We start from the raw sequence: 57,671 nt of genomic DNA on the forward strand, positions 1-57,671 counted from the left end.
TCTTACCCTTTTTGCTATCCTTAGTTTCCTTTTCCGGACGCATTGTTGGGAAGAGGATGACATCCCGAATTGACTTAGCATCGGTCAGCAGCATTACCAGCCGGTCAATCCCGATACCTAAACCACCCGTTGGCGGCATCCCGTATTCAAGGGCCTGAACATAGTCTAAGTCCACTGGTTCCGCTTCATCGTTACCATTGGCCTTTTCCTCTGCTTGCATCTCAAAACGGTGCTTCTGGTCAATTGGGTCGTTCAATTCACTGAAGGCGTTGGCCAACTCACTACCATCGACATACAGTTCAAAACGATCAGTCATGTCCGGGTTATCCGCGTTCCGCTTAGCCAGTGGTGACACTTCGACTGGGAACTCATAAACAAAGGTTGGTTGGATCAGTGTCTTTTCTACGTACTCATCGAAGAAGGCACTCAAAATGTGGCCCTTCTTCCAGAATGGCTTGTATTCAATATGGTGTTCATCAGCCAACTTCTTTGCATCATCATCGGTCATTGACTCATCACTAAAGTCGATCCCCGTCTTTTCCTTAACGGCGTCTACCATTGTGATCCGCTTAAAGTCACTAGCCAGGTCAATATCGTGACCCTGGTAAGTAACGTGACCATCATCGGAAACCACCTTAGCCGCAGCCTTAACAATTCCTTCGGTTTCATCCATCACATCATGGAAGTCAAAGTAAGCTGCGTAGGTTTCCATCGTCGTAAATTCAGGGTTGTGGTGCGGGTCCATCCCCTCATTCCGGAAAATCCGGCCCAGTTCGTAGACCCGTTCAAAACCACCGACAATTAACCGCTTCAGGTATAATTCAGTCGCAATCCGGAGGTACATGTCAATATCCAAGGCGTTGTGGTGGGTAACAAATGGCCGTGCATTGGCACCACCGGCCTGGGTGTTTAAAATTGGGGTTTCTACTTCCGTAAAGCCATGGTCATCCATGTACTTCCGGACCGCCTTAATAATCGCCGTCCGTTGGTGGAACCGCTTGAAGCTCTCGGGGTTAGAAATTAAGTCCAGGTAACGCTGCCGGTAGATCGTCTCCGGGTCCGTAACCCCTTCCCACTTATTAGGAAGTGGCCGCAATGCCTTAGACAGGAAGGTAATCTTGTGGGCCCGAACGGTTAATTCACCGGTATTAGTCTTGATAACATCCCCTTCGATTCCGAGAAAGTCACCAATGTCGGCCCGCTTGAAGATGTGGTATGGTTCGTCCCCGACCATATCCTTACGAGCGTAAACTTGAATCTTACCAGTCCGGTCAACAAAGTCCGCAAAGCCAGCCTTACCACTGCTCCGCTTCCGGGTCATCCGGCCGGCGATAATTACCATTTCACCCTTCTCGTTTAGTTCTTCCTTGTCATACTTATCGTATTCGTCGTGAATTTGTTGTGCCAGGTGGTCACGTTTGAAGCGCCGGCCAAATGGTTCAATGCCAGCTTTCTTCAATTCTTCCATCTTTTCGCGACGAACGCGCATTTGATCTAGTTCTTGTGACACAGATTTCTCCTCCTCTTATTGAGCTGCTTTCCTGCTAGCCTTCCGGGCTTCCCATTCTGCGGTCTGTTCCGCAAAGTTATCAAAGAGGTCATTCATCTCTTGGCGGGTTTCTGCCTCTACCAGCTTAGCCTTAGTCCGGGCGGCCCGCGGAATTCCTTTCAGATAATAGGTTGATAAGCCCCGAAATTCACGGACACCAATGTACTCACCCTTCAGGTCAATCAACCGGTTAAGGTGCTCCTTGGCCATTTGGATCTTCTTTGCTGGCGTTGCTTCCGGTAACAATTCCCCTGTTTCCAGGTAGTGTTCAGTCCGGGTTAGCATCCACGGATTCCCCATGGCGGCCCGCCCGATCATTGCCGCGGTCGCCCCAGTTAAATCGAGGACCTTCTTAGCGTCTTCCGGAGTCCGGATATCACCATTGGCCATGAACGGGATCGTGAGTTGACTAGCAACCTCTTTTAGTATATTCCAATCCGCGTGTCCCGTATACATCTGTTTTCGGGTCCGCCCATGCATGGCAATTGCCGCGGCCCCAGCCCGTTCAGCAGCCAGCGCATTTTCAACTGCATAGATGTGCTTATCATCCCAGCCGGTCCGCATTTTAACCGTTACTGGTTTTTTGACCGCATCGGTAACGTAGGAGACCATCTCATAGACCTTATTAGGGTCAAGAAGCCACCGGGCCCCCGCATCGGTCTTAACCACCTTATTCACTGGGCACCCCATATTAATGTCAATCACATCAGCTGCCGTATGCTCGTCCACATACTTGGCCGCTTCCACTAGCGTTTCTTTAGTTCCCCCAAAGATTTGAATGCCCATGGGGTGTTCGCTCGGGTCGACATCCATCATGTTCAGCGTTTTCTTATTGTGATACATAATTCCCCGGTCGGAAATCATTTCACAGACTACGTAGCCAGCGCCGAACTCTTTACAAATCACCCGAAAGGCCGAATTAGTTACACCAGCCATCGGGGCAACAACTACTTGGTTAGGAATCTCGACGTCGCCAATCTTCCACTTCATACTTTCACCTCATTATTCTAGTTAGGCACAAGTGAGCTGGCTTCAGTTGTGCTTTTATTATTGGTTCGACAACTCAACCATAATAGCACACCAACCGGTCCGGAACCAAGTAACTACTGTTCGTCCTGCTTACTTTCCTTTGCTTGCTTTTCCTTTTCGGCGATCTCCTTGTCGGCTTCCGCATCAGCAACCTTCTTGTCATAAATTAGTTGCAGTTCTTCCTCACTAAATTCATACTTTTTACCACAGAATTGGCAAACCGTTTCGGCATGGTGGTCTTCATCGATCAACTGCTTCAAGTCTTTAGTGTTAAGACTTTCTAAGGCATGAGCAAACCGTTGCTTGGAGCAATCACATTCATAGCGGACGGGCATTTGGTCAAGGATCTTTAACTCATCGCCAAAGAGCTTCTTTAAGATGTCTTCCGGTGTATCGCCATCCCGAAGCATTTCAGAAACCAGTGGTAGCCCCTTTAGCGTCTTTTCCAGCTTACTAATTTCCTCGTCACTAGCCCCGGGCATTACCTGAATCATAAAGCCCCCGGCCACTTCAATACTGTCATCGGGGTTAACGAAGACCGACAGGCCAACCGCAGAGGGGATTTGTTCCGACTGGGCAAGGTAGTAGGTAAAGTCATCGCCCAGTTCACCGGATACCAGGTTAACCTCACCCGTATACGGGGTCTTATCACCAGGAGTCATCTTGGTAACAGAAAGGGTTCCCTTGGTACCAACCGCACCGGCCACATCGATCTTCCCCTTACTATTGGCCGGTAAGTTAACGTGGGGGTTGCCCATGTATCCCTTAACGGTCCCCTTTGCAGTCCCGTCAGCCACGATGTAGCCAACCGGACCATTACCTTGAATTTTGACCGTCATCCCGGCTTCGCCTTCCAGGCCCGCCGTTGCCAACAGGACGGTCCCCACCAGCGTCCTTCCTAACGCAGCCGATGAAGCTGACCAGGTATCATGGATTTCATGGGCCTTTTCCACTAACTGGGTTGCATTAACTGCATAGGCCCGAAATTTACCATCCTTCGTCATGCTTTTTACTAAATAATCTGTCGTTTTCATCTTTTCATCTTCCTCCTCAGCAAATAAAAATAGGAGCGCGAGCTAAGTTAGCTCAATCACTCCTATTTTATCATTTTATTAATTCTAGTGGTCAGAATCATCATCGGAATGTTGATCAGTACCAGAATCATGTTGGTCATCATTAGACTGCTCAGCCTGGTCATCAGGTAACGACTTTTGTTCGTTAGCCTTATCAACCCGCTTTTCATCTTCCATCCGTTCCAGAGCCCGCTTTGACTCTTCAAAGGTCTGTGCGTAAGCATCCTTGTCAGCATCCGCATGGGCCTTTTCCGGAATCTTACCGGTCTTGTACAGACTAAGAATTTCTTTTTCATCCAGGGTCTCATACTTGAGCAGGGCTTCGGCAATCACCTTATGCTGTTCACGGTGTGTTTCCAGGATGTGAAGAGCACGTTCATGTCCTTCATTGAGGATCCGCCGTACTTCTTCGTCAACCAGTGCCGCCGTCTTTTCAGAGTAGGTTGACTGATCATAACCTTGCCCCGTAAAGACTTGGCCTGAACTTTGCAGTTCGACTGGCCCGATCTTGTCACTCATTCCGTACTGAGTAACCATTGCCCGGGCAATCTGCGTTGCCTGTTCAAAGTCATTGGAAGCACCTGAAGATTGTGACTTGAAGATTAACTCTTCGGCCGCACGACCACCCATTAATCCGGCAATCTGCTCTTCAGCGTTCTTCTTCGACATCAGCATCTGGTCTTCCCGTGGTAGCATAATCGCGTAACCACCGGCACGACCACGTGGTACAATCGTTACCTTGTGAACGACCCGGGCGTCATTAAGAACCAGACCAACAATCGTGTGTCCGGCTTCGTGATAGGCCACTGTCTTTCGTTCTTGTGGTGATTGTACCCGGTCATGCTTAGCTGGACCGGCAATAACCCGGTCTTCAGCCTCATCTAAGTCGGTCGCATCAATCTGGGTCTTGTTCCGGCGGGCAGCTAACAGAGCCGCTTCGTTTAGCAAGTTGGCCAAATCAGCCCCGACAAATCCAGGGGTCTGCTTAGCAATCTCTTTCAAGTCCACGTCAGGTGCCAATGGCTTATTCTTGGCGTGAACCCGTAAGATCGCTTCACGACCCTTAACATCTGGCCGGCCGACCAGGATCTTCCGGTCAAAACGACCTGGCCGCAGTAAGGCCGGGTCCAAAACATCAGACCGGTTGGTAGCCGCCATGACGATAATTCCTTCATCGCCTTGGAAACCATCCATTTCAACTAACAGTTGGTTCAGGGTTTGTTCACGTTCATCGTGGCCGCCCCCCATGCCGCTACCACGGCGACGACCAACCGCATCAATTTCATCAATAAAGATAATCGCTGGTGCAGCCTTCTTAGCTTGGTCAAAGAGGTCCCGAACACGACTAGCACCAACCCCGACGAACATTTCAACGAAGTCAGAACCAGAAATTGAGAAGAACGGTACCCCAGATTCACCAGCAACCGCCTTCGCTAGTAAGGTCTTACCAGTACCCGGAGGCCCCTCCAAGAGGACCCCGGATGGAATCCGCGCACCTAATTTGGTGAATTTCTTTGGATTCTTTAAGAATTCAACAACTTCGACCAGTTCCTGCTTTTCTTCTTCTTCACCGGCAACGTCGGAGAAACGAACCTTGTTCTTCTTAGCATCTGCTGGTTTAGCTTTTGTTTTACCAAAGCTCATTACTCCACGGCCACCGCCACCTTGGCCTGCTTGGCCCATCATCATGTAGAAGAAGAAAATCATGATGACCAGTGGTAAGACCGTTAATAACAGGTTCATCCAGACACTGTTCGATTCTTCGGCCCGGGTGCTCAACCGAACATCATGCTTGTTAGCATAACGCTGCAGTTGACCAACCGTTACATCGCTTTGGAGAACTGAACTCTGGAATTGTGAAACCTTGCTATTACGTTGCGTAGAAAAAGCAAAGCCCCCGTTGGAATCATTGCCCTTGTTGGCTTGTGGCTTCCGGTAGGTCCCGGTTACCTTATAAACTCCACCGTTTGGCTGAAGCTGGACACTCTTAATCTTGTTACTCTTCAGTTCAGAGATAAACTCGCTCTGGGTCACCGTCTTACTCTGCCCAGTGGATTGGTTACCACCAAAGAAGAAGTAGGCAATCCCCATAATGCACAAGAACATCACTGCGTAGAAGAGAACGTTATGAGTAAAATTATTATTTCGCCGATTGTTGTTCATAACAACCTCCTATCTACCAGCAACATAATTAATTGTACCAACTATCATAGCATACTTGACAAATGTTGACTATTAAATTGCTAACAATTAATTTTCACTATAAACAGATGGTTTCAAAATCCCGACATAGGGAAGATTACGGTAGTATCCCTTGTAGTCGAGGCCGTAACCAACCAGAAATTCATTTGGTACTTTGAAGCCATAATATTCAACATTGACATCAAATTCACGGCCCTCCGGCTTATTTAATAGGGAAACGGTCTTAACACTCTTGGCACCCCGTTCTTTCAAAAGCTTAACAAGGTACTGTAAGGTCCGACCACTATCAACGATATCTTCAGTAATGAGGACATTGCGTCCCTTAACATCACTCGTCATATCATGGATTAACTTCAAATTACCAGTCGTCGCGGTCCCACCAAAGTAAGTGGAAACATCAATGAAGTCCATCTGGGCCATAATATCCATCTTTTCAATCAGGTCAACCGTAAAAAGAACTGCACCGGTTAAAACGCACAGGATTAATGGATTCTTGTCCCGATACTCTTCAGACAGTTGGTCGGCCAGTTTAGCAATCGTTGCTTGGATCTCTTCCTCACTGTACAGCACTTTTTCGATGTCGTTATTCATACTAATTCTCCTCTATTGCTCTTGAATGGCAATCTTTACCCGTCGCCAACGTTGGCGGTAGTCAGTGGGACGGTCAAACCAGCTCCACTTCCGACCAATTAACCAAACAACCGTCCCGGTAGCGTCAACCAGTACTAATTGCTGGTCACGCTCCCGGTTAGGAACTTTCTGGTCAATTAAAACCCGGCGAACCTTTTGGCGACCGCCACCCTTGAGTCGTAACGCGTCACCAGGTCGCCATAAGCGCAGGCGCAGTGGCCACTGGGCCGGGGCTAACCACATTTCCTGAACAGCCGTGGCTTGTTCGGGGGCTGGTCCGGCCGTAAGCATTATCTGCTCCCGGGTATTTACCCAATACCATTGGCCCAATTCTACCACAGTCGTCCCGTATTTTTGGCCCTTTACCGACTTTTTTTGTGGTGGTTGGACAAAACATTTACCATAGTCAATTACCAACGTATAGTTATTCGGCAAGGGCCATTCACGCTGCGGACGCACCTGATTATCAGCCAGTGCCCTTAGCACTTCTTCGATCAAAGGTTGCTTAACCGCTGAAACCGTCTGTTCCAGCCAGCGTTCTAACACCAACCGTCGGTCAAGCACAGGGAGTTTTTGCCAGCGTTCAACCACCAGTCGATTACCAGACTCCACGGCAGCCAGCTGACGATCCAGCTGCCCATCGGCCCACGTTATTAAATCCGTTAACTGTTGATGATAGGCACTGAGGTGGTCCAAAAGGCGGGGATTTTCTTCTTCTAACGCCGGAATTATCTGGTGCCGGTAACGATTCCGGGTAATCGCTAAATCATTATTAGTCTGGTCCTCATACCATTTTAAATGATGGGCCCGGGCGTATGAACGCAACCGCTGCTTGGCAAAGGGTAGCAGGGGACGGACGAGCTGACCACCGGCAAAGGGCCGTTGGTCACGGATCCCAACCAATTGACCCAACTGACCGCCCCGTACCAACTTCATTAACATTGTCTCGGCCAGGTCATTTTGGTGGTGGGCTGTTAAGAGGTAGTGGGCATTAGTCGCCGCCATTGTCGCCGCAAAGAAGTGGTAACGAAACTGGCGAGCGGCCGCCTCAACCCCGGTTGCCGGATGCTGGTCTTGGGGCCACCGGGTTACCCGTAGCTCTAGGTTGTGCTGTTGGCAATAATCCCGGATAAAACTTTCTTCTTCAACACTCTGGGCCCGCAAGAGGTGGTTAACGTGGGCCACTACTATCTGCGGACGCATTGTCGACGGTAAGTGTAACAACAAGTCAAGTAGGGTCATGGAGTCAACCCCCGTCGAAACCGCCACTACGACCCGATCATTGTTAGTAAAAAAGCGACCCCTTTGCAGGTGCCGCTTAAAGTCTTCTTCTAATTTTGACATGACTACTTAGCTCCGCCGGCCACCACGGCCACCACGCTTACCGTCCGTCTGCCGTTTCAGTGTCGACAAGCGTGATTCACTTTCCTTGAGGTAGCCTGCCAACATATCATTAAAGTCCTCATGTTGATGACTATTATGGTTGTGGTGACCACCATTGTAACTATTGTGGTAGTTATTCCGGCCATGGAAATCATTTCCCCGACCTTCATGGTGGAAGTGGTGTTGATTCTCACCATGGAAGTGGTGGTCGTGGTCACGATGCTCGTGATGCTCATGCGGAGCAGCTGCCTTCATCGACAAGGCAATCTTACCATCATCGCCAATGCGGGTTACCTTAACTGTTACCGTGTCACCAACCGATAAAACATCATGGACGTCTTTAATGTACTTGTCAGAAATCTGACTGATGTGCACTAACCCGGTTTGGTTATCATCCAAATCGACAAATGCACCGAAATTCGTGATTCCGGAAACTTTACCGGAAACCTTTGCTCCCACTTCAATTGCCATGAAACTAATAGCTCCTCCTCAAGTCATCTAAGAATTTGTAATTAATTATAGTTGAGTATACCATAACCCACCCGCAAAAAGTAACTAGTTATCTAAATTATAAACGGTTTCGCCCTTCTTCGAGTAGTTGTACTTAGCCCGCACAACCTGCTGAACATAGTCGGGGTCATGTAAAAGCCGAATCCGTTGCTTAAGCTGCCGACTATTTTGTCGTTCTTCCTTTAATTGGGCCTGGCATTGGTTGATATTACCATTTACCCTTGCTAAGGTCCGCTTGCTTTGGAAGATCTGCACTCCCAAAATAATAAAAATCACTAGAAAGGCCAACAAAATTCGGCGGCAACGGCGAATGTGCACTCGCCGTCGATGCTGATCAGCCGAAAACTTGTGAACATATGGTGTATTAAGCTGTGATACGTTATTATCACTCTGGCGCTTCATACTTTTACCTCACTTTATTAGCTTATAACAGTTTAAGTATAGCAAGGTATCCGGGCTACTGTCCATATCTAGTAGCAATAAATATCATTTTTTTTATAAATGTTAATTAAAATCCTCGGCATAGGTTTCATCAAGTAATTCATACATGTCTTCGGCCTCACTCTTCTTGGTGGTCTCAACAATTCGGTTGATCTTGATTGTTTCGGTTTTATTACCAAATTTAATCGTTAAGGTATCGCCCACTTTAACCTTACTTGATGACTTAGCCGGTAGGTTATTAATAAGGATCCGCCCCTGGTCTGCAATCTCCTTGGCTACAGACCGCCGCTTAATGATCCGTGATACTTTCAAGAACTTATCTAAACGCATAATTTCCCTCCATTATTCTTTAACTTTCTTTGTTTGATCATTATTTACCGCCGTACTCAGCCCGGTCACTACTTTAAGGAGCTGGTTGAGCCAATCGGCCGTCGTCATCTTTGGCTGGATGACCAGGCGAACCGTCAGTTGCTGGTCCTGTTCACCGAGCGTGGCCTTAAACTTGGTTTGGGCAAGTAATTTAATGATAGTCGGTGCCTTGATTAGGTGACTGCCAGCCGGCGTAAAGGTAATCATGATATTATCCCGCTGCCGCTTAATCTGTTTGATCATCGCCTCATCAGCGTGCTGCTTAAGCTTGCTAATCAATAAGAGGTTACCAACCGCCGTCGGGTAGTCACCAAAGCGGTCAATAAGGTCGCCTTGAATCTCCAGCAGCTCATCGTCGTCTTGGGCCTGACGGATAGTCTTATATAGCTCAATCTTTTGCCGCTGGTCGTTGATATAACTATCCGGTAGGTAGGCCTCCACGCCAAGTTCGACTTCGGCATCGGCCCGGCTGGTCTTTTTCTTCCCCTGCTTTTTAGCAACCGCTTCGTTCAGCATTGCCGAATACAGGTCGTAACCAACCGAGTCAATAAAGCCGTGCTGCTGTTTCCCAAGGATATTCCCGGCACCACGGATTGAGAGGTCCCGCATAGCGATTTTAAATCCCGACCCCAGTTCCGTGAAGTCCCGGATTGCGGCTAACCGTTTTTCACCCTGTTCTGTTAATACCTTGTTAGGTTGGTACATAAAGTAGGCATAGGCGACCCGGTTACTCCGGCCAATCCGGCCCCGAATCTGGTAAAGTTGGGCCAGGCCTAAATGATCAGCATTTTCAACGAAGAGGGTATTAACATTTGGAATATCAACCCCGGTTTCGATAATCGAAGTGGTTACCAAAACATCATAGTTTCCCTGAACAAACTCATAGAGGACTGTTTCCAACTCATTTTCACTCATCTGTCCGTGAATATAGCCAATCTGGGCTTCCGGCACCAGGTTCTGGAGCTTGACGACGGTTTCTTCAATGTCATTAACCCGGTTGTGCAGGTAGTAAACCTGGCCACCCCGTTGCATTTCTCGCATGATGCCATCACGGATTGCCCCGTCATTTTGTTCCATCACGTAGGTTTGAATTGGGAAACGACCCGCCGGCGGAGTTTCTAAAACGGACAGGTCCCGCACCCCAAGCATTGACATGTTCAGTGTCCGCGGGATTGGGGTAGCGGTCAATGTCAAGACATCCACGTTATTCTTGAGTTCCTTCAAACGTTCCTTATGCTTAACACCAAAGCGTTGTTCCTCATCGATAATGACGAGCCCCAGGTCCTTAAACTGGACATCCTTAGACAGGATCCGGTGGGTTCCCACAACGATATCAATGCTGCCATCAGCTAGGCCGGCATCGGTTTCCTTTAATTCCTTTCCGGTCTTAAACCGTGACATCAGCGCAATCTTAACCGGGAAACCAGCAAAGCGTTTGCTTAAGGTATCAAAGTGCTGCTGTGCCAACACCGTCGTTGGTACCAAGAAGGCCACCTGCTTACCACCGGTAACCGCCTTAAAGATTGCCCGCATTGCTACTTCGGTCTTACCATAGCCAACGTCGCCGACCAGCAGCCGGTCCATCGGCCGTGGTTTTTCCATGTCCCGCTTGATTTCCTTAATACTGCGTAACTGGTCCCGCGTTTCCGTGTACGGAAAGTTGGCATCAAACTGGTCTTGTAGATAATCATCGGCAGGGAAAGCATAGCCCTTAGCGGCCTCCCGTTTAGCGTAAAGGTCAACCAATTCATCGGCGATGTCTTCAACTTTAGAGGCAACCCGCCGCTTCGTTTTCGCCCATTCATTCCCACCTAACCGGTTAATACGTGGCGTCTTTGATTCGGCCGAAACATACTTTTGAACTAGGTTTAGCTGGGTTACTGGTACGAAAATCTGGGCATTATTACGGTAGTTGATAATCATGTAGTCCTGGTGGACACCATCAACTTCCATCGTCTTGATCCCGCTAAAGATCCCGATTCCGTGATTAACGTGGACAACGTAATCCCCCGGTTTTAGGTCGGTATAGCTCTTGATCCGTTCCGCATTGGCCAGCTTTTGGGGACGGTGGCGCCGCTTTTTAACCTGCTTAAACATCTCACCTTCAGTGATTACGACCAGTCCTGCTGCCGGCATTTCAAAGCCATTATCAAGACTTCCCGCCACCAGTTGGACCCGGTTGACGATTAAGTCATCTAATCCGGTCTCAATTGCAGGGACATTAAAGTCTACCAAGGTTTGGGCAATTTGCTTTCGCCGTTCCTGGTTAGCGGCCAAGAGGACCACCGTTTGCCCCTGGTCAACCCAGCGCTGTAATTCAGACTTTAATAGTGGCATTTGGCCAAAGAAGCGTTGCATTGGCCGGCTAGTTAGCTCTACCAACTGGCTAAAACGCAGGTTACCCATGCCTTTTTTAAACAGGGCACCAAAGACCTGGGCGTGGTGGTCATTTTTAACCAGTGCGTCCAGGTCGTTGCCGAGTTGCGGAGCCGTCGTCAGTTGGTGGTACTTCACCTTATCCTTTAACCATCCCTGGTCTTCAGCCGCTTGTTGGTTAGCAGTCTCCTTCAGGCGGCCGAAGTCATCAAGGTAAACGGCGCCCTCAGCGGATAAGTAGTCCAACAAAGAATGGTGCTCAGGATACAAAAGATTGCTAAATTCAAGCATGGTACTCGGCAGACGGCGGTCACCAAGTGCCGCCAACAGTGGTGTAAAGCGGTTATTAACCTGTTGACTAATATCCTCGTCACCATCAGCCAACGCTGCCTTTAACTGGTCATACTCTTTGGTCAGGCCAGCCTTAACACGCGGGAATTCCGCCGGCGGTAAAATCAGGTCCGTCGCTGGCAGGACCTCAACTTCTTTAAGATTATCAATGCTCTTTTGCGTGCTGGCATCAAAGAAACGTAACGAGTCGACCTCGGTATCAAATAGGTCAACGCGGACCGGATTGTCGGTGTTGAGGGCGTAAATATCAATGATCGATCCCCGGATGGCAAAGTCCCCCGGTCGTAAAACCATCTTTTGCAGCTGGTAGCCCATTGCACTCAGGCGGTTGCGGGCCTCTTCGGGGTCCAGTTCCCCACCGACCTTAATCTTTAAGGTCGACTGGGCAAAAAAGTCTGGGGCCACAATGTTCCGACGCAATCCCGAGACGGCCGTCACCACCACAACCGGGCGGTGGCTATTGAGGGCGTTTAACGCCTGTACCCGTTGCAAGCGATAATTAGGTGAACTGGTGGCCACCTCCGCCGCTAATACCTCTTCCACGGGGAATTGATAGACCTCATCGGCGGTCAATAAGTTTTCGAGGTCCCCCGCTAACTCTTCCATCTGACTGAGGCTATCGGTAACAACTAGGAGCGGTTCCTGACGTGTCCGTACTAGGCTCGCTAATAAAAGCGTCCGGGCCGATCCCGAAATTCCGGTAACTAACTGTCGCTTTCCCGGTTGCCAATTTTGGGCAACACTCTTAAATTCAGTTGTCTTTTCAATAAAGTTTACTAAGCGCACAGTCCGTTAGTTCCTCCTCAATTCTTAGTTATAGTCATTCATCAAGTGGGCAAAGTCTTCGCCCTTAATCCAATCTTCAAGGGCGTGCTCGGCAACTTCCACCGCCGCATCAAACTTAGGGCGTTCGTCCTTATTAAATCGACCGAGAACGTGGCTAACCACGGTTCCGTTCTTCGGGTGGTCAATTCCCAGCTTAACCCGGTTAAAGTTCTTCGTTCCCAGGGCGTTAATAATACTCTTCAGGCCATTATGACCACCTGAGGCCCCGTGGGTCTTCAGACGGACCTTACCAACTGGCATGTCAAGGTCATCGTTAACCACTACTAGGTCGGCCAGGTCAAGGTGGTAGTAATCAACTAACGGTCCCACCGCACGACCAGAATCGTTCATAAAGGTAGTCGGTTTAACAAGCATCACCTTTTCACCATCAATCATTCCGGAAACCGCGACGGCCTCCTGTTTAAGGTGGGTGAAGGCACCCAATTGGTAGTCACGGGCCAACTGGTCAACAACCATAAAGCCGGTATTGTGCCGCGTCTCATCATAACGGGTTCCAATATTTCCTAGGCCGACAATCATCTTCATCTTATTTTTCATCCCTTCATAATCTCGAATACAAAAAGGCCGCACGGGCCAATCTCCCGTCCAGCGTTAACTTTTACTATTATACAGTAGATACTAGTCAAACTAAAATATTCCGCCCCAGCCCCTTTATTTTATTCTCATCTTTTTCTCATACTATCCTAAAATATGTTATGATGTTCAGTGCACTTAACATTACGAAGTAGAGGAAGTTCACCATGATTTTTAGTTCACTCATTAAAACTAAGGATAAACTCACGACCTTACCAGAAACGGCCACCCTCGCCGAAGCTCTAACACTGTTGGAGGATACGGGCTTCCGGTGTGTACCAGTATTGGACCAAACCGGACGAATCTTCCGGGGAAATATTTACAAGATGCACCTCTACCGGCACAAATCCCGGAACGGCGACATGTCCCTTCCAGTGACGTCACTGCTAAAAAACGCCACCAAGTTTGTTTCCATCAAGTCCGCCTTTTTCTCGGTCTTTTTTGCCATGCGCGATTTACCTTACATTGCGGTTTTAAACGAGGATAACCAATTTTACGGTATTTTAACCCACAACAGCATGCTACGGATGCTGGCGGAGGGCTGGAACGTTAACAACGGCAGCTACGTCCTCACGGTTACCACCCCCGACGAACGGGGTTCATTAATGACCGCCAGCAAGGAAATTACCCGGTACTGCCAAATCGTCAATGTCCTCTCCTTTGACCCTGAGCACTCCGCGGTTAAACAAGTCCTCTTTACCCTGCCAGCCGATGTGGACCACGATAAAATGGTCAAGATTGTCCACCGGCTAAAGAAAAAGGGCTTTGCGGTCCTTGAAATTGAAGACCTTAAACACCAATACTAAAAATAAACGGGCCCCCAGCGTTGGCAAAGCTCCAATGCTGGGGGCCTGTTTACTATAACGCCACTAGTGCAGGCCGAGGCTCACCTTTAATGCCCGGTCCACCTGGCGCATCCGCGGTGCCCTTAGCTGGGCGATCCGGTCTTGTAAACGTTGCTTATCAATTGTGCGAACCTGCTCCAATAGAATCATCGAATTATGGGCCAATGAAGTCTCATCACTCGCTAATAGTACATGGGTTGGTAAATTATTTTTCTGCACCTGGGTAGTAATTGCCGCAACAATTACCGTTGGGCTATAGTGGTTGCCCACATCATTTTGGAGAATTACCACCGGCCGGATTCCCCCCTGTTCGGAACCGACCACCGGTGATAAATCTGCATAATAAATTTCGCCCCGTTTTACCTGCTTGCGCACTATTCCTCTGCTCCTTAATCATGATAACTACGGTGGATCCGGTTATTAAAGTTCGTTAAGATTTCATAGTTAATCGTTTGGGCCTGTTCGGCTAGGTCTTCTGCTGTAATCTCCTTATCTCCGGACCTTCCCATTAAGATTACCGGTGTATCGACCGGGTAGTATTTTGGTAGACGGATCATCATCTGATCCATGCAAACCCGGCCGGCAATCGGGCAATACTGGCCATCCACCAATACCTTAAAGCCGGTCATACACCGCGGATAACCATCGGCATACCCAATCGGTACCGTCGCCAACCACTCATCTTGCTGGGCCGTATAAGTAGCACCGTATGAAACCGACTCACCCGCCGGCAACTTTTTCACGAAACAGATGGCGGACTTTAAGGTCCCGACGGGTTGAAGCTTCAGATCCGTCGTAAGTTCCTTACCAGAAGGGTTATAACCATACATTGAAATTCCCATCCGCACCGTATTGGCCGTAATTTGCTGCCGGTGCCAGAGACCGGTTGCCGAGTTAGCCATGTGAGTATATGGCGGTAATTCATCCAAACTATCAATAAACTTCTGCCAGCGGGTGTATTGGCGGTTAAAGTAAGTTGCATCCGCACTATCCGCCGTCGCAAAGTGGGTAAACATCCCTTCAAAATCAAATTCAGGATACTGACGAAGGATCTTCACCGCCTGGTCAAATTCAGCCACGTTGGTAAAGCCAATCCGCCCCATCCCCGTATCAATCGCAAGGTGAACCTTTAGCGGCTTATTCCAGTTAAACTGCCGGGCAAACTGGTGGTATTTAATCAACCAGTCCAATGAGCCAACGGTTAATGAAACCCCTGCTTCAGCAGCTACGTTGGCCTCCTCAACCGGAGTGATCCCCAAAACAAGTGTAATTGCATCCACACCACAGTCGCGCAATTCTAACGCCTCATCAAGAATCGCCACACAGACTCCAGTGGCACCGGCATGCATTGCCGCCTGTGCTACCGGCACTAAGCCATGACCATAGGCGTTGGCCTTAACCACCGCCAGGATCTTACTATCGGCTGGCAAGACGGCCCGTTGTGCTTGGATGTTGTCCTGTAACGCCCGTAAATTAATCACGTATTCGGTATTTCTTAAGCGACCACTAATCATTTTTTACTCACTTTCTCCATTTTGGTATTGCCTCTCATTTTAGCAAAAATCAATGGTAAGCGCACAACCATTCCGCGGTTTTATCAAACCACCAATTGCTACTTTAGCCCGACCATCGATTGAGCTATAATCTTACATGTTGCCAGAGCATTGATTGTAAGTCCAGTAATTAATTATAAAAAGGTTAAATTTAACCTGGGTAGTTCATTCTTACAGTGAATCGTGGTAATTTTTATACGGAAGGAGTGATTCATAATCCTAAAAAGCGTTAAGAATCATCCCACACTAAAGTTCATACTAAAGACGGTTTTTTATTTTGCCGTTATTCTCCTGTTAGTTTACCTATACGGGTACTACGGCGCAGGTCAAGAACCGTTTATTTATAATGAATTCTAACGTGGAGGAAGAAAGAAAAATGATTAAGAACATTGTTACTGCTTTCGACCAAATCGCTACGGCCAACGCTGACCAGGTGGCCTATGACGAGATGGGGAAGCACACCACCTATGGACAACTCAAAACTGCTGCCGATAGTTTGGCAGCCTGGCTTGACCAACAGTCATTGCCCGAGCACAGTCCAGTGTTAGTTTTTGGTGACCATCAGGTTGAAATGATTGCTAGCTTCATGGCGGCGCTCAAGACCGGTCATTCATACATTCCAGTATCATCTGACTCGGCACTGCCACGGATCCAGTCCATCCTTGATACTGGTAAGCCCAGTTTAATTTTGGCAATCGATCCGTTTCCCAGCGACCAATTAACGGTCACTGTACCGGTAATCGCAAAGGAACAACTAGCAACCGTTATTGCCGATGCACAGCCACTAACTAGCGAACACCCTGTAAGTGGTAATGACCTTGCCTACGTTCTTTTTACTTCTGGAACAACCGGGTCACCCAAGGGGGTTGAAGTTAGCCACGACAACTTATTGACCTTTATCGACTGGATGCTAGGTGCCGACTTTAACTTACCGCAACGGGCCAACTATCTAGGTCAACCACCGTACTCGTTTGACCTTTCTAACATGTTCCTTTACCCCGCCCTCATGAGTGGAAGCACGGTTAAGGCCATCCCGCATGCGGTCGTTGAAAACTTTGGCCAGCTCTTCACTGCCTTGCCAAAGCTAGACTTAAATGTCTTCGTTGGTACCCCGTCGTTCGTTGACATGTTAATGCTGAGTCCGGCCTTTAATGAACAACAAATGCCTGGACTGACCCATTTTCTCTTTTGTGGTGAGGAATTAACCGTTAAAACGGCTAAGAACCTGCACCAGCGTTTCCCACACGCCCATATCTTTAATACCTATGGGCCGACCGAAGCAACGGTCGCCGTTTCGGGAGTAGAAATTACCCCTGAGATTCTCGCTAACAGTGACCGCCTTCCCGTTGGTTATGCTAAACCAGGAATCGAACTGTCAATTTGGAACGGCGACCAACAACTAACCACGCCCGGCCAACAGGGTGAAATCATTATTGCTGGTGACAGCGTAGCACAGGGTTACATGAATAACCCGCAAAAGACCGCGCAGGCCTTCTTCACCCTCAACGGCCAGCACGCCTACCGAACCGGTGATGCCGGTATCCTGGACGAGGATGGGTTGCTGCACCATAAGGGACGGATGGATTTTCAGATTAAGTTACATGGTTTCCGGATTGAACTTGACGAGGTCCGGGCCAGTCTAGAGAAGAGTCCCCTGATCAAACAGGCGGTCGCCCTACCGAAGTACAACCGGGATGGTAAGGTTGCCCACCTGATTGCTGCCGTAATTCCAAAGGAAACAACCGATAGTGAAAACGACCGGACCCAAAAGATTCGGGAAAGCCTAAAGGACCTCATCATGCCATACATGATGCCTACTCAATTTGTTTACCGGGAAAGCTTCCCGATGTCTGCAAACGGCAAGATTGCAGTTAAGCAAATGATTAAAGAGGTTAACCAGTAATGGTTAATTGGATTTCTAGCCTACCGAACTTTAGTGCCTACGGAACCCCAGTCTACTTTTTCTACTTAATCCTTGCCATTTTACCGCTGGGGATTGGCCTTTACTTTGGCAAACGTTTTAGCTGGTATGAAGTATTAATTAGTTTCATCTTCATCTTCTTGATGTTTGATGGTAACAGCTGGCAGCAGGGAATTTCTTTGATCTGCTATGTGATTTATGAAACCATCTTAGTAATGTTTTATAGTCACTACCGCAAACAGCAAAACGCGGCCGGAATCTTTTACCTTATTTCGGGGCTGTCAATTCTCCCCCTGGTGATCGTTAAACTCTCGCCAACAATGGTTGGCCATAACTCACTATTAGGTTTCCTCGGGATTTCCTACCTAACTTTCCGGGCGGTGGGTACCGTGATCGAAACCCGTGATGGGATGGTTAAGGAAATTTCCCCCTGGAAGTTTATCCGCTTCATCCTATTTATGCCCACGATTACTTCCGGACCAATTGACCGTTACCGGCGCTTTGAAAAGGACTACCAAAAAGTTCCCGCGCGTGACGAATACTTAAGCCTGGTCAGCAAGGGGATCTTCTACTTGTTCCTCGGCTTTTTGTACAAGTTCGTGATTGGCTACTTCTTTGGCCAACATTTCTACCCGTTTTTCGAACGCCTTGCCCTGATGGACAATAGTCCCTTTACCTGGCATATGCTCGGGGTAATGTACACGTACGGTTTCTACCTCTTCTTCGACTTTGCTGGTTACTCACTTTTCGCCGTGGCCATTTCATACTTCATGGGTGTGAAGACGCCAATGAACTTTAAGCAGCCATTTAAGTCAAAGAATATCAAGGAATTCTGGAACCGCTGGCACATCAGCCTGTCCTTCTGGTTCCGGGACTACATCTTCATGCGGTTCGTTTTCATGGCCACCAAAAAGCGGTGGTTTAAAAACCGGAATGCCTTGTCATCCACTGCCTACATGCTTAACATGGTGTTGATGGGCTTTTGGCACGGGATTACCTGGTATTACATCCTGTACGGTTTTCTGCATGGGATTGCCTTGGTAGTCAACGATTGGTGGCTCCGTTACAAGCGGAAGCACTTACCTAACCTACCGCATAACCGGCTTACTACCGGAATCGCTATTTTTATTACCTTTAACTTTGTTATGTTTACCTTTTTGATTTTCAGTGGTTTCTTAAATACCTACTTCTTTAACTAGCCACCAACCATTTTTTAGGAGGAATATTATTATGCAAGAACAAATTATTAACATTTTAGCCGATGCTACTGGCCGTGACGCTGCTGACTTCAGTGATGCTTCCCAAGACCTGTTTACCAGTGGTCTTCTCGACTCGATGGCAACGGTTAGCCTTTTACTTGGTTTACAAGATCAATTTGGGGTCCAAGTTCCGGTTTCTGAATTTGACCGGAGCCAATGGAACACGGTGGAAAAGATTGAACAACGGGTAAAGGAGCTTCAAAATGCATAATGGCCGGAAACTGTGGTCAATTTTTGGCCCCGTTATTCTGGCGTTTGTCTTGGTACTAGTACTCTTTTCCTTGCCAATTAAGGGCCGGCACAGTACCCAGATAGAAAAACAGGCTGCGGTTTCGCTGAGTCCCATTGTTTTTAAGAATCAATCGATTAAAAAGCAGGCTTTGCGCGACCGCCACGTTAACTTCGTCCCCTTCTTTGGCTCGAGTGAGTTACGCCGGATGGATCGCTACCACCCATCAGTGATGGCAGCACGTTATCACAACTACACCCCCTTCCTGTTTGGGTCACGGGGCACCCAGTCATTACCACAGTTTTTTAACATTAACTCAATGGAAAATGAGATGAAGGACCAAAAAGCTGTCTACATCATCTCCCCACAATGGTTTACCAAGCAAGGGGTGATGGCACCCGCCTTTAAGTATTACAACGGCTCGTTTGCCAACTTAACCTGGCTGCAAAAAGCCAACCCGAACTCCCCCTACGACCGCTATACAGCCCGTCGTTTACTGAGTTTAATCGGTACTGATGGTACGGTTGGGGCCGCTGCCCGTAAGATTGCCGCTGGTCACTCCCTTAATCGTTGGGACCGGCTGGTCATCAATACCCGGGTGAAGATGCTTGAACATGAGGATGCCCTTTTCTCTGAATTCCAGATTAACCAGAATTACCAAAGGTACATCCTGCCCAACATCCAAAAACTACCTAAGAAGTACAATTACGACGCCCTCTACCACGACGCTGTTAAGACGGGTGAGCACGATACTACTAACAACCGTTTCCGGGTTAAGAATAGTTTCTACACAAAGCGAATTAAGCCGAACGAGAAACATCTGGCAGGAACTCAAAAGAAGATCAACTATACCTCCTCGCCGGAATATGGTGATCTGCAGGTGGTCTTAAATCAGTTTAAGAATACCAATTCCAATGTCTTATTTGTTATCCCACCGGTTAATGCTAAGTGGGAAAAGTTCACTGGCCTAAACATGTCAATGTACTACCGTTCAGTGGAAAAGATTAAGTTCCAACTACGTGAACAGGGCTTTAACCATGTCCTTGACCTATCACACGATGGTGGTAAAACTTCATTTATGGAAGATACCATCCATATTGGTTGGGCTGGTTGGGTCAAGTTTGATCAAACTAGCAGTCACTTTATTGAAAAGTCGCAGCCAGCACCACACTACCGGTTGAGCGACCAATTCTTAACTACTAAGTGGCAAAAGTTGAACCCCACCCCTGCTAACCTACAGCAGTTTAAGGAACACCAACTGAATAAATAATCAAAAGGGAACATGATCGGCTTCGTAATCATGTCCCCATAAGCATAAACGGCCGCAAGCATTCGGAAAACTCGAATGCTTGCGGCCGTTTATGTATCAAGCCGATGACTTTTAACCTGTCGAACAGAATTAAGTCACGGCCTTTTTTTATGCTAACTAGTCTTCCTGACGGTGCCGAATGTTAAAGGCATGCCGACTAGAATGACTCCGTCCGTGGTTATCACGGCGGTGACCACCATGTCCACGATAGTTATTGTTTCGCCGGTGACCATTATGGTGACGGTAGTGGTTGCCACCATGGTAGTCATTCCGCTTACTTCCCCGGTGGCGCCGTGGTAATGGCCGTTCAGGGGTTATCTTAACGGGTACTTCACTAGCAGCCTCCTTCGTCATATCATTTAGCAGGGCTGCTACTAGGTCAACCGCATTATGGGTCTCCAGCAGTTGTTCCGCCGCCTCCCGGTAACGATCGGTGGAGTCCTGAGCGATCAACTCATCGATATCATTAAAGGCGCTCGCTACTTGTCCTTTGAAGGCTTCCTCGGCCGACGGTGGCTTTAGCGGTAGCATCCGTACCCGGGTTAACTTCTCAATTTCATGAAGGTACTCCATCTCATTTGGCGTTACAAACGTTAAGGAGGTTCCGTGGTGTCCAGCCCGGCCCGTCCGGCCAATCCGGTGGACATAGCTATCTGGATCTGAAGGGATATCGTAATTATAAACATGGGTAACCCCTGAAATGTCTAGTCCCCGGGCCGCCACATCAGTTGCGACTAAGATATCCAAGTCACCATTTTTAAACTTCTTCATGATCTTGGTCCGCCGTTCTTGGGTCAGGTCACCATGAATACCGGCAGCGTTATAACCACGGGCAATCAGGCCCTTAGATAGCTCATCAACCCGCCGCTTTGTCCGTCCAAAGACAATCGTTAGGTCTGGATCCTGAACGTCAATTAACCGCGTCATAATATCAAACTTCTCGTAGTCCCGCGCCCGGACGTAATATTGGTCAACCAGGTCGGTTGTCAGCTCCTTGGCCTTAATCCGGACGGTTTCCGGGTTAGTCATAAACTGCTCACCGATCTTTTTGATCTCCGGTGGCATCGTTGCGGAAAACAGTAGGGTTTGGCGCTGCGCGGGGGTTTCCTTGATGATGGCTTCAATATCATCCAAGAAGCCCATGTTGAGCATTTCATCGGCCTCATCCAAGACCAGGGTCTGGATATGATCCAACTTAACTGTGTGCCGGCGTAAGTGGTCTCGTAACCGTCCGGGTGTTCCCACTAAGATTTGGGGATGGTGTTTCAGACTCTTAATTTGCCGCCGAATATCCGCACCACCGTAAACTACTTGCACCCGAACATACTTGTCCTTACCGAGCCGGTACAGCTCTTCTTGTGTTTGAATGGCTAATTCCCGGGTCGGCGAAATAATAATCGCCTGAATGTTGGGATTGTCGGTATCAACATGCTCAATAATGGGAAGGCCAAACGCTGCCGTCTTCCCGGTCCCGGTTTGTGCCTGGCCGATTACGTCCTGGCCCTTTAATACCATGGGAATTGTCTGTTCCTGAATTGGGGTGGCCTCTTCATAGCCACTCCGCTTAATTGCCTTTAGCAGGCTCTGCGATAAACCTAATTCGCTAAACTTCAAAAATTTTCCTCCTAAAAATGACCAGTCGGTTGGTGGAATTCCACCATACCGGCTGGTAATTAAACTTTATTGTTCTTTAATTGCTGCTAGGACCTTTTCCAAATGAATACCGTGACTAGCCTTCAAAAGAACCATGTCATCGGCGGTCAGAGTTGCATTTAAATCCGTACTTAACTGCTCTAATTGATCGGTTTGGTAATAGTGGATTGCCGCAGCCGGGTACTGGTCTTGGATAAGCTGGTCCCGTAAATGAACCATTTCCGGCCCCACTAAGTAGACTGCTTGAATCTTTTGTGGGTTAATCTGACTGGCTAGACTAGCATGCAGACGCGGTGCTGCATCCCCTAATTCTAGCATATCCCCTAAGACAGCGATCCGTTTGCCGTTAGTAGGGATTTCGCTAATGGTCTTTAAGACCTGCTTAGCCGCGGTCGGGTTCGAGTTGTAGACGTCACTCAAAACCTGTGCACCACTTTTACTCTTAAACCACTCTGCCCGGTTTTCGGTCAGTTCTACATTGGCGAGCGCCGCCTTCATATGGGCAGGACTAATGTGGAGTCGCTTACCAACCGCCATTGCCGCTAAGGCATTATTAACGTTGTACTCACCGACCATTGGGATAGTGAACTCCTCATCCGGCCATTCGTTAACCGTGAATTCAATTGAACGGGAACCATCGTTAACGCTAGTAGCATAAAGATCATCGGTCAGTTGCCGGCCAAAACGAACTGTTTGTTGTGGCAGGTCCTTAACCCGGTCATTTAGTAACGGTTCATCCCCGTTATAAACAAGGACCCCGTCCTCTTTGAGACCATTGGTAATCTCCATTTTAGCATCGGCAATCCGGTCACGGGTACCAAAGAATTCGATATGCGCTTCGCCGATCATCGTGATCACGGCAATATCAGGGCTAACTAGCTTACTGAGGAAGTCAAGCTGGCCAAACCGGTCCATCCCCATTTCAACAACTACCACTTCGGTATTGGATTCCATATTTAATAGGGTAACGGGAACGCCAATTTCGTTATTAAAGTTAGCATAGGTCTTAGTCACGTTTAACTGCGTACTGAGGATTGATGCAATCATATCCTTAGTCGTCGTTTTACCGTTACTACCAGTTACTGCCACCACGATCGGGTTAATCTTCCGCAGGTAGTACTTACCAAGCTGTTGAAGAGCCTTTAGGGGGTCATCAACAACTAATAGCGGGTGGTGGTGATCTGTTAATGAGTGGTCACTGGCCCATAGTGAAGCTGCCGCACCGTTAGCAAAAGCAGTCTCAACATACTGATGACCGTCATGAGCCCCTTGGAGGGGGATAAAGAGTGCTCCTTGCTCAAGATGGCGACTATCAAAGGAAACGCTAGTCACCTCTATCTCTTTCCATTGTTCAATTTCATTTTGCGCGTCAATTGCCTTAGCAATCTCGGCTAACTTCATCTTCATTGAAAAGCTACCTCTTCTTTTAATACTTTGGTCTAGCTTCATAATTATACCACCCTCCCGACGGAAAGGCAGTAACAATAATAACGCAATATTAATCGGCCGCCAAATACGGTTAATTTTCCTTCATTAATTCGCTAATTCGGGTACAGATCTTATCGCCATCCCCCGCCTGAAGGGTACGAACGTCGAAGATGATTTGGTCATGCTCAAGTCGGGCAATAATCGGTGGTTCTCCCGTCCGCAATAATTCTTCCATCTTGGTTGCTGAATACCGGCCAGTAAACGTAAGGCAAACTAATGATGTCGGTAATTCATAGCCAGGGAAAGAACCACCGCCTACCTGTGAGCTTCCCTTTTGGACGGTTACCTTAACGTTAGGAAGCACCGCTAGCTTATTTGCCAGCTGCTGTGCACGGGTTGCCAGGGTCGCGGAACTAACGGTGATCATTCGTAAGGTTGGGATCTGCTTAATTGCAGCCGTTGGATTACGGTAAAACTGTAGGGTTGCCGCTAGGGCCGCCAGGGTCATCTTATCTACCCGGAGAGCCCGGAGGAGTTGATTATGCTTAATTTGTTCAATCAATTGCCGTTTCCCAGCGATGACCCCAGCCTGGGGACCGCCGAGGAGCTTATCACCAGAGAAGGTAACGATATCACTAGTTGCCACTGCCTCTTGAATAAGTGGTTCACGGGGTAGGCCATACTTACTGAGGTCGATTAAGAGGCCACTACCTAGGTCATTGATCATTGGGATACCGGCCTCATGGGCTAGGCGTTGCAGGTCAGCCGGATCGGGCTTTTCGGTAAATCCAATGATCCGGTAGTTACTGGTATGAACCTTTAAAATTGCGCCGGTTTCTTCGGTAATAGCTTCCTTATAGTCACGCAGGTGGGTCTTATTAGTGGTCCCCACTTCACGAAGGGTACCACCACCCTTAGTAATTATTTCTGGTACCCGGAAGGAACCCCCGATTTCGACCAGCTCACCACGCGACACGATTACTTCCTTATTGGGCACCAATGTATCCAGGGTAAGCATTACAGCAGCTGCGTTATTATTTACCACTAAGGCGTCTTCGGCCCCGGTCAGTTCACACAGCAGCTTTTCAATGTGGTGGTACCGTAACCCCCGCTTTTTAGCTGCCAACTTATATTCCAGGTTAGAGTAGGAAAACATGATTTGGTTCAGGTAATCCTTGATTGCTGGGCTTAACAGCGACCGGCCTAAGTTGGTATGCAAAATAACCCCGGTTCCGTTAATTACCGGTCTGAGGGAAAGCTGGTTGTCAAGTCGGGTTTGTTTCAGTACCAGCTTGACTACCTGGTCCAAACTGACCTTAGTTAGTTGACCAGCCAGGATCTGCTGACGAAGTGTATTCAGTACCTGGTCAATCACCTTTTTTATTTCCCGGTCACCATTGGCCGCAATCAGTTGTTGAATCTGATCGTCCTGGATTAGGTCATTGACTGCCGGAATCTGACGTAATAGCTCTACCTGCGTTTGCTTATTCTCCACGGTCTTCACCTGCCATCTTTGCAATTTCATTAATCGCTGCACTAGCCGCTTCAACATCATCCATCGTGTTAAACGAACAGAAGGAGAAGCGCACAATCCCCTGCTCAACCGTTCCTAGGGCACGGTGAATCAGCGGTGCACAATGGGCTCCCGAACGGGTAGCGATCCCCTGCTCGGTTAGGTAGGCACTTACATCAGCTGAGTTGAGCCCCTTAATATTTAAGCCAATGGTACCGACGTGTGGTGCCGCAAGGTTAGTATAGATCTCAACATTTTCATTCTGTTGGATCCGCTTAGCAAATTCATCTGCCAGGGCAATGGTCTTTTCACCCATTGCTTGAAGGTCATGTTCTTGTAAATAGTCAATTCCTGCACCCAGGCCGGCAATTCCTGGGACGTTAATCGTTCCACCTTCCAAACGCTCTGGAAGACGGTTAGGCATTGCCGGATTAAATGAGTCAATGCCACTACCACCAGAAATTAATGGTTCAACCGGAAGATCACGCTGGAAACAAATTCCCCCGGTCCCTTCTGGACCATAAAGTGACTTATGACCAGTAAAGCATAGTACGTCAATGCCGAGTTCTTGCATATCAATTGGTAGTACCCCAGCCGTCTGCGCTGCATCCACTACTACGATGACGTGGTGACGGTGACAAATTTCAACAACTCGCTTTAAATCAACTGTATTGCCAATCACATTGGACGCGTGCGTACAAACCATCATCTTAGTATTCGGCTTAATAGTTTTTTCCAGGGCCGCGAGATCGACGAGGTTAGTGGCCGGGTCCAGTGGTAGGAAGCTATGGGTAACCCCCCGAGACTCCAGCTGATAGATCGGCCGAATTACAGAGTTATGGTCATAGTCCGTTGCAATCACGTCATCCCCTGACTTTAGATAACCCTTAATAACGTTATTTAATGCTTCGGTAACGTTCTTAGTGAACACAACTAGCGAACTATCCGGAACGTTAAATAGTTGTGCGACCTTTTGGCGCGTCTGGTACACCACCTCGTTGGCATTAACCGCAATTGGATAGGCCCCTCGGGAGGGGTTACCATACTGCCCACTACTCAGTACCTTAAAAACGGCCTTGGCAACTGCTTGTGGCTTTTGAACTGTCGTTGCACCATTATCTAAATAAATCATTTATCTCACCCTTATGAATTCAAGACATGTAGTCGATTGAGTCGTTTAGTAATACCATCCTTATCTAACCGTTCCAAAACCATCATGGCATACTTTCGGGAACTTGCCGTTAGGTCACGATAGCCACTGAGGTCGATCCCTTCTGGATGCTTTTTTAAGTATTCAACCACTTTCGTAACCACCCGTTGGTAGACCGGCTGTGCAAAGTAATAGCCATCACCAAGGCCGATAAAGTCCTGCCCATCGAACGCCGCCAAAATTGGGGCGGGGTCCTGATCATCAATTACCAAGTCAGTTACTTTAAATGGTGTTAAATCAGCCGTCGTCATCTTCTTAAGCAAGGCGGCCTTCAGCTGGGCTTGTTTAGGCGTTAGTTGGACAGTAAAGTCACTTGTCGCTACTAAATTATTAGTTACCTTTATCACACCGTCCGCTAGTAAGTGGTCAAATACCTCACTTCCTAGCGACAGACTTAACCAATCATTAATTTGCGAAATTACTTCCGGCCTTGGTAGCCCGGCCTTCAATGGGTTAGCCGCTTGTGACTTCCGTAAATAGGTTACAACGCGCTCCTGGATATGCTGCAATTGTGGCTCCGTCAAATAATAATTACCCAGCTTAATCAGGCGGTGTGCGGCCACTAGACTGGTCAGTAGCTTAGTAGCACTATCATCATCAATATCCAAGAGGCTCGCCAGGGTCGCCGTGGTTGCCGCTTCAACCCCCGAATTTGTAAGGTAATCCAGAATAATTGCCGACTGGTCACCACTGGCACGAATTTGGAGGGTCTTAATAATCGACTCGTTATTCCGCGAATGGTACTTAGCATTGGCAGATAGTACGCGACCACCGGCAACGGTAACCATTGGTGAATACGTCCGAATGATAAAACGATCACCATTCTTAACCGCTACGGGTTCTTCTAACCGTAACTGTGCAAGACACTTAGTACCGCTCTTGATCGTATCTTCTCCCATAGGATAGATGCGGCCAAAGACCTCGACCGACCCAATGTAGAGACGGAAACGTTCATTTAGTTTTAACGCTGGAACTGCTGGCAACATCTGTAGTTCCACATCTAATAACTTACTAGGTGCAACATTACCCTCTGTCGTGACCACATCACCCTTGTGAAGTGCACTGGCCTTCACATCCAGGTTTAATGCTACCCGGTGGTCAGGTTCAGCAACCGGTTGGTCCGCATCGTTAACCTGAATATTTTTTACCCGGACCGGTAATTGGTCAGGATAAACAACTAGACTATCCCCCAGCTTAATCGAACCGTCAATTAGGGTTCCGGTAACCACCGTTCCATGCCCCTTAATTGTAAATACCCGGTCAATATTTAGCCGCGGATCAGTCCCTGGCCGGTGTTTTTGAACCTTGCTGGCCACCTTATCCATTACCTTAATTAGGTCGTCGATTCCTCGACCGGTAACTGCATCCGTAACTACTAAGGGGGCATCTGCCAGTGGTGTATCCTTGAAGTGTTCGCGAATATCATCGATGGTGAGCTGGCACATCTCAGGATCCACGGAGTCCGCCTTAGTCACCGCGATCACAAAATTCTTAATTCCCAGTAAAGTAAGTATTTCGGCATGCTCCTCGGTTTGAGGCATTACTCCTTCACCAGCGTCGACTACTAATAGTGCCATATCAATTCCCGTTAATCCGGAAATCATATTTTTCAAAAACTTCTCATGACCTGGCACATCCACAAACGCAATCCGCTTTTTGCTCGGTAAATCAAAATAAGCGAAGCCTAAGTTAATCGTTAGACCCCGCTTTTTTTCTTCCGGAGCAGTATCGGTATCGGTCCCTGTTAGACGCTTGATGAGGGTTGTTTTGCCATGGTCGACATGTCCTGCAGTTGCAGTAACAATATAATCCATGATTCAATAATCCCGCTTTCTTTTATTCAATCACCGTATAGCTACTCTTAATTCCGTCACGAAGGGCATGGTAAAAGCCCTTGTAACTAACATTATTTTCATCTAGTAACTTGCGCAGTCGATCCGTATCGGCTAAGTCAAATCGTAGGCTTAAGCCACAGCCGGCCACAATTTGGCCTGGTGTACCGATCAGACGTGCATGAAATTGGTTACTTTTCGCTAACGTCTCTGTCTTAATTGCCTCATGAGTAGAATCAAAGACAACTAATCCGTATTCCATATGCACGGTTAATCACCCTACTAGCAAGGCTTGACAACCCGGTGAGCAGTCCGCATTAATTCCGTGATGCGGAACATGTTGGTAATGGAACCTACACCAAGTTGGTCCTTGATGTCAAAGAAGTTGACACAGATTCCACATTCCATGACCTTAACACCCAGCTTTTCAAGGGCTTGGAGGTCTTCAACCGTATCTGAGTCCTTCATAGCTAACTTAACACCGCTGTTGTACATCAGAATGTATTCAGGCAGGACATCTTGTTCCGTCAGTGAGGAAATAAAGCTCTTCGTTAATTGCTTACCCAGGGTAGCATCACCACGGCCAACTTCATCTGAGTTAAGAACAACAATGTAACCATCTGAAAGACGAATACTGTTGTAAGCCGCTGGTTCAATCCGCTGTTGGTCATTACCATCATCAATAACGGAGGCACTGATAGCAGCATCACAAGCAGTTGGTGTTGTGGTCGTGGCGGACGTCTTACCTTGCTTCTTAACGGTCACTGCCCATTCATGGTCACCCTTTTGGTCAACCGAAACATGATAGCCTAGTTGTTTAGCCATCTTAGAAATATTTTCGGTCGCAATCTTTTCACTTACGCGGGTGACGACCTCGTCATTATCACGTAATGCCCGCCGGGTCATAATATTTGGTGCTGGACAAGCCTTACCCATTGCGTCAACTGTTTCCATAACTAACGATCTCCTTTTTATATTTAATCCACGATAATTTCTGCTGGGTCCGCTGGATCCTTCTTAGTAACTTTACCAATAATTGCGGGCTTCGTTGTCAGCTTCGACAATTTAGCCATCATCTCATCAGCATACTTTGGTTGTACCGCAATTAACAATCCACCAGAAGTTTGTGGATCAAACAGTACTTCTTCTAGGGCATAGTCATCAAAGGTCATCTTGATACGATTGCCGAGGAAGTCACGGTTCCGCTGACCACCAGCAGTGGTTAGGAAGTTACTACCACATTCGTAGGCTTCTGGAATCATTGGAATATTTTCCGCGGTCAAAGTAGCCTGGTATTCACCATGCAACATTTCAGTCAGGTGACCAGCCAGACCGAAACCAGTAATGTCAGTACATGAGTCAACTGGGTATTCCCGCATGATGTCAGCAGCATACTTGTTAAGGGTCGTCATTGAAGTAATCGCAGCTTGATAAGCCTCTTCACCAACTTGCTTAGCATTATATGCGGAGACTACCATTCCAACACCTAAAGGCTTCGTCAAAATGAGCACGTCACCATCTTTAACTTGGTCATTACGCAAAATTTTATCTGGCGCAACCTTACCCATTACTGAAAGGCCGTACTTAGGACGGTGGTCATGAATTGAGTGACCACCCGCCAGAATTCCACCGGCCTCTTTAACCTTTTCGGCACCACCCTTTAAGATCTTTTCCAAGACCTGCATGTTACTATCTTCCGGGAAGCAAACAATATTGAGACAGGTCACCACGTCACCACCCATTGCAAAGACGTCTGATAATGCATTCGTCGCTGCAATTTGTCCAAATAAGTACGGGTCAGTAACCATTGATGGGAAGAAGTCAAGGGTTTGGATAATGGCGGTATTATCATCAATCCGATAAACTGCCGCATCATCATCCGAATTATATCCGACTAACAACCGGTCGCTTTGCTTCGGCCGCGGTAACGATTTTAGAATTGCTGCAAGGTTACCGGCACCAATTTTGGCATTGCAACCACCACACACGGTTAAAAAGTCATCATTAGCTGATGCCATCCTTCATCTCACTCCTTAAGTTTTTAATTAAGGCTTATTCAAGCCTATGTATTGACCATGGGGTAACCCCCCATGGCCAAGATTAGAATATGTGCTTAGGCAGTTAGGCCTTGTTTTGGGCCTTGAACTTCCGAATACCTTCAACCAACATCAGGATTGAAGTGTAGATCATAACAATGATAACCAGCCAAGTTAACATCTTAACATTCATACTCTTAACGAAGGTGTATGCAATGTAAACACCAAGGCAACCACAAATTGTAATCGCAATTGATGGTACCCGTGCGTAGTCATCATTCTTAATGAAGGTGTGAGCAGCAACTGGCATCAGTGCCGCACATGAAGCCATCATGATTGGGAAGGTTACCAGTGGGTTCATCCCCATCAGGTAAACCAGTGCCAAACATGGTGCATACAGACCGATTCCGGCCGTCATTAAGGCCCCCAGGATGAAGTTAACAATAGCCGCAACCCAGAGTTTCCAACCATGAATTCCCATCGCCGTGTTACCAGCACCAAGGGCTGCCGTTACACCCGTAACTGATAGAATCATCAGGACCGCGGTGATCGCTAGGGCAATCCCCATAACAACCTGAATCTTCTTTTCATCAAGTTTAGAAACAACTCTGGCACCTAACCAGGAACCAAGAATAGCTGCAACTACCATTACCAGTAAGGTAGTACTCTCAACCTTAACTGTACCGGTGTACAGGAAGGCTTCCACCAGGACTGGAATAGAACATGCAACCGTTAACGTCCCTGGTAGTAACTTATCATTTTTTAATGAGTGGGTCAGTTTCAGGAACATCGTCGTTGGTGCATAAGAACCAATTCCCAGTGTATCAAAGAAGTTGGTAATGAAACCAATAATCCCTGTAACAATCCAGTTCCCATCGTTGATCTTCTTGCGGTTAACAATTAGGTCCCGCCCAAAGATGATCACGATGTAAATTAACATGATGGTCAAAATGACCCGGACAATAAGTGTACCGTTCATATGCTAATACCTCCTAATTGATTTATTTGAGGTTAAAACCTCCTGATAGAGGATCATGCGGATCAAATAGTAAGGTATTAAAGCCGGTAATATATGCAGAACCAGTAACTTCTGGAATAACGGCCTTTTGGTCTCCTATTGTCGTTTCCTTCAGAACTCTACCAACAAATTTAGTTTGTAAGATACTTTCGTAAACAAACTTTTCGTTCAGGCCTAGTTCACCCTTGGCATACAGGGTAGCCATCTTGGCACTCGTCCCTGTCCCACATGGTGAGCGGTCAACCTGTCCGTCACCAAAGACAACAACGTTTTGCATCGTCGCGTCTTCAGACTTAGGGTCACCGTACATTTCAACCAGGTCAATGGTATTGATGTATGGCATTGTTGGGTGTTGAACCTTGATTTGGTCATTGGCAGCGTGCAGGATCTTCATCCCAATTTCTGCCAACTTAGATGAGTTTTCTGGAGCAATCTTTTCCTTGACTTCAGCAACTGGTAAGATTGCAAAGAAACTACCACCAAATGATACATCCAATGTGATCTTACCCAGATCAGGAACATCAATTGTGACATCTTTCTTGTACAAGAATGCTGGTACGTTTTGGAAAGAAACACTGTCAACAACGAATGGTTCTGACATGTGAGCCGTTGCCCGAATAATTCCAGCTGGAGCTTCAAGGACAACTTGCTTCTCACGGTCACTTTCCTTAACGTCAACCATTCCGTTTTCAACAATCGCTGTTACTGCAGCAATTGTGTTATGACCACACATGTTAAGGTAGCCACCAGTATCCATAAAGATAATTCCAAAATCAGCCTCGGGGTTCTTTGCCGGTACTAAGAAGGCACCGAACATTTCACTGTGGCCCCGTGGTTCGAGCATAATAGCTTTCCGCAAATCGTCATGGTGGTCAATGAGGTATTGCTTTTCTTCAGCAATCGTATCCCCTTCCAGCTTTGGAATACCACCAATTACGATCCGTGCGGCTTCACCAGCGGTGTGTGAGTCAATAACACTCAGCATTCTGTTAAACTTCATCTTTATATACCTCCCGTCTATTCATTTCCATCCGCTCGCATCTTGAGCTTCAGTAAACCGAGAGCCTTATTTGCGTCATGCAAATCAAGGTTGTTCTCGCCAACAACTGTGGTTTCTATCCCTTGAGCAGACTTATTTATGTCCAAAACATATTTCGTATAGTCGTTGCTGACTACAAAGGTCGCCTGTTTACCAATAAATTTTAAGCCAACAATCGAAATACCTTCATCACCGATCGCCGACATGGTATTCATAAAATCAACGTCCGAGTTTCCCCAGCCGTCTGCCGAAATAACGGCTCCATGAGTTCCCATCCCCTTGAGCCACTTAGCGGTTCGTTGGCCAACTAAGTGTTTTAAGGTATTATCTTGCGGGGTTCCGACAACTACTATTCCCTGAAGGTTGATATCAGGATCGCTGCCAAAAACCTGTACTAGGGGATCGCGAAAGTGGTGAAGCGTCGTTTCCTTTGTCGATGGACCGACACCCATAGATAATCACCCCTTCTAAACCATTGCGTGAATTGCACCATCACGGTATTCGTTTGGTGTTAATAGCACCGGAAAGTTGTCCATATCAATGATCGATTCGCCCCCGTGCATTCCACTAGGCTCAGTGGGGAACAAGAGGTTATCATACATTGCCCCTTGCCCAGCCACTTGTTTAACAATCACAACATTGGGCTTACCCTTTCCTTGGTTTGGATAATTATGGTATTCGTGCGTCTCACTTGCTTCCCGCCCATCAATCATCTTCATGAGTTTTCTGAGTGGTTGCAGGTAGTCATCCGCATATTTAAAAATATCAGTAAATAGTTCACGACTATATTCATATTTGGCGCCAAGTAAAACGTCAAAAGAAATAATGTAATCATCTGGGCCTGGTGTTCCAGCCATCCCTAATTTAATTTGGTCCTTCAAGATCCCATCCGAAGAGCCAAAATCATGGAGCTGTTTACCAGTGACATCAGCGCCCGTAATGATCATCTCAACACCGGTTAAGGTATGGGTTAGCCCATTACCTAAGCTACCAAGTACCTTAGTCGAAATGGGAACAACATCCATAATGGAGTTAACCGGAACGTCCAGATGGTGAGGACGAATTATTCGAATCTTAATTGAGTCATAAAACGAAGGCAGTTCTTCATGAATCTGCTGAGGGATTGTGAGGTGACCAGCATTAAATCGATACTCGTCACCAAAAGTAACATCCTGAACATCAAAGGACTTAATTTTCAAGATATCGTCTTCCATAGGTTTTCCCTCTTTCTAAATAAGGCGCGGCCATACAAAAACTCATATAGCCGCGCCTTATATTAGCCTTATTTGAGGTTAAATATCGGCAACATACTCGTACGGAAGTGGTACGATCTTGCCAGGTTGGTCAATTTCCACCAGTTGTTTCAACGTATCTTTTACGATGCCCGTTTGCATCTCCACGTTGTTTGGTTCGCCGGCATTGGCACCCATTGGTACACGAGGAGCAACGGCACGTGGCGTACCTTGCTGACGTACTACTGGAGGTAACGCTGCAATGATAATAGTAGGAATCCCTAGAGATTCAATAGCTCGCTGCACGATCACGGCAGTTCTGTGGCAGGTACCTCAACCAGCAGTCAGAATAACGCCATCGACGCCTTCCTCTTTAACCTTCTTGGCAATTGCAGGACCAGTCTTTTCAGTGAAGACCTTAACGTCTCCACCACCACCCATACAAGTATAGAAGTTTGGAGCAAGTGAACCGATGAAGCCTTCATCAGCAAGTTCACGTAAACGATCAATTGGGAACATGCAGTTGATGTCCTTGTTAACATCGGTGTTATCGTAACCACCGTGTGAAACCATCAACTCGTCGTCCTTAGCAGTGCTTGGGACAACCCGGTAACTAGTATCACCGGCCAGGTTGAAAGGCTTATCTTTCTTCAAATGAACACCAGCGGCAGTAACAATCGCAATCTTCATGTCCTTAAGCGGCTTCGTTACTTTAGCGAAAACCGGCTTTGGCGTAATCGGAACGAAGACTTCGGATTGTAAGCCATCAATTTTTAATAAGCTCATTCCTGTTTCCTTCCTTTCTCTTTGGCAATTGCAGCCATTCGTTTTTTGTATTCATGAAGCGCGCCTAAGTACTTTTGGTTTGCTTCAGTGTCAAGAACTTCTGGATAAGACATTAACCAGCCGACCTCTTCACCAACTTTTGGATCATACTCCGTAATCAGGAGACGACGTGGAATATCCATCTTCCCCATCCGTCCTTTGAAGTCGATTTTAACACTAACATCATTAACTTCGGTAATCACGCCTTCAAATACGCGCTCCGTCGATGAATACTTTAGCTTATCGATTTCCGAAGAATAATCCATCCGTTTATCAGTCATTAGTCAACATCCTTCTCATAGTGTTCCTTACGCTTCTTACTCATTGGTAAGCTTTGTTCGTTCTTAACCAGGTTGATCTTCTTACCAGTGGCCTTTTCAATCAAGTCGATGTTGTTCAACTTAACATTAGGGTTCCACTTACGTTCTGGCTTCTTAATCTTTCCACCAGCCATCTTGGTTTCAAGCATTGCGAGAGCACGAATAGCGTCTTCTTGACAAAGCGTGTTGTTTTCAAGAACTTCGTTTTCAATCCCCCACTTGGACTTGTTGTTATCAACAATTGCGTCCATGTACTTGTTACCAGTAACCAGTTCACCTTGAACGGCGGAGTAGGTAATACCAACAACTGGAACACCACGTGAACCAATGGCTTCGATGTTTTCACCGTAGTCAATGTGGTTGTTACCAAATCCTTCAGTCGTAACAATGGCACCATCCAGGTCCATTGCTTCGGCCCACATACCAAGACGCTTAGAAACATAGCTCTTTTGCGTGTTAGCTTGTGGTGAACCAATTAAGCAGACACCAACAACGTCGATATCTTCATCAGCCAAGGCTTCTTCAACCAGTGGTTCACGCCAGTAGTGACGTGAAGTTTCCTTAGAAGCAGGTCCGATACAAGTAAGGGCATGGATACCACCATCAAGGATTTCCAGTGGTGAAAGCATAATTGGCAAGTTACCAAGGTCAACGTTAGCTTGTGCGCCAAGGGTCCCAACTGGTTCCTTAGGAAGAATCAGGTTATCGTGCATTGCACCTTGACCCATGATTTCCTTAACTAACAGAACCCGCTTGTTACCGAAACGACGCTTTTGTTCAAGCTTTTCAGTATTAACAACTAAGCTGTCATCAGCCTTCTTAAGGGCTTCACGAATGTGTTCAACAATCGTGTCCGCTGCTTCGTGGGCACCACGTGGTCCACGACGTTCACGGTTAGTACCAGCTTGGACGGTTGCGTTAATAACTAACATGATTTCGCCCTTGTCAATGGCACCTGGGCGACCCCACATAACGTTTTCATCAACGTAACCTTCGGATGAACCGAATTCACCAACTTGAACACCATTTTCATCAGTACCAGTCAGAACGGTAACAACGCCGTCGAGAACACGGGTAACACCTTCACCAAGTTCACCCTTTTCCTTGGTAGCAATTGGTTGAACGTCCATGATACTGTTGGTGTACTTGTGGTAATCATCAGGGGTAATGACACTAATCTTCATATCCTTGACGATTTCGTGATTTTCAAGCGCATCCTTGCAAAGTTTGTCGGGGTTACCAATAACCAACGTTGTACCGTCAATCTTGGTCTCATCCCCAAATTCGACCTTATCGATCTTAAAGTGCTTCCGAGTTAAGCTCCGAACAACTTCTTCGTCAACTTGTGGTTCTTGTTGAGAAGCAGCTGTGCCGTTGCTTTCTTGGCTAGCAGCAGGTGCACTTTGCACAGCACCTTGATTAACCAGTGCCAACGGAACATCCAACTTGATGTCCTTACCTTCCTTAACGGAAAGGTGTAATACACCATCGGATACACCGTTATTAGCAACTGCGGTAGTAGTTACATCTGAAGAAGCAGCTGATGAGTCATCATCCTTGGCAGATGAGTCATCTGAAGCATCTTCATCATCTTTTTGTGCTGAAGGATCCTGAATATTGTCAACAACATCCGGTGTCAACGGAAGTAAAGCATCCATCGTCTTGTTTAGAGTGGCTCCTAAAACCTGACCAATGGTTAAAACATTGTCAGGCAACTCTAACAGACCTGAATCCTCATAATCAGGGAACAGCGTTGGATCTTCCAGGTCGGAAGCTTCCAACAGCTTACCCTTTTCCCGCCGGCAACAAAGTACGGCCGGGTCGTTGAGGTGCTCCTTAGCAGTTTCAACTGAAATAGACATAGGCCAACCTCCTTAAATAATGTTCAGTTAGCCGAGCCTGTAGACGGATCGATGATTCATGTGTGGTTTGTATCATTTATTGTGAATCCGCCCACAAATCACGACATAACCAACCTATAATCCTGCTTGATATCATTGCAGCTTCTATCAAGCAATTTAATTATATTTCATTTTTGAACCGTTTTCAATATAATAAACATTAAACTTAAGCTCATTTTTATCATTAATTGATCATTTTCTCTTATTTATATTAACCCTTGTGATAGCGGATTCACAGTTGCGATTACTTATAATTTCTTTCACAATCACTGTTAAATATAGGCTTTACGGCCGGATAAATTCCCCTTATTTTCCCTGAATTTGTGATTAAAATCACAGGATTGCTTAAAAATGGAGCTAACAGCATTTTAGAAACACTGTTAGCTCCACTTTTCTTAAAGCATTATGCCGCTTCACGAAGGACATATGGTGACAGTATTCAAATAGATACTACTTGGCATTTAGAATACAGTTCATGCATTGCCTTAACACATAGGTCCCACTCGTGATTAAAATTGGCGCTTTAATATCCCTTAAATCACCTTCAGGATTGTTTTTGTTGAGAAGCAGCCGGGTCGTTGTTCTTTTGACTGGTAGCAGGTGCACTTTGCACAGCACCTTGATTAACCAGTGCCAACGGAACATCCAACTCGATGTCTTTACCTTCCTTAATGGAAAAGTGCAATACACCATTAGATACACCGTTGTTAACAACTGCGGTAGTAGTTACATCTGAAGAAGTAGCTGATGAGTTATCATCCTTGGTAGATGAGTCATCTGAAGTATCTTCATCATCTTTTTGTGCTGAAGGATCCTGAATATTATCAACAACATCCGGTGTCAACGGAAGTAAAGCATCCATTGTCTTGTTTAGAGTAGCTCCCAAAACCTGACCAATGGTCAAAACATTGTCAGGCAACTTTAATAGACCTGAATCCTCATAATCAGGGAACAGCGTTGGATCTTCCAGGTCGGAAGCTTCCAACAGCTTACCCTTTTCCCGCCGGCAACAAAGTACGGCCGGGTCGTTGAGGTGCTCCTTAGCGGTTTCAACTGAAATAGACATAGGCCAACCTCCTTAAATAATGTTCAGTTAACGAGCCTGTAGACAGATCGATAATTCGTATCATTTATTGTGAATCCGCCTACAAATCACGATATAACCAACTTATCATCCTGTTTGGTATTATTACATCTTTTATCAAACATTTTTATTATATTTCATCTTTAAACCGTTTTCAACACGATAGGTATTAGGCCCAGGCCCATTGCCACCATTAGTTGATCATTTTTTCTTATTTATGTTAAGCCTTGTGATAACAGATTTACAAAAGTAATGATATATATTTTTTGGTGATTAAGTTCATAAATTTAATTAAAAATGGGGCTAACAGCGTTCGCTAAAAATCGCTGTTAGCCCCATTCTTCTTATTTAATCATTAGCATTTAGCCAATCGATTAAGAGCTTTTCGTAGTCATCATGCCGCTCCACGAAGGACATATGACGACAGTATTCAAACAGGTGCCACTTGGCATTTGGAATCCGGTCATACATTGACTTAGCAGTGTATGGCGTACACAGGTCATCGGTCCCACTCGTGATTAGGATTGGTGCCTTGATATCCTTTAGCTGGTCCATGTAGTCATAATCCTTTAGATTACCCTCCGGATTATACTCATTTGGTCCCCAACCGGTAATGTAGGCTACCGTCCCGGCATTCTTCTTCCGCCGGATTGGTTCTGGGTCATCCGGTGACGGTGCCGCGTTACAGTGTAATTCCATAAACTTGGCGTTTGCCCGTTCGTATTCAGGACTGGTAAATTCGTCCTTAGCCTCGGCATCGGCAATTGCCTTTTGGTCTGCCGGATCCATAAACTTAATCATCCGGTGTAATTCCTTGTCCCACATCCAGGAAGCTGGCAGGGTACTTGCCAACACTCCGGACTTGATACCTTGTGGCTGTTCATCACAGAGGTAAATAATTTCAAGCATTCCACCCCAGGACTGACCTAGAAGGTGAACCTGGTCAAGGTGGAGGTATTCACGCAAGGCCTTCAATTCCTTTACCCACGTTGCCGCGTTATATACTTTCTCAGCCTTATCATCAGGCATTGAAGATTTCCCACAACCAATTTGGTCATACATAACTAATTGACGGTGGTCTTTTTCTGCCAGGTCGTCGAGTACTTCAAAGTAATTATGTGTGGAGCCCGGGCCACCATGAAGTAGTAATAGTGGTGCCTTATCGCTCTTTTCACCAACAATCCGGTAATAGGTCTTGTATTCGCCAAATGGCATGTAGCCTTCTTGTACCTTTGTCATTTTACACACTCCTTTGATAAAAAAAGAGAGCCGAATAACTTCGACTCTCACCACTCTTAAGTAAATAATATTCATCCTGGCGGGAATACGTAGGAATCGAACCTACCTAAGAGGCTTCTAACCCCTCGCACTGGTTTTGAGGACCAGGGAGCACACCAGAACTCATCTATTCCCACTGAATATTCTAACGAAAGAGATAAGAATCGTCAACCTACAATTGAATTAGCTTTGCTAGCATTCCCCGCATGGAGAATAGGATAGCCGCAATCACAATTGCAATTACCCCCATCACACCGAAGTACATTGCTGCATTCGGTACACTGTATAGCTTTACTAGTTGGGCATTGAATGATTGCGCAGCCGCATCCCCCAAGAACCAAATACTCATCATCTGAGCATTAAAGGCCTTTGGTGCTAGCTTCGTTGTTAATGATAATCCGGAAGGTGAAAGGAAAACTTCACCAACTTCAACAATGGCAATACTGAGAATTAACCACCAACCGGAGAACTTAACCCCAACGCCATTGATCGCAATTGGGATTAGCAGTACCAAGAACGAAAATGCTGATGCTAGTAATCCAATAGTAAACTTAGAAGTTGAAGATGGTTGTTTCTTCCCCATCTTAGTCCACATCGCAGCAACGATCGGTGAATAGATCAGGACAAACAATGCGTTAAAGCCAGTAAATTGACTAGCTTGAACATGAATACCAAACAACTTCAAATCCGTCATTTGTTGAGCAACCAGTGGGAAAATCGTCATCGTTTGCTCATAGATTGACCAGAAGAAGACACTGGCAACAAAGACAACAATGTAAACAATTACGTTTTTCCGGTCCTTCGGCGTAATCTTAGGACTTCGGAAAATATTAACAAAGTAGATTGCTGGTAGCAAAACCCCTAAGATCGTAATAATAAAGATAATATTATTAACGTTCAACGTATGGGTAAAGTACATAATCAACAGGCCGACAATCACAATGGCCGTAACCAAACTAACCTGCTTAATGACCTTCGCCTTTTCTTCCGGCTTAATTGGGTCGTTCGGGTGCAGGCCGTCCTCACCGAGGTACTTCTTGCTACCGATCCAGTACTGGATTAACCCAAAGACCATCCCAATCGTTGAAAGTGCGAAACCGGCATGGTAACTATAGGTTTGGCCAACCCAGCCGACAATAAACGGTGCAAGCAAGGCCCCGATGTTGATCCCCATATAGTAAATATTAAAACCGGCATCCCGCCGTGTATCTTCTTTACTATACAGTCCACCAACCATGTCGGAAACGTTCGGCTTTAAGAACCCAGTACCTAAAACAATAATGACAATTGATACATACAGGCCGACAAAGCGCAGTGGTAAGACCAGGATAAAGTTACCGAGGGCAATTAATACACCACCCCAGAAAACGGTCCGCCGTGGTCCTAACAGCCGGTCACTGACAAATCCACCAATCACCGTTGACATGTAAATTAGGGCCCCGTAGATGGCCACAATCGATGTGGCAATCGACGTGTTCATTCCCAGTCCGCCCTTACTGAAACTATCAATCAGATAGAACAGTAAGATCGCGTGCATACTGTAATAACTAAACCGTTCCCACATTTCAGTAAAGAACAGCGTTGATAAACCATGTGGGTGGCCAAAGAAGGCAGTATCTTCCGGCCGTCGACCACTAGGTGAATCATTACTCATAATAAATCCATTCCCTTCACTAACACACTAATATAATTAATAACAATACGTTAAATTATATCAGTTCTCTTCAGTTGCGCAAAGTTTCTTAGAATGTTAGTTTCTGATAAAAAAGTGAACACCTTACTACTAATTAGTAGTTTAATACTGAAGGTTTGAGATCGCGCACTTAACTAAGCAAAGAATTGGTAATAGTTGTGTTAAGAAAATTTATATTGATCAGTAGTGCGCAAGTTTCACGATAAAAAAACACATAATATTAAGTACGACTTTTACATACCCGTTATTATGCATTTTTTATTGTTCTATCAAAAGGTTAACAAACCCTAATACTTTACTCGTTGTTTTCTGGCAAAATGTGCCGCATAATCCGCATATCAACCGCACGCCGTGCAAAGTCGGTCGTGTGGTAAACAGGCATATTTAGCTTTGGAGCAACGCCCATGACGGTGTTCGTACAATCAGTACAGTTCCCAACTAAGAGGGTCTTGGCACCGCCCTTACGCAACTTTAGAATGGTTTGTGCTTGACCTGGGCAGATACCAGGGTTCTTACACTTGGCAGTCCCCGTCTTCGGGTTAACAACCGCGTTCTTACACCATTCAACACCGGTAACGTCCGCATTCATCTTCTCGGCGATTTCCTTCATCCGAGCAGGGGTTGCGCTGCAGGCACAAGCCAACAGGCCCACCTTTTCACCATGCAGGTTCGGGAATGGAATGGTAGCGATAATACCACCATCAACCTTGGTAATTGGGCTATCCAGAGTCGTGCTGTGGCCAGTGAATGGTCCGCCCATGATTAATTCACCATAGTCGGCCATATTTGGAAAGGCACTCAAAACGTCGCCAACGAGGGTCCCAACTGGCACATCCTTGTTGACTAAGACCATCTTGTTGTCACCATTCAGGCGTCCAGCAACGGTAATATCCTTGCTCATTACTGGTTCACGGTTTTCAATTGCCCGTGCTGCCCGGTAGACAGTTTCAACGTTAGTAACAATCGCATTCGCAGCGTATGGTAATTCGGTTGTCTTTAGTACCGCGTTTTCGCCATCTGGCTTCTTGTATAATCCAGAATCACGAAGAACAGCCCGTTCTTCCCCTTCTGGATAACGGTTCCACATTAATTCCAGTGAAATATCATCGTGGGTCCGCGTTAATTCTTCTAACAGTGCGACCACGTTAGTGTGATAACGCTTGATCGCAATGTGAATATCCTTGGCTTGAACAATTTCCTTAATGTATTCGGCACCCCGAATAATTTGTTCAGCGTCAGTGGTGATCCGCGAAATGTTATGACCTAAGATAGGTTCACATTCTGCCGCATTAATGAATAGATGACCACCTGGGATCGGACGTGAATACTTAGCAGCGGCAGGGAATCCGGCACCACCAGCACCGATTACCCCCGCTTCACGGATTGCTTCAAGGTTTGAATCCGTGTCGGGAATCTTAACGAAGTCCTTTGGTTGGTCTTCATCAGCTTCAATCACGATTTCTTTATCATTAATTTCAGTGATCTTTCCATAAACACTGGCGTGCAAGTTAGCACCTAATCCATCCGGCTTACCAATCAATTGACCACGCTTAACATGGTCACCAACCTTAACGATCGGTGTTACTGGAACACCAACACTTTGCTTAAGCGGTAACACTAGTTTACTCATAAGTGCATCTCCTATTCAATGCACAAACCACACATAAACCTAAGTTAATAGTAGCACAATTTCCTGCTTTTGAAAACGGTTCCGGTGATTTTGTTCAAAAGTATACTAACTATTTTTTATATTTAACTTATTGGAACAACAAAAGAAAAGACTGGTAGCACTTTTACAGCTTGCCAGTCTTTTATACAAAATAATTGATATCATTATTACATTTCTTCCAGCCGCTTAATCCGTGCATCCAACGGTGGGTGGGTAGCAAATAGGTCTTCATACCAATGGTGGTGACCATTTTCTTCTGGATCACTGATGTATAGGCCACTGCTACTAGGCGCAACGTGTTTCATCGGCTGGGCCGTCTTTAACTTCTCCAGGGCACTAATCATCCCGTGGGGATTACGGGTTAATTCAACCGAACCGGCATCGGCCAAATACTCTCGATTTCGCGACAGGGCCATCTGGGCAATGGTTGCTGCTAAAGGCGCCAAGATAATCAACAAGATGGAGCCGACAATTGCCAAAATGCCCCAGCCATCGTCATCATCATCGCTTCCCCGGCTGCCACCAAACCACCAGAAGTTGCCGGCAAAGTTAACCAGTACACTAATCGCGGATGCTAGGGCCAGCGCAATCGTCTGCAACCGGATATCATAGTTACGAACGTGGCTCATTTCGTGCCCCATGACTGCCTCAAGCTCTTCCCGGTTCATAATCTGCAGTAAACCAGTCGTTGCCGCTACCGCCGCATGTTCCGGGTTATTACCCGTCGCAAAAGCATTGGGACTAGGGTCATCAATAATGTAAACCCGGGGCATCGGAACCTGGGCGACCATCGCCATATCTTCTACCACGTGCCACAGTTCTGGCGCTTCTTGGGCCGAGTGAACTTCATGGGCATTGTTCATGTTCATCACCACGTCGGTCGACTGTCCAATGATCACTGACATGTACACGAGGGCAATGACACCAGCAATAACCACCCCACCGACAGCGGAGCCGGCAAAAAGGTAGCCAATGGCGGCCCCAATTAACGTAACCAACAATAAGAAGCCCGCCATGACCACGACCGTCTTACGCTTATTGCGTGCAATCTGTTGGTATAACATTCATTCTCACCCTAATCATCAAAGGAAACGTGGGGAACATCCTTGGCGTTCTCCGGAACTTGTAAGTAATCCATTGCCGTAATGTGGTGAATCTTAGCAACAATATTACTTGGGAAGGTTTGAATTTTAGCATCTAAAGCAGCAACCGTACTGTTGTACAGTTGGCGTGAATAAGCAATCTTATTTTCCGTATTACTTAATTCTTCCATTAATTGCTGGTATTCGGTGCTAGCCTTTAAATCGGGGTAGTTCTCCGATACCGCAAAGAGTGTCCGGAGGGTTCCCGTTAATTCATTCGAAACCTCCATCTTCTTGGCATGATCGTCGTCGGGGACATTATTCAGAGCAGTTCGTAATTGTGTGACCTTCTCCAGGGTTGATGCTTCGTACTTACTGTACCCCTTCACCGTCGAAACCAGGTTTGGAATCAGATCATTTCGCCGCTGTAATTGAACGTCGATTTGACTCCACGATTCTTGTGCGTGGACCCGTAATTGGACCAAGCCGTTATACATTGCAATGTAGATCCCGATGATCACCACAATCACCAAGATAACAATGATAAGTGCCATAGCGCACTCCTCCTTCGTTTTAAATACTATCTCCCTGTATTTTATCAAATTTAATAAGGCACGGGAATCTTCTTGATCAGGACCTTAGCAAAATCTTAGTAGTTCATGTATGATAGAGAAAATGGCTTGTAATTGAGGTGTTAATTAATGAATGTTTTGTTCGTCTGCTTAGGAAATATTTGCCGGTCACCGATGGCCGAGAGCATGTTCCGTCAGCTCGTTAATTCGGCTGGACTTGCTGACCAGATCAAAGTCGACTCAGCGGGAACAAGTAGTGAAGAGGAAGGAAATCCGCCCCATCCGGGTGCTCAAAAAACAATGCGGCGTCACCACCTACCAGTTGATGGTTTAGTATCACGGCCAATTACTTCTCGTGACTTTGCCTGGGCCGATTATATCATTTGCATGGATAACATGAACCTGTACAACTTACGACGAATAGCCCCGGCTGCTGACCGGAATAAAATCCACCTCGCCAATGAAGTGGTTCCCGGACACGAGCAAGAAGAAATCCCCGATCCATGGTACACTCACCGTTTCGAGGATACCTACCAGAGTCTCGCCAAGGCCCTTCCCCTTTGGCTAGAACGAATGCAGGCCCAGCTCTAAACTAAAAGCCAGCCCTTTGGATCAAAAGTTCCAAAGAGCTGGCTTCTTTTATTACGAATTTCGTCCCGTAGTGTACTTACTGCTGAAGTTCTTTTGCACTTTCTGTGGCGCCTGGCTAAAGGGTTCGGACTTAATAAAGTGCCCCCGGAGTAACAGCCGGCGTTGACCGTTAGCATTGCACGTGATCAAGGTGATAATTGGCTGCTTAGTATTATTAACCACCTCAACCTGCGTTGGTTCAATAAACTTTCGTTCGTAAAGACGGTATTCATATACCCGGTTTAGGTCCGTAATATAAACCATTTGACCAACTTTCGCATGGTAGTAAAGTGATGAGAACAAGATCTTGCTACCATTAGCCATATTATGACCAGCTAACGCATAGTTACCTTTCCCCATCTGCATATCTTCACGCATTGTCCCGGCTGCCAAAGCCAACGTTGTGTTGTCAACCCCCTTGGCAATCGGAATCGTCATGTTAGCGTCCGGTGCGGTAATCTCACCGATAATGTTAATCGGCTGCTTTTGGGCCCGCACCCGGGCTGCCGTTTGCAGGTTCAGGTCCTTAACGTTGCCATAGTCGTAATTAGCCTTTTTACTAGAATTTTTCTTGATCGCTTGCCGGGTAATCGTTGGGCGGTAGGAGCCCACCAGGTGATCCTTAATTTGCTGGTTAAAGATCAGGCACGCTGCAATCACCAGTAAAATAACTACTAGTAACCAGCGGAGCCAGTCCGGCATCCCCCGTCTTGTCTTTTTATCCAAGGTTGCTTTCCCCCTTAGTCGTCTAAACTTGCTTCAGTTTACCACAAACCGGCAGTAGTGGAAACTAAGTTAACCAAAACAAAAAAGGGGGCCGGCCAACGCCGTCCCCCTTTATAATTAGTCTTACTTGAGACCGTACTTCTTGTTGAACTTGTCCACCGCACCATCGGCTTGGGTAAACTTTTGCTTACCAGTGTAGAATGGGTGTGAATCAGAAGTAACTTCAACCCGGATCAATGGGTATTCATTACCGTCTTCCCACTTGATGGTTTCCTTAGAAGTGGCAGTTGAACCAGAAATAAACTTGTAACCAGTAGATGAATCTTCGAATACTACTGGATGGTAATCTGGATGAATTCCTTGTTTCATAATTTATACGCTCCTTTTGCCATGAATCATTGCCTGAAACATAGATAATCAACCCTAACAGAATAACACGAATCAATTATCAGCGCAACTACTTAGCTAATTTTTACCGAAGAATCGTCCTCGATCGAAACGTTCGCGTGCAGACGGTTAAGCTTCCAGACAATCCGGTCATACCCGCGTAAAATATTACCTGCGTTATTGATGATAGTAGTACCATCTGCCATGAGACCGGCGATCGTCAGAGCCGCGCCTGCCCGAATCTCACCCGCATTAACGTTAGCACCGTGCAGGTGTTCAGTATGCTTAACCACAATCGTGCCATCGTGGGCCTCAATCCGCATCCCCATCTTTTGTAGTTCTGGAACATGCTTAACCCGCTTAGGATAGATTGTGTCGACAATTACACTATCGCCATCTGCCAACGACATCAGCGGTGTCAGTGGTTGTTGCAGGTCAGTGGCGAAACCAGGGAATGGCATTGTCTTTACATGAACTGGCTTAAACTTGGTCGTCTTAGGAACGTAGATCTTATCACTGTCAATCTGTAAGTCTACACCCATTTCAATCATCTTACTCGTAAAGGACTCCAGGTGTTCTGGAATGACGTTATGAACCATTACACCATCACCAAGCGCCGCTGCCAGTGCCAAATAGGTCCCGGATTCGATCCGGTCCGCAATAATCGTGTGAGTGTTCATGGACTGTAATGTCGTTACCCCGGTAATACGGATTGTATCGGTACCGACTCCCCGAATCTTAGCACCCATGTTATTTAAAAAGGTAGCTAAATCAATTATTTCGGGTTCCCGAGCAGCATTTTCAATAATGGTAGTACCCTCAGCACGAACCGCTGCCAGGATCGCATTAATTGTCGCTCCAACTGAAACCATATCCATGAAAATACGGGCCCCATGCAAGCCATTAGCAGCTTCCAAATGAACGGTCCCGTCGTTTTCACTTACGGTTGCACCTAAAGCTTTAAAAGCCTTCAGGTGTTGGTCAATCGGGCGTGGACCAATATTATCACCACCTGGAAAGGTTAAAGTTGCACGGTGAAAACGACCTAGCAATGCGCCCATAAAGTAATAAGAAGCCCGTAAGCTCTTAATTGCTTTACTTGGAAGTTCAGCTTCGATGATTTGGGTTGGGTCAATGTCTAAAACGCCGTGGCTAAACTCTGACTTAACGTTCATTGACTTTAAAATGATCATCAGATTGTGAACATCCAAGATATCCGGTACAGTATCAAACTGGACCGGCGTATCCGCCAAGATGGCGGCCGGAATTAACGCAACGGTACTATTTTTTGCTCCACCGATGGTTACTTCACCCGAGAGTCGGTTTCCTCCTTGAATGATCATTCTTTTCATTTCCGTGTTTCCTCACTTAAATTGGTTAGTTTCATAATCGTTTTTAAATTTTGGGTATTGTTAGTAAACAATCAATAGTAATGATAATTAATTATTTATTAAATTACAACCTTTTACGGGTAATCTTAAGGAATTTAAAAGGGAGCACTGCTTTTCCGCGGTGCTCCCTAATCTTCCTCTAATGATTTTCCTAATTACTTGTTAGCAGCGGCCTTAACAAAGGCGGCGAACAGTCCTTCTGGGCGGTTTGGCCGTGACAAGAATTCAGGGTGGTACTGGGCAGCCACGAAGAACTTCTTATCAGGGAGTTCCACTACTTCTACCAAGTTACGGTCAGGATTTACACCGGAAACTACCAGGCCGTGGTCTTCCATTTCCTTCCGGTAGGCATTGTTAAATTCATAACGGTGCCGGTGCCGTTCACTAATCATCGACTTATTACCATACGCTGCTGCTGCCACTGTCCCGGGCTTCAGCTTGCAAGGGTAAGCACCCAGCCGCTGGGTACCCCCCATATCTTCAACATCTTCTTGGTCAGCCATCAGGTCAATGATGTTATGCTCCGTGTTCGGGTCAAATTCCGTGGAGTTAGCGTCCTGGTAGCCCAGAACATCCCGGGCAAATTCGATGCAGGCCGTTTGCATCCCCAGACAAATCCCCAGATAAGGAACATCATTTTCCCGTGCGTACTTAATGGCGGTAATCATGCCTTCCACACCCCGGTTACCAAAGCCACCAGGAACCAGAATACCATCGTAGTCCTTTAAGGTTGCCTCGACATTTTCTGGAGTAATGTTTTCGGCATTGAAGTGGTCAATCTTCACCTTGGCATCAACCGGGTAACCGGCGTGCCGCAGTGCTTCGTTAACCGAAATGTAAGCATCTTGTAAGTCAGTGTACTTACCAACCATGGCGATCTTAACCGTCTTAGTCAACTCGTTTTCGATGTGGTTGACCATGTTCGTCCATTCCCGCATGTCCGCCACCGGCACGTCCAGGTTAAAGTGGTCAACAACCAGTTGGTCCATCCCCTGTTTTTGCAAGTTCAACGGAATTTCATACAGGGTATTAACATCTAGTGATTCAATTACCGCTTTCGGATCAACATCACAGAAAAGGGCAATCTTCTTGCGCATCTCATCCGTGATCGGCTTTTCGGTCCGGACTACCAAGATGTTAGGCTGGATCCCCAGGCCCCGCAATTCACGAACACTGTGTTGGGTTGGCTTGGTCTTCATTTCACCCGCTGCCCGTAGGTATGGAACCAGCGTGGTATGAATATAAAGGACGTTTTCGGAGCCGACTTCTTCACGCATTTGCCGGATGGCTTCCATGAATGGTTGGGATTCGATATCCCCAACGGTTCCCCCAATTTCAGTGATTACAACTTCGGCATCCTTACTTTCGCCGGCCCGCTTAATCTTATCCTTGATGGCGTTGGTAATGTGGGGAATTACTTGGACGGTCCGACCCAGATAGTCCCCCCGTCGTTCCTTACGCAAGACCTCTGAATAGATCTTACCAGTAGTAACGTTAGAATACTTATTCAAGTCATTATCAATAAAACGTTCGTAGTGGCCAAGGTCCAGGTCGGTTTCAGTCCCGTCATCGGTAACGAACACTTCACCGTGTTGGTAAGGGCTCATCGTGCCGGGGTCCACATTAATATATGGATCAAATTTTTGAATTGCAACCTTCAATCCCCGGTTTTTCAACAGGCGGCCAAGGGAAGCGGCAACAATCCCCTTTCCTAATGATGAAACAACCCCACCAGTTACAAAAATGTACTTCGTCATTGCGTTACTACTCCTTTTTTTATTTTTAGGTACTGGCAAAATAAGAAAAGCTCCCCATTTCAACTGAAATAGGGAGCTCCTTATTTTTACGAACTTCGTAGCCTGTGCTATTTTACAGGCGCCCAAGAAAGATAATACAGGGTCCGTTCGTAATAGTCAAGCGTCACGCTCGTATTTATTCGTCATCATCGTCGTCATCGTCATCGTCTTCATGCAATTCGGATAACTGATCTTCGATGCTGTCGTCTAATTCATCGTCATCATTAAATTCGTCATTTTCTTCATCGTAATCGTCGTCATCATCATCGGTGTTGTCGTCATCTTGATCATCCAGGTCATCGTCTTCTGGGTCATCATTGTCGTAGTCGATTACGTCGTCATCATCGGTTGAATCAGCTAAGAAGGCATTAACCTTACGGCGCTTCTTCTTAGGACTGTCTTCTTCGTCTTCATTTTCACCAACCGTTGCTTCGTCGATTGATTCAAATGGGTACCATGCCCGCAGGCCCCAGGTATTGTCACCAAGGGAAATAAAACTGCCGTCAACGTTCAAATCAGTGTAGAATTGGGCAAGGCGTTCCCGAATTTCCTCATCACTCTTGCCCAGGTATTGTTGAATCTCATTGGTTAGGTCTACAAACGCCATTGCCTCTCCGTTGTGAGCTAAGATAGCGTGTGCTACCTCAACCATTGAAAGTTCTGATTTGTCTTGGCCGTCAAAAACCTTTAATTCCAAATTGGTGCACATCCCTTCAAAAAGTCTAACCTACATCTTACAATATTAGGCACTAAATTGCAATTGTAGACGGTAAGTTCCTACAAGTTGTCCTTCCGTTGCCAAAGTATACTCAACGATTAACTCACCAGCGGGGGCCAGCGGATCAACCTTTTTGACCAGGCGCTCGGTGGTCACCGTCAGGCGGATAATCCCATATTCGGTCCGGTAACGGGTACTCGTTGGCGTGGTTAAATCAAAATCAAGCTGCGTTTCAACCACCCCAGCCCGGTGTAAATGAACCTGGTTATCCAGGCGAAATTGGACGGGGGTTGTCGTGCCACCCTGGTGTTCAATGTAACGCAAATAATACTTCCCATTTAATTCCACAAAGGAGCCCTGTTCGTCAAAGGTGAATTGTTCCGCTTGACCATCTTGCTGAATCGTACTTGAGAGGTGAACCTGGACTGGTGTTATCTTTTTCATTTTCTTTCCTCCCTTCACTCGTTTTTACATTATTATACTGAACTCGGCATAATAATGTGACCAATTCGCATTAATTTCCGCTGGTTTCTTGTATAATACTATTATGTAAATACATTTATAAAGAAGAGTCTTATAATGAATAATTTTCGTCAACAGACGGTCGCCGAGTTCAACCAACCACTCCGCCCCGCCAATAACCTTACCTCATTTATTTATACCAACGCCCTGTTGCGTAGCAGTGACGCCCTTACCGGCCCGCTGCTCCACTTTTGGACCCTTGATAAGACGGTCATCCTCGGACTGAAGGACCAGCGGCTCCCCCACTTAGCAGACGCATTAAAGTTATGCCGTCAACACGACTACCACTACTTTATGCGTAACTCTGGTGGACTAGCGGTGGTCAGCGATGCTGGAATCTTAAACTTCTCACTCTTTTTCCCGTGGCACCTCGAAAAACGTCAGCTAACCATCGACGAGGCCTACCAACGAATGATTACCGTTATCCAGGCTGCCTTTCCTGAACTGACAATCACTACGGGTGAGGTTACCCACTCCTATTGTCCCGGAACCTTTGACGTCCAAGTTAATGGCCAAAAGATTGGGGGAATTTCACAACGGCGGAACCAAGTTGGGGTAGTGGTGATGCTCTACCTCAGCATTAATGGTCACCAGACCCAACGTGGTGAATTAATCCGTGATTTTTACGACGCGGGGCTTGGTGATGCTACTAACAAGTGGCACTTCCCCGATGTTTGGCCCACGACCATGACGACCATCGCCGACCTTCTCCACCAACCACTAACGGTGGCTGAGGCCCAGTACCGGCTCGAACATGTCTTTAGCCACCGCAACAACGAGGACTTCCACCAGCTCACCTGGCAGCCGCAGTTCATCAAGTACCTGAATGATGAACGCCTCACCATCAGCAAGTTACAGGACCGCCTAACGAAGGAGGAATAAGGTTTGGATTTCAACGATGCTAAGCTTCCGCGAGAGAAGGTTTTTCGTGATCCCATCCATGGTCAAATCATTGTCGATAATCAAATTATCCTTGACCTAATCAATACCCCGGAGTTCCAGCGTCTCCGCCGGATTAAGCAATTGGGAACCTCCTCTTTTACCTTTCATGGTGCCGAGCATTCCCGCTTTGGTCACTGCCTGGGGGTTTATGAAATCACCCGGGAAATGTGTAATTACTTTCAGCGAAACTACCCGAGCATGAACCCCGGCGATGGTTTGTGGGATGACCGTGAACGGCCGATTTCCCTATGTGCTGCACTGCTCCATGACCTGGGACACGGGCCGTATTCCCATACCTTTGAGCATATTTTTAAGACTAACCACGAGCAGATTACCCGCCAGCTAATTACTAGTCCCGAAACCAATATTAACCGAATCCTCAGGCAGGTTTCCCCTGACTTCCCCCACCAGGTTGCCAGCGTGATTGACCATACCTACCGCAACCAGCAGGTCGTTCAAATGATCTCTAGTCAAGTTGACGCGGACCGGATGGACTACCTGCAACGGGACTCCTATTACACCGGTACCAACTACGGTAAATTCGACCTCGACCGGGTTTTGCACGTTATGCGGCCGGTTAAGGGCGGGATCGCCTTTGAAATTTCGGGAATGCACGCCGTTGAGGATTACATCATCAGTCGGCTCCAAATGTACTTGCAGGTTTACTTCCACCCCGTTTCTCGTTCAATGGAAGTTATTTTGGACCACCTCCTAATGCGGGCCAAATACATCTATGAGCACCCGAATGACTTTGAACCGGAGTTTACCCCCCACATGCTGATGCCCTTTTTTAACCACCGCTTCACCCTTGAGGACTACCTGTCACTGGACGATGGGGTTCTAACGACCTACTTCAACCACTGGACACACTCGCGGGACGACGTGTTAAGTGACCTGGCCCGGCGTTTTCTCTACCGGCGCCCATTTAAATCGGCAATCTATGATCAGCACTCGGCGGCCCTCTTACCCCAACTGCGGGAGTTAATTCAAACGGCTGGTTTCAATAGTAACTACTACACCGCCGTCAATGATAGTTTCAAACTTCCGTATGACACCTACAACCCCCAGGATTCAAATCCCCAAACGCAGATCGAACTCGTCCAGCCCAACGGTGACTTCGTTGAGCTATCCCAAGTGTCCACCCTGGTTGCCAGCGTCTCCGGACGGGAAGCCGGTGACCAGCGCTTCTTCTTCCCTAAGGAAATGCTTGAAACGCACCAAGACATTGAGGTATTTGAACCAATCTACGAACGGTTCCAGAGTTATATCCAAAATAACCATATTATTAACCCAAAGGAGGCCAATTAAAATGGCGATCAAAATGGTAGCGATCGATATCGACGGTACCCTAATCAATGACCAACGTGAAATCACGCCCCGGACAGTTGCAGCAATCAAGAAGGCCAGCGCAGCCGGAGTTAAAATTGTGCTCTGCACCGGTCGGCCCATGACGGGAGTACGGGCTTACCTTAACCAACTAGGACTTAACGACCGTGATGACGAATACGTCGTCAGCTTCAATGGTGCCCTAGCCCAAACGACCAGCAAGAAGGTTATGGTCGATGACAGTATCAGTTTTAATGACTATGCCGACTGGGTAAACTACTGCCTAAAGGAAGGTGTTCATTCCCAGATCGAAACCCGGGATTACATCTACACTACAAACCAGGACATTGGTAAATACACGATCCATGAATCGGGGCTAGTCTCAATGCCGGTCCGCTACCGGTCCCTAGACGAAATGGCCCGGATCCAGGACCAATACGTAATCGCCAAGGCCATGATGGTCGATGATAAAGCCGTAATTGACCGGGCCTACGCGGACCTACCGCAGGAGCTGGCCGACCGCTTTTCAATCGTACGGAGCGAAGACTTTTACCTAGAATTCATGCACAAGGCAGTTAGCAAGGGCTCGGCCCTCAAGCGGCTCTGTGAAGAATTAAACCTAACGACGACTGAGGTCATGGCCCTGGGAAACGCCCAGAATGATAACTCAATGATTGAGTTTGCCGGGACGGGGGTCGCAATGGGGAATTCCGTTCCCGAGACTCTGAAGGTTGCTGACGACGTTACCGCCGATAACAACCATGACGGTGTTGCCGCGGCGATTGAGAAATACGTCTTTTAAGTAATCGGTTAAAAATTAAACAGCATCACCTTCAAGACTAGTAAATTCTAGAAGGTGATGCTGTTTTTTAGTCAATGTTAGTCAAACGTTAGTGGACGCGGCCCGGTTAAATCAGCTAAGCCTTTGACCGTCGTTAGCCCACGATGGCAATCCGTGAAATAGTATTTATTAGCTCCCCAGTCAAAAACGGCCCGGTAGTGGGTATAGTTATTGCGGTGTCGGGGAGTATGTGGCACCGTCACCTGCATTAAAAACCGTTGTATTTCCCCCACTGTCCGTGGTGTTGACTGCCAGCGCTGGAACGTTGCCTGTTGAAAACGATCAACCGCATTACCACCGCTTGGCCACGATCCGTGGTAGGCAGCCACCACTGCGGGGACAAATTGCCGGCCGGTTAACCCCAGTCGACTATTAAGGCGGTCAACTTGCTCATCAAATTCCGGCGTGTTGGTTAAAACCCCCACCGGGTTATTTCGTACCCGTAAATATTCGCCTAACGGCTCGATCAAATACGTCCCGGTTTGGTCCTGCAACAACCAGTGAAAGGGATAATGGTTACCATCATGCCAGGGCGCACCGACAACCGTTACCCGGTCCAACTCAGCCGCTACTTCGGCTACTGAATCATGATTTCCTAGCACCCAGGTGATGAAATCCTGGGGAGTCAGTCCCAGTGTCCCGGGTTTAGGTTGACTGGCATAGTGGGCCGCAACCGGGAAAAAGAGTTCTGCACAGAGTAAACCCGCTGCATTCACCCCGTCACCAATTAGGTAATGCCCAGCAAAGTGGCGCATCCCGCCCAAAATTCGGTAACGACTAGTTATAACCCGGTGCCCAATCGCTGGTTGCCATTGAAAACCGGCTGGTAAATAGGTAAGGTGCCATGGTGTCCGTGGGGGAAAATCCATCGTCCGTCCCCAGAGCTCACTCGTTGTCATTACGGTACACATTTTTTCTCCTCCCCAAGTCAAAAGGCCCCCATCCACCGGTCAATACCGAGGGATGGGGGCCACTATTCGTGAATATCATAATAGGCATATCCACACTGACGACTGACCAAGTAACCTACTAACTTAACTTCGTCACTGCGCCAGACTGCGTATTGTATTGGTAAATACCAACCAGGTTAGCAACGGTGTTATCACTGTTGCTCCGCCGAACTTCAAATTTGTAAGTATTACCAGACTTATCTGTTTGAATGATCTGGTATCCCTTATCACCACTGAAGCCCATCTTGTTAGCAAATTCAACGACGACATCATCATTGGTTTGATCAGAAGTAGTCTGGCTACTACTGTTACTGTTACTCTTGCTGCTAGACGACTTACTGATCGCTTGACTGCTACTGCTTGAGGCACTACTACTTTGCGCCTTAGAAATCTTATCCTGTAAGTCACTGTAAGCATCACGCATTGCCGGACTAGTTGACTTCTGTTCCTTAAGGGTGGCTGCAGCAGTAGCATAGTCCCCACTCTTATACGAGGTCCGGGCATTCATGTAATTTTGCAAATCAGTAGCAAGATTATTCTCTTGCGTTGACCGGTTGTCAACGCTGTTCAGCCGGTCATACGCCGCTTCATAGTTATTATTACGAATCAACTTGTTGGCCGACCGGTAAGCCTTACTACCATTGTTGGAAGTAGTCTTGGCTGAGCGAACAGATGAGCTGCTCGATGAGGTCGTAACCGCATCGTGGTGACCACAAGCAGCCAGTGTTAATGCTAGCAACACTGCTGTCGAGCCGGTAATCACCTTGTTAAATAAATGTCTGTTTTGCATGTTATCCTCCTTAACTACTGCTCCCTAATTATAGCATGGATCACCATTAACCTTCAAAATCTTAAAACGCTCTTAAGAATACGCCCCCGTTATTAAGAAAGGAGATCAAGCCAGAAGCCGATTACGGCTTTTGGCTTGATCTCCTTTTGCTATCTGTAGTAATCCTAATTTAATTACTTGATTTTTTCAGCACTCTGGAAAACTTGCTTAAACAGTGGGCTGACCGGCCGGTTCTCGTTAATCCGCTTAATTGCTGCCGCAATCAATGGTGCCACTGATACCTGCTTGATCTTTGCAATCTGCTTTTCCTTTGGCAATTGAATGGAGTCCGTCACAACTACTTCTTTCAGTGGTGACTTTTCCAACCGTTCAATCGCTGGACCCGAAAGCACCGCGTGGGTACATGAAGCGTAAACTTCCTTGGCCCCAGCATCGATTAGGGCCTGGGAACCGAGCGTAATCGTGCCGGCCGTATCGATCATATCATCGATCATGATACAGGTCTTGCCCTTTACATCCCCAATGATATTCATTACTTGAGCAACATTGGCCCGGGGACGGCGCTTATCAATAATCGCAATTGGCGTCTTTAAGAATTCAGCCAACGCCCGCGCACGGGTAACCCCACCGTGGTCCGGGGAAATAACGACCGCATTGTTAGCGACCCCTTCCTTGATGAAGTATTCGGCTAACAGCGGTGCCCCCATCAGGTGGTCAACCGGAATATCGAAGAATCCTTGAATTTGTGCCGCGTGCAAGTCTAAGGCAATTACCCGGTCAACACCGGAGTTTTGCAGCATATTTGCTACTAACTTAGCGGTGATTGGTTCCCGACTCCGGGCCTTACGGTCTTGACGGGCGTAGCCGTAGTAAGGCATTACAACGTTGATGGTCTTTGCACTCGCCCGGCGCAATGCATCCACCATGATCAAAAGTTCCATCAAGTTATCGTTTACCGGTGCCGACGTTGATTGGATGACATAAACATCATCACCACGGACACTTTCTTCGATATTGATTTGAATCTCACCATCACTAAAACGGTCAACTGACAATTTACCAAGCTCGATTCCAAGGTGTTGCGCAATCTTTTCCGCTAACGGCCGGTTGGAGTTTAAAGCAAACAATTTTAAATTAGAATCAGTATTAGACTGTGTCATTAGATCCTCCGGAAGTTTAAGTAAGTCTCTTTTTGTCTATCCTTATCTATGATATAGAGCTCAGAATTAAAAAGCAAGCAAAACTAAGGCTACCATGGCAACTTCTTGGCATAATCTTTCTTATTGGTCTGCCGTGCACGGGCAATTGCCATATCATACTGGGCCGTACTGTCAGTAATTGTCGAACCAGCGGCGATAAAGGAATCCTTGGCAATGTTAACCGGTGCTACCAGGTTACTGTTGCTGCCGATAAAGGCGTGGTCACCAACATTGGTATGGTGCTTGTTGGTCCCGTCGTAGTTGACAAAGACAACCCCACAACCGACGTTAATGTTCTTCCCCAGGGTTGCGTTTCCGATGTAGGTCAGGTGACCGACCTTCGTTCCCGCACCGATGTAGGCCTTCTTAACTTCACAGAAGTTACCAATGTGGACATTTTCCCCGATTTCAGCTTCCGGACGGAGGTGACTGTTAGGGCCAATGTCACTGCCGTTATGCATCTCGGCCTCTTCCAGTGTTGAAGAGGTAATCTTAACCCCATCGTGAATCGTGGAATCCACAATCCGTGAACCAGCGGTGATGTAACAATCGTTGCCAATGACGGTGTGACCCTTTAAGACCACGTTTCCTTCCAAGACGGTTTCCTTACCTAACTTAACGTCCGCATCGATGTAGGTCGTCGCCGGGTCAATCATTGAGACCCCTTCCTCCATCCAATGCTTGTTAATCCGGTCCCGCATAACTTGGTTAGCCTTAGCAAGGGCGATCCGGTCGTTAACCCCCATGGATTCGTCAAAGTCATCCATCTTGTAGGCCGTGACGATTTCGCCTTCCTGCTTTAAGACGCCGATGACATCGGTGAGGTAGTACTCACCCTGGTGGTTATTGTTATTAATCTTCTTGAGGGCCGCAAAGAGCTTCTTATTATCAAAGCAGTAGACACCCGTATTAACTTCCTTGATGGCCTTCTCTTGGACGATCGCATCCTTTTCTTCGACGATCCGTTCCACGATCCCCACATCATTTCGAACAATCCGGCCGTAATCCGTTGGGTCCGGAGCAACTGATGTTAAGATCGTCACTGCCGCGTGCCGCTGTTCGTGGTAAGCAAATAGCTTTTCAAACGTATCGGCCGTGAATAGTGGGGTGTCCCCACTGACAACGATCGTTTCACCGTCTTCATTTCCTAACAGGTCTTCGGTCTGCATAACCGCGTGCCCGGTCCCCAATTGTTGCTTTTGCAAGGCATAACGTGTCCGGTGACCCAAAGTTTCCTTAACGGTATCAGCACCAAAACCAACTACCGTAATAATCGTATCAATTTTAGCCTTCTCCAACTGGGTCAATACGTGATCGACCATTGTCTTACCACACACTTGGTGTAAAACCTTGTAAAGTTTTGAATGCATCCTGGTACCCTTACCAGCTGCCAAGATAATTGCATTTCTCTTCTCCATGCTTAATTTTCCTTTCCAAATACCGTTTCCATAAAGTTACCCGGACGGGCCGTAATCGTCTTGTGCTCACCATCGTCTTCGGCGTCAACCTTAACCAGTGAGATGCAGTTATCAACTAACCGTTTGCCATTAGTGGCCCCCTCAGCAAGGACCGTCATCCCTACTAATTGGGCATCAAATTCCTTAATCAAAGACTGCATCC

General features: G+C 46.9%; 55 protein-coding genes and 1 tRNA gene (1 of these 56 running past the window's edge). 10 read left to right on the plus strand and 46 right to left on the minus strand.

What is annotated here, in order from left to right:
- From lysS to pth, 11 genes are all read right to left on the minus strand, one after another.
- Positions 1 to 1,510, minus strand: a 1,510-nt coding sequence (lysS, locus tag ACI31H_RS01885; RefSeq protein WP_439770306.1) for a lysine--tRNA ligase, incomplete at its 3' end; no start/stop codon positions are given.
- Between the two features lie 15 nt (positions 1,511 to 1,525).
- Positions 1,526 to 2,539 carry a tRNA dihydrouridine synthase DusB gene (gene dusB, locus ACI31H_RS01890; RefSeq protein ID WP_439770307.1) on the minus strand — a complete coding sequence of 338 codons (1,014 nt, stop codon included), beginning with the start codon at positions 2,537 to 2,539 and terminating at the stop codon, positions 1,526 to 1,528.
- A 113-nt stretch (positions 2,540 to 2,652) separates the two neighbouring features.
- Entirely contained in the window at positions 2,653 to 3,612 is a 960-nt protein-coding gene (gene hslO / locus ACI31H_RS01895) for an Hsp33 family molecular chaperone HslO (RefSeq protein ID WP_439770308.1), read from the minus strand.
- Positions 3,613 to 3,696: 84 nt separating this feature from the next.
- Complete coding sequence (gene ftsH / locus ACI31H_RS01900; RefSeq protein ID WP_439770309.1) at positions 3,697 to 5,814, minus strand: ATP-dependent zinc metalloprotease FtsH; 2,118 nt, start codon at positions 5,812 to 5,814, stop codon at positions 3,697 to 3,699.
- An 87-nt stretch (positions 5,815 to 5,901) separates the two neighbouring features.
- Positions 5,902 to 6,444 (minus strand): hypoxanthine phosphoribosyltransferase, encoded by a 543-nt coding sequence (gene hpt / locus ACI31H_RS01905; protein ID WP_439770310.1) that lies wholly within the window; start codon positions 6,442 to 6,444, stop codon positions 5,902 to 5,904.
- 12 nt (positions 6,445 to 6,456) lie between these two features.
- Positions 6,457 to 7,827 carry a tRNA lysidine(34) synthetase TilS gene (gene tilS / locus ACI31H_RS01910; protein ID WP_439770311.1) on the minus strand — a complete coding sequence of 457 codons (1,371 nt, stop codon included), beginning with the start codon at positions 7,825 to 7,827 and terminating at the stop codon, positions 6,457 to 6,459.
- Between the two features lie 6 nt (positions 7,828 to 7,833).
- Entirely contained in the window at positions 7,834 to 8,337 is a 504-nt protein-coding gene (locus ACI31H_RS01915; RefSeq protein ID WP_439770312.1) for a S1 domain-containing RNA-binding protein, read from the minus strand.
- Between the two features lie 84 nt (positions 8,338 to 8,421).
- Positions 8,422 to 8,778 (minus strand): FtsB family cell division protein, encoded by a 357-nt coding sequence (locus tag ACI31H_RS01920; protein ID WP_439770313.1) that lies wholly within the window; start codon positions 8,776 to 8,778, stop codon positions 8,422 to 8,424.
- Between the two features lie 102 nt (positions 8,779 to 8,880).
- Positions 8,881 to 9,147, minus strand: coding sequence for an RNA-binding S4 domain-containing protein (locus ACI31H_RS01925; protein WP_289560537.1), 267 nt, complete (start codon positions 9,145 to 9,147; stop codon positions 8,881 to 8,883).
- Positions 9,148 to 9,159: 12 nt separating this feature from the next.
- Complete coding sequence (gene mfd / locus ACI31H_RS01930; RefSeq protein WP_439770314.1) at positions 9,160 to 12,699, minus strand: transcription-repair coupling factor; 3,540 nt, start codon at positions 12,697 to 12,699, stop codon at positions 9,160 to 9,162.
- A gap of 24 nt (positions 12,700 to 12,723) precedes the next feature.
- Positions 12,724 to 13,284: an aminoacyl-tRNA hydrolase gene (gene pth / locus ACI31H_RS01935; RefSeq protein ID WP_439770359.1), complete on the minus strand. Its 561-nt coding sequence runs from the start codon at positions 13,282 to 13,284 to the stop codon at positions 12,724 to 12,726.
- 215 nt (positions 13,285 to 13,499) lie between these two features.
- Between pth and cbpA the strand changes: the two genes are divergently transcribed.
- The gene (gene cbpA / locus ACI31H_RS01940) at positions 13,500 to 14,138 is read left to right on the plus strand and encodes a cyclic di-AMP binding protein CbpA (protein ID WP_439770315.1); all 639 of its coding nucleotides are present in this window, start codon (positions 13,500 to 13,502) and stop codon (positions 14,136 to 14,138) included.
- A 63-nt stretch (positions 14,139 to 14,201) separates the two neighbouring features.
- On the opposite strand, the gene ACI31H_RS01945 is transcribed toward cbpA, so the two are convergent.
- Both ACI31H_RS01945 and alr read right to left on the minus strand, forming a co-directional pair.
- Entirely contained in the window at positions 14,202 to 14,555 is a 354-nt protein-coding gene (locus tag ACI31H_RS01945; protein ID WP_439770360.1) for a type II toxin-antitoxin system PemK/MazF family toxin, read from the minus strand.
- Positions 14,556 to 14,566: 11 nt separating this feature from the next.
- Positions 14,567 to 15,691: an alanine racemase gene (gene alr / locus ACI31H_RS01950; RefSeq protein ID WP_439770316.1), complete on the minus strand. Its 1,125-nt coding sequence runs from the start codon at positions 15,689 to 15,691 to the stop codon at positions 14,567 to 14,569.
- Between the two features lie 255 nt (positions 15,692 to 15,946).
- Here alr and ACI31H_RS01955 point away from each other — a divergent pair, with 255 nt between their 5' ends.
- Genes ACI31H_RS01955 through dltD form a run of 5 tightly spaced genes read left to right on the plus strand, consistent with a single transcriptional unit; the run spans position 15,947 to position 20,409 of the window.
- On the plus strand, positions 15,947 to 16,087 hold the full coding sequence (locus ACI31H_RS01955) for a teichoic acid D-Ala incorporation-associated protein DltX (protein WP_439770361.1): 141 nt from the start codon (positions 15,947 to 15,949) through the stop codon (positions 16,085 to 16,087).
- Between the two features lie 19 nt (positions 16,088 to 16,106).
- Positions 16,107 to 17,633 carry a D-alanine--poly(phosphoribitol) ligase subunit DltA gene (gene dltA, locus ACI31H_RS01960; protein ID WP_439770317.1) on the plus strand — a complete coding sequence of 509 codons (1,527 nt, stop codon included), beginning with the start codon at positions 16,107 to 16,109 and terminating at the stop codon, positions 17,631 to 17,633.
- Entirely contained in the window at positions 17,633 to 18,850 is a 1,218-nt protein-coding gene (gene dltB, locus ACI31H_RS01965) for a D-alanyl-lipoteichoic acid biosynthesis protein DltB (RefSeq protein WP_439770318.1), read from the plus strand. The genes dltA and dltB overlap by 1 nt, the downstream gene beginning before the upstream one ends.
- Before the next feature lie 31 nt (positions 18,851 to 18,881).
- A complete protein-coding gene (dltC, locus tag ACI31H_RS01970; RefSeq protein ID WP_439770319.1) occupies positions 18,882 to 19,121 on the plus strand; it encodes a D-alanine--poly(phosphoribitol) ligase subunit DltC in 240 nt (79 codons plus the stop codon).
- A complete protein-coding gene (gene dltD / locus ACI31H_RS01975) occupies positions 19,114 to 20,409 on the plus strand; it encodes a D-alanyl-lipoteichoic acid biosynthesis protein DltD (RefSeq protein ID WP_439770320.1) in 1,296 nt (431 codons plus the stop codon). The genes dltC and dltD overlap by 8 nt, the downstream gene beginning before the upstream one ends.
- 156 nt (positions 20,410 to 20,565) lie before the next feature.
- On the opposite strand, the gene ACI31H_RS01980 is transcribed toward dltD, so the two are convergent.
- From ACI31H_RS01980 to ACI31H_RS02085, 22 genes are all read right to left on the minus strand, one after another.
- Positions 20,566 to 22,062, minus strand: a complete 1,497-nt coding sequence (locus ACI31H_RS01980; RefSeq protein WP_439770321.1) for a DEAD/DEAH box helicase — start codon at positions 22,060 to 22,062, stop codon at positions 20,566 to 20,568.
- Between the two features lie 66 nt (positions 22,063 to 22,128).
- Positions 22,129 to 23,508: a UDP-N-acetylmuramoyl-tripeptide--D-alanyl-D-alanine ligase gene (locus tag ACI31H_RS01985; RefSeq protein WP_439770322.1), complete on the minus strand. Its 1,380-nt coding sequence runs from the start codon at positions 23,506 to 23,508 to the stop codon at positions 22,129 to 22,131.
- Between the two features lie 112 nt (positions 23,509 to 23,620).
- Positions 23,621 to 25,054, minus strand: a complete 1,434-nt coding sequence (selA, locus tag ACI31H_RS01990; protein WP_439770323.1) for an L-seryl-tRNA(Sec) selenium transferase — start codon at positions 25,052 to 25,054, stop codon at positions 23,621 to 23,623.
- Positions 25,014 to 26,174 (minus strand): aminotransferase class V-fold PLP-dependent enzyme, encoded by a 1,161-nt coding sequence (locus tag ACI31H_RS01995; RefSeq protein ID WP_439770324.1) that lies wholly within the window; start codon positions 26,172 to 26,174, stop codon positions 25,014 to 25,016. The genes selA and ACI31H_RS01995 overlap by 41 nt, the downstream gene beginning before the upstream one ends.
- Positions 26,175 to 26,185: 11 nt before the next feature.
- Complete coding sequence (gene selB, locus ACI31H_RS02000; protein WP_439770325.1) at positions 26,186 to 28,066, minus strand: selenocysteine-specific translation elongation factor; 1,881 nt, start codon at positions 28,064 to 28,066, stop codon at positions 26,186 to 26,188.
- A gap of 22 nt (positions 28,067 to 28,088) precedes the next feature.
- Positions 28,089 to 28,346 carry a DUF3343 domain-containing protein gene (locus ACI31H_RS02005; RefSeq protein ID WP_439770326.1) on the minus strand — a complete coding sequence of 86 codons (258 nt, stop codon included), beginning with the start codon at positions 28,344 to 28,346 and terminating at the stop codon, positions 28,089 to 28,091.
- Positions 28,347 to 28,366: 20 nt separating this feature from the next.
- Positions 28,367 to 29,038, minus strand: a complete 672-nt coding sequence (gene yedF, locus ACI31H_RS02010; protein ID WP_439770327.1) for a sulfurtransferase-like selenium metabolism protein YedF — start codon at positions 29,036 to 29,038, stop codon at positions 28,367 to 28,369.
- Between the two features lie 23 nt (positions 29,039 to 29,061).
- Positions 29,062 to 30,102, minus strand: a complete 1,041-nt coding sequence (gene selD / locus ACI31H_RS02015; RefSeq protein WP_439770328.1) for a selenide, water dikinase SelD — start codon at positions 30,100 to 30,102, stop codon at positions 29,062 to 29,064.
- A gap of 103 nt (positions 30,103 to 30,205) precedes the next feature.
- Positions 30,206 to 31,099 (minus strand): TSUP family transporter, encoded by an 894-nt coding sequence (locus ACI31H_RS02020; RefSeq protein WP_439770329.1) that lies wholly within the window; start codon positions 31,097 to 31,099, stop codon positions 30,206 to 30,208.
- Between the two features lie 22 nt (positions 31,100 to 31,121).
- Positions 31,122 to 32,138 (minus strand): proline racemase family protein, encoded by a 1,017-nt coding sequence (locus ACI31H_RS02025; RefSeq protein ID WP_439770330.1) that lies wholly within the window; start codon positions 32,136 to 32,138, stop codon positions 31,122 to 31,124.
- Between the two features lie 17 nt (positions 32,139 to 32,155).
- Positions 32,156 to 32,629, minus strand: a complete 474-nt coding sequence (locus tag ACI31H_RS02030; protein ID WP_439770331.1) for a glycine/sarcosine/betaine reductase component B subunit — start codon at positions 32,627 to 32,629, stop codon at positions 32,156 to 32,158.
- A gap of 15 nt (positions 32,630 to 32,644) precedes the next feature.
- Complete coding sequence (gene prdD, locus ACI31H_RS02035) at positions 32,645 to 33,391, minus strand: proline reductase cluster protein PrdD (RefSeq protein WP_439770332.1); 747 nt, start codon at positions 33,389 to 33,391, stop codon at positions 32,645 to 32,647.
- Positions 33,392 to 33,469: 78 nt separating this feature from the next.
- Positions 33,470 to 34,195, minus strand: coding sequence for a D-proline reductase (dithiol) protein PrdB (gene prdB, locus ACI31H_RS02040; protein ID WP_439770333.1), 726 nt, complete (start codon positions 34,193 to 34,195; stop codon positions 33,470 to 33,472).
- Positions 34,192 to 34,515, minus strand: a complete 324-nt coding sequence (locus ACI31H_RS02045; RefSeq protein ID WP_439770334.1) for a CBO2463/CBO2479 domain-containing protein — start codon at positions 34,513 to 34,515, stop codon at positions 34,192 to 34,194. Before ACI31H_RS02045 ends, prdB begins: the two co-directional genes overlap by 4 nt.
- The gene (gene prdA / locus ACI31H_RS02050) at positions 34,515 to 36,416 is read right to left on the minus strand and encodes a D-proline reductase (dithiol) proprotein PrdA (protein ID WP_439770335.1); all 1,902 of its coding nucleotides are present in this window, start codon (positions 36,414 to 36,416) and stop codon (positions 34,515 to 34,517) included. The genes ACI31H_RS02045 and prdA overlap by 1 nt, the downstream gene beginning before the upstream one ends.
- A 583-nt stretch (positions 36,417 to 36,999) precedes the next feature.
- Complete coding sequence (locus ACI31H_RS02055) at positions 37,000 to 37,521, minus strand: hypothetical protein (protein ID WP_439770336.1); 522 nt, start codon at positions 37,519 to 37,521, stop codon at positions 37,000 to 37,002.
- Between the two features lie 366 nt (positions 37,522 to 37,887).
- Entirely contained in the window at positions 37,888 to 38,778 is an 891-nt protein-coding gene (gene pepI, locus ACI31H_RS02060) for a proline iminopeptidase (RefSeq protein ID WP_439770337.1), read from the minus strand.
- 77 nt (positions 38,779 to 38,855) lie between these two features.
- Positions 38,856 to 38,952: transfer RNA gene (locus ACI31H_RS02065), tRNA-Sec, on the minus strand.
- 37 nt (positions 38,953 to 38,989) lie between these two features.
- A complete protein-coding gene (locus ACI31H_RS02070) occupies positions 38,990 to 40,471 on the minus strand; it encodes a peptide MFS transporter (protein WP_439770338.1) in 1,482 nt (493 codons plus the stop codon).
- 334 nt (positions 40,472 to 40,805) lie between these two features.
- Positions 40,806 to 42,140, minus strand: a complete 1,335-nt coding sequence (prdC, locus tag ACI31H_RS02075) for a proline reductase-associated electron transfer protein PrdC (RefSeq protein WP_439770339.1) — start codon at positions 42,138 to 42,140, stop codon at positions 40,806 to 40,808.
- A 206-nt stretch (positions 42,141 to 42,346) separates the two neighbouring features.
- Positions 42,347 to 43,243, minus strand: coding sequence for a zinc metalloprotease HtpX (gene htpX, locus ACI31H_RS02080; RefSeq protein WP_439770340.1), 897 nt, complete (start codon positions 43,241 to 43,243; stop codon positions 42,347 to 42,349).
- Positions 43,244 to 43,254: 11 nt separating this feature from the next.
- Positions 43,255 to 43,815, minus strand: coding sequence for a LemA family protein (locus ACI31H_RS02085; RefSeq protein ID WP_439770341.1), 561 nt, complete (start codon positions 43,813 to 43,815; stop codon positions 43,255 to 43,257).
- Positions 43,816 to 43,962: 147 nt separating this feature from the next.
- On the opposite strand from ACI31H_RS02085, the gene ACI31H_RS02090 reads away from it, so the two are divergent.
- The gene (locus ACI31H_RS02090) at positions 43,963 to 44,424 is read left to right on the plus strand and encodes a low molecular weight protein-tyrosine-phosphatase (protein ID WP_439770342.1); all 462 of its coding nucleotides are present in this window, start codon (positions 43,963 to 43,965) and stop codon (positions 44,422 to 44,424) included.
- Between the two features lie 51 nt (positions 44,425 to 44,475).
- Here ACI31H_RS02090 and ACI31H_RS02095 read toward each other — a convergent pair whose 3' ends face one another.
- From ACI31H_RS02095 to ACI31H_RS02120, 6 genes are all read right to left on the minus strand, one after another.
- Positions 44,476 to 45,165, minus strand: a complete 690-nt coding sequence (locus ACI31H_RS02095; RefSeq protein WP_439770362.1) for a class A sortase — start codon at positions 45,163 to 45,165, stop codon at positions 44,476 to 44,478.
- A 147-nt stretch (positions 45,166 to 45,312) separates the two neighbouring features.
- Positions 45,313 to 45,558, minus strand: coding sequence for a type B 50S ribosomal protein L31 (locus ACI31H_RS02100; RefSeq protein WP_003714015.1), 246 nt, complete (start codon positions 45,556 to 45,558; stop codon positions 45,313 to 45,315).
- Between the two features lie 92 nt (positions 45,559 to 45,650).
- Positions 45,651 to 46,928: a UDP-N-acetylglucosamine 1-carboxyvinyltransferase gene (locus tag ACI31H_RS02105; RefSeq protein WP_439770343.1), complete on the minus strand. Its 1,278-nt coding sequence runs from the start codon at positions 46,926 to 46,928 to the stop codon at positions 45,651 to 45,653.
- A 194-nt stretch (positions 46,929 to 47,122) separates the two neighbouring features.
- On the minus strand, positions 47,123 to 48,724 hold the full coding sequence (locus tag ACI31H_RS02110; protein ID WP_439770344.1) for a CTP synthase: 1,602 nt from the start codon (positions 48,722 to 48,724) through the stop codon (positions 47,123 to 47,125).
- Positions 48,725 to 48,899: 175 nt separating this feature from the next.
- A complete protein-coding gene (gene rpoE / locus ACI31H_RS02115) occupies positions 48,900 to 49,460 on the minus strand; it encodes a DNA-directed RNA polymerase subunit delta (RefSeq protein ID WP_439770345.1) in 561 nt (186 codons plus the stop codon).
- Between the two features lie 45 nt (positions 49,461 to 49,505).
- The gene (locus tag ACI31H_RS02120) at positions 49,506 to 49,925 is read right to left on the minus strand and encodes a DUF1934 domain-containing protein (RefSeq protein WP_439770346.1); all 420 of its coding nucleotides are present in this window, start codon (positions 49,923 to 49,925) and stop codon (positions 49,506 to 49,508) included.
- Between the two features lie 135 nt (positions 49,926 to 50,060).
- Here ACI31H_RS02120 and ACI31H_RS02125 point away from each other — a divergent pair, with 135 nt between their 5' ends.
- From ACI31H_RS02125 to yidA, 3 genes are read left to right on the plus strand one after another with little or no spacing between them, the layout of a single operon-like run.
- On the plus strand, positions 50,061 to 50,885 hold the full coding sequence (locus ACI31H_RS02125) for a lipoate--protein ligase family protein (protein WP_439770347.1): 825 nt from the start codon (positions 50,061 to 50,063) through the stop codon (positions 50,883 to 50,885).
- Positions 50,886 to 50,888: 3 nt separating this feature from the next.
- Entirely contained in the window at positions 50,889 to 52,253 is a 1,365-nt protein-coding gene (locus ACI31H_RS02130) for an HD domain-containing protein (RefSeq protein ID WP_439770348.1), read from the plus strand.
- A 1-nt stretch (position 52,254) separates the two neighbouring features.
- On the plus strand, positions 52,255 to 53,073 hold the full coding sequence (gene yidA / locus ACI31H_RS02135; RefSeq protein WP_439770349.1) for a sugar-phosphatase: 819 nt from the start codon (positions 52,255 to 52,257) through the stop codon (positions 53,071 to 53,073).
- A gap of 77 nt (positions 53,074 to 53,150) precedes the next feature.
- Here the strand turns inward: yidA and ACI31H_RS02140 are convergent, their stop codons facing one another.
- From ACI31H_RS02140 to purR, 5 genes are all read right to left on the minus strand, one after another.
- Positions 53,151 to 54,023, minus strand: a complete 873-nt coding sequence (locus ACI31H_RS02140; protein ID WP_439770350.1) for a linear amide C-N hydrolase — start codon at positions 54,021 to 54,023, stop codon at positions 53,151 to 53,153.
- 118 nt (positions 54,024 to 54,141) lie between these two features.
- The gene (locus tag ACI31H_RS02145; protein ID WP_439770351.1) at positions 54,142 to 54,852 is read right to left on the minus strand and encodes a hypothetical protein; all 711 of its coding nucleotides are present in this window, start codon (positions 54,850 to 54,852) and stop codon (positions 54,142 to 54,144) included.
- A 173-nt stretch (positions 54,853 to 55,025) separates the two neighbouring features.
- Positions 55,026 to 56,012, minus strand: a complete 987-nt coding sequence (locus ACI31H_RS02150; RefSeq protein ID WP_439770352.1) for a ribose-phosphate diphosphokinase — start codon at positions 56,010 to 56,012, stop codon at positions 55,026 to 55,028.
- Positions 56,013 to 56,101: 89 nt separating this feature from the next.
- Positions 56,102 to 57,469, minus strand: a complete 1,368-nt coding sequence (gene glmU, locus ACI31H_RS02155) for a bifunctional UDP-N-acetylglucosamine diphosphorylase/glucosamine-1-phosphate N-acetyltransferase GlmU (protein ID WP_439770353.1) — start codon at positions 57,467 to 57,469, stop codon at positions 56,102 to 56,104.
- Between the two features lie 2 nt (positions 57,470 to 57,471).
- Positions 57,472 to 57,671, minus strand: partial view of a pur operon repressor gene (purR, locus tag ACI31H_RS02160; RefSeq protein WP_439770354.1) — the end only. The gene runs 640 nt beyond the window's last position; the window shows 200 of its 840 coding nt (coding positions 641-840); its start codon lies beyond the right edge, outside the window; its stop codon occupies positions 57,472 to 57,474.

The sequence above is a fragment of the Limosilactobacillus sp. genome, assembly GCF_051873035.1.
Taxonomy (GTDB): Bacteria; Bacillota; Bacilli; order Lactobacillales; family Lactobacillaceae; genus Limosilactobacillus.

Excerpts from the sequence above, each read along its gene's own strand:
- dusB (WP_439770307.1), bottom strand. The coding sequence starts at position 2,539 with ATGAAGTGGAAGATTGGCGACGTCGAGATTCCTAACCAAGTAGTTGTT.
- hslO (WP_439770308.1), bottom strand. The coding sequence starts at position 3,612 with ATGAAAACGACAGATTATTTAGTAAAAAGCATGACGAAGGATGGTAAA.
- ftsH (WP_439770309.1), bottom strand. The coding sequence starts at position 5,814 with ATGAACAACAATCGGCGAAATAATAATTTTACTCATAACGTTCTCTTC.
- hpt (WP_439770310.1), bottom strand. The coding sequence starts at position 6,444 with ATGAATAACGACATCGAAAAAGTGCTGTACAGTGAGGAAGAGATCCAA.
- tilS (WP_439770311.1), bottom strand. The coding sequence starts at position 7,827 with ATGTCAAAATTAGAAGAAGACTTTAAGCGGCACCTGCAAAGGGGTCGC.
- ACI31H_RS01915 (WP_439770312.1), bottom strand. The coding sequence starts at position 8,337 with ATGGCAATTGAAGTGGGAGCAAAGGTTTCCGGTAAAGTTTCCGGAATC.
- ACI31H_RS01920 (WP_439770313.1), bottom strand. The coding sequence starts at position 8,778 with ATGAAGCGCCAGAGTGATAATAACGTATCACAGCTTAATACACCATAT.
- ACI31H_RS01925 (WP_289560537.1), bottom strand. The coding sequence starts at position 9,147 with ATGCGTTTAGATAAGTTCTTGAAAGTATCACGGATCATTAAGCGGCGG.
- pth (WP_439770359.1), bottom strand. The coding sequence starts at position 13,284 with ATGAAGATGATTGTCGGCCTAGGAAATATTGGAACCCGTTATGATGAG.
- cbpA (WP_439770315.1), top strand. The coding sequence starts at position 13,500 with ATGATTTTTAGTTCACTCATTAAAACTAAGGATAAACTCACGACCTTA.
- alr (WP_439770316.1), bottom strand. The coding sequence starts at position 15,691 with ATGATTAGTGGTCGCTTAAGAAATACCGAATACGTGATTAATTTACGG.
- dltA (WP_439770317.1), top strand. The coding sequence starts at position 16,107 with ATGATTAAGAACATTGTTACTGCTTTCGACCAAATCGCTACGGCCAAC.
- dltB (WP_439770318.1), top strand. The coding sequence starts at position 17,633 with ATGGTTAATTGGATTTCTAGCCTACCGAACTTTAGTGCCTACGGAACC.
- dltC (WP_439770319.1), top strand. The coding sequence starts at position 18,882 with ATGCAAGAACAAATTATTAACATTTTAGCCGATGCTACTGGCCGTGAC.
- dltD (WP_439770320.1), top strand. The coding sequence starts at position 19,114 with ATGCATAATGGCCGGAAACTGTGGTCAATTTTTGGCCCCGTTATTCTG.
- ACI31H_RS01985 (WP_439770322.1), bottom strand. The coding sequence starts at position 23,508 with ATGAAGATGAAGTTAGCCGAGATTGCTAAGGCAATTGACGCGCAAAAT.
- selA (WP_439770323.1), bottom strand. The coding sequence starts at position 25,054 with ATGAAATTGCAAAGATGGCAGGTGAAGACCGTGGAGAATAAGCAAACG.
- ACI31H_RS01995 (WP_439770324.1), bottom strand. The coding sequence starts at position 26,174 with ATGATTTATTTAGATAATGGTGCAACGACAGTTCAAAAGCCACAAGCA.
- selB (WP_439770325.1), bottom strand. The coding sequence starts at position 28,066 with ATGGATTATATTGTTACTGCAACTGCAGGACATGTCGACCATGGCAAA.
- ACI31H_RS02005 (WP_439770326.1), bottom strand. The coding sequence starts at position 28,346 with ATGGAATACGGATTAGTTGTCTTTGATTCTACTCATGAGGCAATTAAG.
- yedF (WP_439770327.1), bottom strand. The coding sequence starts at position 29,038 with ATGGAAACAGTTGACGCAATGGGTAAGGCTTGTCCAGCACCAAATATT.
- selD (WP_439770328.1), bottom strand. The coding sequence starts at position 30,102 with ATGGCATCAGCTAATGATGACTTTTTAACCGTGTGTGGTGGTTGCAAT.
- ACI31H_RS02020 (WP_439770329.1), bottom strand. The coding sequence starts at position 31,099 with ATGAACGGTACACTTATTGTCCGGGTCATTTTGACCATCATGTTAATT.
- ACI31H_RS02025 (WP_439770330.1), bottom strand. The coding sequence starts at position 32,138 with ATGAAGTTTAACAGAATGCTGAGTGTTATTGACTCACACACCGCTGGT.
- ACI31H_RS02030 (WP_439770331.1), bottom strand. The coding sequence starts at position 32,629 with ATGGGTGTCGGTCCATCGACAAAGGAAACGACGCTTCACCACTTTCGC.
- prdD (WP_439770332.1), bottom strand. The coding sequence starts at position 33,391 with ATGGAAGACGATATCTTGAAAATTAAGTCCTTTGATGTTCAGGATGTT.
- ACI31H_RS02045 (WP_439770334.1), bottom strand. The coding sequence starts at position 34,515 with ATGACTGATAAACGGATGGATTATTCTTCGGAAATCGATAAGCTAAAG.
- prdA (WP_439770335.1), bottom strand. The coding sequence starts at position 36,416 with ATGTCTATTTCAGTTGAAACTGCTAAGGAGCACCTCAACGACCCGGCC.
- ACI31H_RS02055 (WP_439770336.1), bottom strand. The coding sequence starts at position 37,521 with ATGTCTATTTCAGTTGAAACCGCTAAGGAGCACCTCAACGACCCGGCC.
- pepI (WP_439770337.1), bottom strand. The coding sequence starts at position 38,778 with ATGACAAAGGTACAAGAAGGCTACATGCCATTTGGCGAATACAAGACC.
- ACI31H_RS02070 (WP_439770338.1), bottom strand. The coding sequence starts at position 40,471 with ATGAGTAATGATTCACCTAGTGGTCGACGGCCGGAAGATACTGCCTTC.
- prdC (WP_439770339.1), bottom strand. The coding sequence starts at position 42,140 with ATGAGTAAACTAGTGTTACCGCTTAAGCAAAGTGTTGGTGTTCCAGTA.
- htpX (WP_439770340.1), bottom strand. The coding sequence starts at position 43,243 with ATGTTATACCAACAGATTGCACGCAATAAGCGTAAGACGGTCGTGGTC.
- ACI31H_RS02085 (WP_439770341.1), bottom strand. The coding sequence starts at position 43,815 with ATGGCACTTATCATTGTTATCTTGGTGATTGTGGTGATCATCGGGATC.
- ACI31H_RS02090 (WP_439770342.1), top strand. The coding sequence starts at position 43,963 with ATGAATGTTTTGTTCGTCTGCTTAGGAAATATTTGCCGGTCACCGATG.
- ACI31H_RS02095 (WP_439770362.1), bottom strand. The coding sequence starts at position 45,165 with ATGCCGGACTGGCTCCGCTGGTTACTAGTAGTTATTTTACTGGTGATT.
- ACI31H_RS02100 (WP_003714015.1), bottom strand. The coding sequence starts at position 45,558 with ATGAAACAAGGAATTCATCCAGATTACCATCCAGTAGTATTCGAAGAT.
- ACI31H_RS02105 (WP_439770343.1), bottom strand. The coding sequence starts at position 46,928 with ATGAAAAGAATGATCATTCAAGGAGGAAACCGACTCTCGGGTGAAGTA.
- ACI31H_RS02110 (WP_439770344.1), bottom strand. The coding sequence starts at position 48,724 with ATGACGAAGTACATTTTTGTAACTGGTGGGGTTGTTTCATCATTAGGA.
- ACI31H_RS02120 (WP_439770346.1), bottom strand. The coding sequence starts at position 49,925 with ATGAAAAAGATAACACCAGTCCAGGTTCACCTCTCAAGTACGATTCAG.
- ACI31H_RS02125 (WP_439770347.1), top strand. The coding sequence starts at position 50,061 with ATGAATAATTTTCGTCAACAGACGGTCGCCGAGTTCAACCAACCACTC.
- yidA (WP_439770349.1), top strand. The coding sequence starts at position 52,255 with ATGGCGATCAAAATGGTAGCGATCGATATCGACGGTACCCTAATCAAT.
- ACI31H_RS02140 (WP_439770350.1), bottom strand. The coding sequence starts at position 54,023 with ATGTGTACCGTAATGACAACGAGTGAGCTCTGGGGACGGACGATGGAT.
- ACI31H_RS02145 (WP_439770351.1), bottom strand. The coding sequence starts at position 54,852 with ATGCAAAACAGACATTTATTTAACAAGGTGATTACCGGCTCGACAGCA.
- ACI31H_RS02150 (WP_439770352.1), bottom strand. The coding sequence starts at position 56,012 with ATGACACAGTCTAATACTGATTCTAATTTAAAATTGTTTGCTTTAAAC.
- glmU (WP_439770353.1), bottom strand. The coding sequence starts at position 57,469 with ATGGAGAAGAGAAATGCAATTATCTTGGCAGCTGGTAAGGGTACCAGG.